The 57,671-nt window shown below is 43.3% G+C and carries 46 protein-coding genes, 1 tRNA gene, 1 other RNA gene and 2 pseudogenes (1 of these 50 running past the window's edge); 26 read left to right on the forward strand and 24 right to left on the reverse strand.

The genetic code is table 11. The annotated features are described in order from the left end of the window. From N3A72_08705 to N3A72_08765, 13 genes and pseudogenes are all read left to right on the forward strand, one after another. Positions 1-264 (forward strand): TMEM165/GDT1 family protein (locus N3A72_08705; GenBank protein ID MCX7919666.1); only part of this gene is annotated, 264 nt, incomplete at its 5' end. 68 nt (positions 265-332) lie between these two features. Then, the gene (locus N3A72_08710) at positions 333-803 is read left to right on the forward strand and encodes a ferritin family protein (protein MCX7919667.1); all 471 of its coding nucleotides are present in this window, start codon (positions 333-335) and stop codon (positions 801-803) included. Between the two features lie 204 nt (positions 804-1,007). Continuing rightward, on the forward strand, positions 1,008-2,303 hold the full coding sequence (gene purB / locus N3A72_08715) for an adenylosuccinate lyase (protein ID MCX7919668.1): 1,296 nt from the start codon (positions 1,008-1,010) through the stop codon (positions 2,301-2,303). Between the two features lie 93 nt (positions 2,304-2,396). After that, positions 2,397-3,779, forward strand: coding sequence for an ATP-dependent protease ATPase subunit HslU (gene hslU / locus N3A72_08720; protein MCX7919669.1), 1,383 nt, complete (start codon positions 2,397-2,399; stop codon positions 3,777-3,779). A gap of 93 nt (positions 3,780-3,872) precedes the next feature. Beyond that, a complete protein-coding gene (gene murJ, locus N3A72_08725) occupies positions 3,873-5,486 on the forward strand; it encodes a murein biosynthesis integral membrane protein MurJ (GenBank protein MCX7919670.1) in 1,614 nt (537 codons plus the stop codon). Beyond that, positions 5,483-5,713 (forward strand): zinc ribbon domain-containing protein, encoded by a 231-nt coding sequence (locus tag N3A72_08730; protein ID MCX7919671.1) that lies wholly within the window; start codon positions 5,483-5,485, stop codon positions 5,711-5,713. The genes murJ and N3A72_08730 overlap by 4 nt, the downstream gene beginning before the upstream one ends. Before the next feature lie 420 nt (positions 5,714-6,133). Beyond that, positions 6,134-6,401, forward strand: an RNA gene (gene ffs, locus N3A72_08735) — signal recognition particle sRNA large type. 195 nt (positions 6,402-6,596) lie between these two features. Next, entirely contained in the window at positions 6,597-8,315 is a 1,719-nt protein-coding gene (dnaX, locus tag N3A72_08740; GenBank protein MCX7919672.1) for a DNA polymerase III subunit gamma/tau, read from the forward strand. Positions 8,316-8,388: 73 nt separating this feature from the next. Next, the gene (locus N3A72_08745; protein ID MCX7919673.1) at positions 8,389-8,697 is read left to right on the forward strand and encodes a YbaB/EbfC family nucleoid-associated protein; all 309 of its coding nucleotides are present in this window, start codon (positions 8,389-8,391) and stop codon (positions 8,695-8,697) included. 35 nt (positions 8,698-8,732) lie between these two features. After that, on the forward strand, positions 8,733-9,332 hold the full coding sequence (gene recR / locus N3A72_08750) for a recombination mediator RecR (GenBank protein MCX7919674.1): 600 nt from the start codon (positions 8,733-8,735) through the stop codon (positions 9,330-9,332). Positions 9,333-9,385: 53 nt separating this feature from the next. Then, positions 9,386-10,126, forward strand: a complete 741-nt coding sequence (locus N3A72_08755) for a gamma-glutamyl-gamma-aminobutyrate hydrolase family protein (GenBank protein MCX7919675.1) — start codon at positions 9,386-9,388, stop codon at positions 10,124-10,126. Between the two features lie 147 nt (positions 10,127-10,273). Beyond that, positions 10,274-10,363, forward strand: a pseudogene (locus N3A72_08760) (prepilin-type N-terminal cleavage/methylation domain-containing protein). Beyond that, positions 10,352-10,816, forward strand: coding sequence for a type II secretion system protein GspG (locus N3A72_08765; GenBank protein MCX7919676.1), 465 nt, complete (start codon positions 10,352-10,354; stop codon positions 10,814-10,816). Before N3A72_08760 ends, N3A72_08765 begins: the two are co-directional and overlap by 12 nt. Before the next feature lie 80 nt (positions 10,817-10,896). Here the strand turns inward: N3A72_08765 and N3A72_08770 are convergent, their stop codons facing one another. The 4 genes from N3A72_08770 to N3A72_08785 form a co-directional block, all read right to left on the reverse strand. Beyond that, entirely contained in the window at positions 10,897-11,532 is a 636-nt protein-coding gene (locus N3A72_08770) for a type II secretion system protein GspG (GenBank protein MCX7919677.1), read from the reverse strand. Between the two features lie 148 nt (positions 11,533-11,680). Next, the gene (locus tag N3A72_08775; GenBank protein ID MCX7919678.1) at positions 11,681-15,118 is read right to left on the reverse strand and encodes a tetratricopeptide repeat protein; all 3,438 of its coding nucleotides are present in this window, start codon (positions 15,116-15,118) and stop codon (positions 11,681-11,683) included. A gap of 282 nt (positions 15,119-15,400) precedes the next feature. Next, positions 15,401-15,739: a cupin domain-containing protein gene (locus N3A72_08780; protein ID MCX7919679.1), complete on the reverse strand. Its 339-nt coding sequence runs from the start codon at positions 15,737-15,739 to the stop codon at positions 15,401-15,403. 85 nt (positions 15,740-15,824) lie between these two features. Next, positions 15,825-16,988, reverse strand: coding sequence for an iron-containing alcohol dehydrogenase (locus N3A72_08785; GenBank protein ID MCX7919680.1), 1,164 nt, complete (start codon positions 16,986-16,988; stop codon positions 15,825-15,827). A 302-nt stretch (positions 16,989-17,290) separates the two neighbouring features. Between N3A72_08785 and N3A72_08790 the strand changes: the two genes are divergently transcribed. Together N3A72_08790 and N3A72_08795 are read left to right on the forward strand one after the other, a co-directional pair. Next, the gene (locus N3A72_08790) at positions 17,291-19,339 is read left to right on the forward strand and encodes a tetratricopeptide repeat protein (GenBank protein ID MCX7919681.1); all 2,049 of its coding nucleotides are present in this window, start codon (positions 17,291-17,293) and stop codon (positions 19,337-19,339) included. A gap of 394 nt (positions 19,340-19,733) precedes the next feature. Then, positions 19,734-19,856: pseudogene (locus N3A72_08795) on the forward strand (prepilin-type N-terminal cleavage/methylation domain-containing protein). An 825-nt stretch (positions 19,857-20,681) separates the two neighbouring features. Here the strand turns inward: N3A72_08795 and N3A72_08800 are convergent. From N3A72_08800 to N3A72_08835, 8 genes are all read right to left on the reverse strand, one after another. Beyond that, positions 20,682-21,152 carry a hypothetical protein gene (locus N3A72_08800; protein ID MCX7919682.1) on the reverse strand — a complete coding sequence of 157 codons (471 nt, stop codon included), beginning with the start codon at positions 21,150-21,152 and terminating at the stop codon, positions 20,682-20,684. Positions 21,153-21,230: 78 nt separating this feature from the next. After that, positions 21,231-21,557, reverse strand: coding sequence for a hypothetical protein (locus N3A72_08805; protein MCX7919683.1), 327 nt, complete (start codon positions 21,555-21,557; stop codon positions 21,231-21,233). A 187-nt stretch (positions 21,558-21,744) separates the two neighbouring features. Further along, positions 21,745-23,580: a cell wall metabolism sensor histidine kinase WalK gene (locus N3A72_08810; GenBank protein ID MCX7919684.1), complete on the reverse strand. Its 1,836-nt coding sequence runs from the start codon at positions 23,578-23,580 to the stop codon at positions 21,745-21,747. A 96-nt stretch (positions 23,581-23,676) separates the two neighbouring features. Continuing rightward, positions 23,677-24,378, reverse strand: a complete 702-nt coding sequence (locus N3A72_08815) for a response regulator transcription factor (GenBank protein MCX7919685.1) — start codon at positions 24,376-24,378, stop codon at positions 23,677-23,679. A 175-nt stretch (positions 24,379-24,553) separates the two neighbouring features. Then, positions 24,554-25,633: a nucleoside 2-deoxyribosyltransferase gene (locus N3A72_08820; protein MCX7919686.1), complete on the reverse strand. Its 1,080-nt coding sequence runs from the start codon at positions 25,631-25,633 to the stop codon at positions 24,554-24,556. A gap of 343 nt (positions 25,634-25,976) precedes the next feature. Continuing rightward, entirely contained in the window at positions 25,977-26,429 is a 453-nt protein-coding gene (gspG, locus tag N3A72_08825) for a type II secretion system major pseudopilin GspG (GenBank protein MCX7919687.1), read from the reverse strand. A 95-nt stretch (positions 26,430-26,524) separates the two neighbouring features. After that, positions 26,525-27,991: a chromosomal replication initiator protein DnaA gene (gene dnaA, locus N3A72_08830; GenBank protein ID MCX7919688.1), complete on the reverse strand. Its 1,467-nt coding sequence runs from the start codon at positions 27,989-27,991 to the stop codon at positions 26,525-26,527. Between the two features lie 602 nt (positions 27,992-28,593). Further along, complete coding sequence (locus N3A72_08835) at positions 28,594-30,012, reverse strand: FAD-dependent oxidoreductase (protein ID MCX7919689.1); 1,419 nt, start codon at positions 30,010-30,012, stop codon at positions 28,594-28,596. Positions 30,013-30,660: 648 nt separating this feature from the next. Here N3A72_08835 and N3A72_08840 point away from each other — a divergent pair. From N3A72_08840 to N3A72_08890, 11 genes are all read left to right on the forward strand, one after another. Next, positions 30,661-32,982 (forward strand): xanthine dehydrogenase family protein molybdopterin-binding subunit, encoded by a 2,322-nt coding sequence (locus N3A72_08840; protein ID MCX7919690.1) that lies wholly within the window; start codon positions 30,661-30,663, stop codon positions 32,980-32,982. Further along, the gene (locus N3A72_08845; GenBank protein ID MCX7919691.1) at positions 32,975-34,345 is read left to right on the forward strand and encodes a sugar ABC transporter substrate-binding protein; all 1,371 of its coding nucleotides are present in this window, start codon (positions 32,975-32,977) and stop codon (positions 34,343-34,345) included. Before N3A72_08840 ends, N3A72_08845 begins: the two co-directional genes overlap by 8 nt. A 102-nt stretch (positions 34,346-34,447) precedes the next feature. Further along, positions 34,448-35,401 carry a sugar ABC transporter permease gene (locus N3A72_08850; GenBank protein MCX7919692.1) on the forward strand — a complete coding sequence of 318 codons (954 nt, stop codon included), beginning with the start codon at positions 34,448-34,450 and terminating at the stop codon, positions 35,399-35,401. A 41-nt stretch (positions 35,402-35,442) separates the two neighbouring features. Beyond that, the gene (locus N3A72_08855) at positions 35,443-36,294 is read left to right on the forward strand and encodes a carbohydrate ABC transporter permease (protein ID MCX7919693.1); all 852 of its coding nucleotides are present in this window, start codon (positions 35,443-35,445) and stop codon (positions 36,292-36,294) included. Between the two features lie 591 nt (positions 36,295-36,885). Continuing rightward, positions 36,886-40,245: a lectin like domain-containing protein gene (locus N3A72_08860; GenBank protein ID MCX7919694.1), complete on the forward strand. Its 3,360-nt coding sequence runs from the start codon at positions 36,886-36,888 to the stop codon at positions 40,243-40,245. 325 nt (positions 40,246-40,570) lie between these two features. Next, positions 40,571-41,716, forward strand: a complete 1,146-nt coding sequence (locus N3A72_08865) for a 4Fe-4S dicluster domain-containing protein (GenBank protein MCX7919695.1) — start codon at positions 40,571-40,573, stop codon at positions 41,714-41,716. Between the two features lie 81 nt (positions 41,717-41,797). Continuing rightward, positions 41,798-42,259 carry a cyclic nucleotide-binding domain-containing protein gene (locus N3A72_08870; protein MCX7919696.1) on the forward strand — a complete coding sequence of 154 codons (462 nt, stop codon included), beginning with the start codon at positions 41,798-41,800 and terminating at the stop codon, positions 42,257-42,259. Between the two features lie 70 nt (positions 42,260-42,329). Further along, on the forward strand, positions 42,330-43,157 hold the full coding sequence (locus N3A72_08875; GenBank protein MCX7919697.1) for an FAD/NAD(P)-binding protein: 828 nt from the start codon (positions 42,330-42,332) through the stop codon (positions 43,155-43,157). Between the two features lie 87 nt (positions 43,158-43,244). Beyond that, complete coding sequence (locus N3A72_08880) at positions 43,245-44,021, forward strand: oxidoreductase (GenBank protein ID MCX7919698.1); 777 nt, start codon at positions 43,245-43,247, stop codon at positions 44,019-44,021. 101 nt (positions 44,022-44,122) lie between these two features. Continuing rightward, positions 44,123-45,415, forward strand: coding sequence for a Ni/Fe hydrogenase subunit alpha (locus N3A72_08885; protein ID MCX7919699.1), 1,293 nt, complete (start codon positions 44,123-44,125; stop codon positions 45,413-45,415). 153 nt (positions 45,416-45,568) lie between these two features. Then, positions 45,569-45,644: transfer RNA gene (locus N3A72_08890), tRNA-Gly, on the forward strand. A 66-nt stretch (positions 45,645-45,710) separates the two neighbouring features. Here N3A72_08890 and N3A72_08895 read toward each other — a convergent pair. The 12 genes from N3A72_08895 to N3A72_08950 all read right to left on the reverse strand — a co-directional run. Continuing rightward, positions 45,711-46,730, reverse strand: coding sequence for an SDR family oxidoreductase (locus tag N3A72_08895; GenBank protein MCX7919700.1), 1,020 nt, complete (start codon positions 46,728-46,730; stop codon positions 45,711-45,713). Between the two features lie 90 nt (positions 46,731-46,820). After that, the gene (locus tag N3A72_08900; GenBank protein ID MCX7919701.1) at positions 46,821-47,993 is read right to left on the reverse strand and encodes an MFS transporter; all 1,173 of its coding nucleotides are present in this window, start codon (positions 47,991-47,993) and stop codon (positions 46,821-46,823) included. A gap of 190 nt (positions 47,994-48,183) precedes the next feature. Continuing rightward, positions 48,184-48,612 carry a chromate resistance protein gene (locus N3A72_08905; protein MCX7919702.1) on the reverse strand — a complete coding sequence of 143 codons (429 nt, stop codon included), beginning with the start codon at positions 48,610-48,612 and terminating at the stop codon, positions 48,184-48,186. Between the two features lie 233 nt (positions 48,613-48,845). After that, positions 48,846-49,358, reverse strand: a complete 513-nt coding sequence (locus N3A72_08910) for an HIT domain-containing protein (protein MCX7919703.1) — start codon at positions 49,356-49,358, stop codon at positions 48,846-48,848. Positions 49,359-49,430: 72 nt separating this feature from the next. After that, positions 49,431-50,309: a ParB/RepB/Spo0J family partition protein gene (locus N3A72_08915; GenBank protein ID MCX7919704.1), complete on the reverse strand. Its 879-nt coding sequence runs from the start codon at positions 50,307-50,309 to the stop codon at positions 49,431-49,433. Then, entirely contained in the window at positions 50,287-51,063 is a 777-nt protein-coding gene (locus N3A72_08920) for an AAA family ATPase (GenBank protein MCX7919705.1), read from the reverse strand. Before N3A72_08920 ends, N3A72_08915 begins: the two co-directional genes overlap by 23 nt. A gap of 335 nt (positions 51,064-51,398) precedes the next feature. Further along, positions 51,399-51,587 (reverse strand): hypothetical protein, encoded by a 189-nt coding sequence (locus N3A72_08925; protein MCX7919706.1) that lies wholly within the window; start codon positions 51,585-51,587, stop codon positions 51,399-51,401. 414 nt (positions 51,588-52,001) lie between these two features. After that, the gene (locus N3A72_08930; GenBank protein MCX7919707.1) at positions 52,002-53,993 is read right to left on the reverse strand and encodes a sigma 54-interacting transcriptional regulator; all 1,992 of its coding nucleotides are present in this window, start codon (positions 53,991-53,993) and stop codon (positions 52,002-52,004) included. Positions 53,994-54,060: 67 nt separating this feature from the next. After that, positions 54,061-54,429 carry a hypothetical protein gene (locus N3A72_08935; protein ID MCX7919708.1) on the reverse strand — a complete coding sequence of 123 codons (369 nt, stop codon included), beginning with the start codon at positions 54,427-54,429 and terminating at the stop codon, positions 54,061-54,063. Between the two features lie 104 nt (positions 54,430-54,533). Beyond that, positions 54,534-56,489, reverse strand: a complete 1,956-nt coding sequence (locus N3A72_08940) for a hypothetical protein (protein MCX7919709.1) — start codon at positions 56,487-56,489, stop codon at positions 54,534-54,536. Positions 56,490-56,609: 120 nt separating this feature from the next. After that, positions 56,610-57,335 carry a hypothetical protein gene (locus tag N3A72_08945; protein ID MCX7919710.1) on the reverse strand — a complete coding sequence of 242 codons (726 nt, stop codon included), beginning with the start codon at positions 57,333-57,335 and terminating at the stop codon, positions 56,610-56,612. Positions 57,336-57,457: 122 nt separating this feature from the next. Continuing rightward, a protein-coding gene (locus N3A72_08950) for a hypothetical protein (GenBank protein MCX7919711.1) crosses the window boundary here: on the reverse strand, positions 57,458-57,671 show its 3' portion. 353 nt of this gene lie beyond the right edge of the window; only the last 214 of its 567 coding nucleotides appear in the window; its start codon lies off the right edge, out of view — the gene reads right to left on this strand; it ends in the stop codon at positions 57,458-57,460.

Raw genomic sequence — 57,671 nt, forward strand, 5'->3', positions numbered from 1 at the left:
TGGAAATTATTGTTGAGTTCGTTTCTGATGATATTTATTGCCGAGTTGGGAGATAAAACGCAATTAGCGACATTTACCTTAGCTGCGGAATCGAAATCGCCATGGTTAGTTTTCCTCGGTTGTGGAAGTGCGTTACTCTTAACCACGTTTCTCGCTGTTTTTTTCGGGGATTTAATCACGCGATTTATTCCAATGCATATCATGAAATATCTCGCTGGAATCGTGTTTATCGGGTTCGGGATAATGATGTTTTTCGGGAAGTAATATTGTATAACTACCCGGATTGAACGGCAACAAAGTTTACAGCGATTAAGCTCTATGTAATCTTTTGTATGGACAAACATCCGGTACAACAATTTATCGTTCGAACGTTAATCAAACATGCGCTATTTTTTGAAGAACAATCGGCTACGTTTTACCAGCAGGCAGCGAACCGGCTAAAAACGGAACCGAAAAAGAAACTATTACTTTCCCTAGCAGAAGAAGAGCTTCAGCATCAGGTTAAACTCAACCAAATCCTCGCTGGTAATTTCCATGAAATATTCGAAGTTACCCTACCGCAAGAGAAACTCGATTTAGCGATTGACTCCAAAAAACTGCATCAGCCGATTGATGATACCTGGTCGGAACCGCAGATACTTGAACTTGCGGTAATGCGCGAAAAAGCATCGTATGATTTCTATTATCTTCTAGCGCAGAAAACGAAAATCAAAACCGCTAAACAGGTTTTCCGCTATCTCGCGCAACAGGAACAATCGCATATCGCTAAACTGGAAACTGAACTGAAGAACACCGTCGGGTAATTCGTCGCGATATCTGCCGAAAAGACTTCACCTTGTTCCGGAAATGATTTTTATTCCCTTCACTTTTTTATGGTATAATTTCATAAAAATAATACAATTGCTACGAATATTTCGAATGGAAACGAATGTCTTCCGTTGAATTAAGGATCTGAGCAATCCTTTGAAAACGACTTGTTGTCATTCGATATATTCGTAATGGGAACTATGATTGACCGATATACTTTACCCGCAATGCGGGAGTTATGGAGTGAACAGAATAAGTTCCAGAGTTATTTAGAAATCGAGTTGCTCGTTTGTAAAGCGTGGGCGGAACTCGGCGAAATCCCAAAACCAGATTTAGAGAATATCATCGCGAAATCGAAGTTTGATATCAATCGAATTAATGAAATTGAACAGAAGGTTAAACATGATGTGATAGCATTCGTCAGTGCAGTAGCAGAAAACGTCGGTCCGTCCGGACGGTATATCCATCTCGGGATGACGTCTTCGGATTTGCTTGATACCTCACTAGCGGTTCGGATGCGACAAGCGGCGGATTTAATTCTTGCGGAACTGCATCGGCTAGAAAAGGTTCTGTTGGATAAGGCAAAAGAATATAAAGATACGGTTATGATTGGTCGAACCCATGGTGTCCATGCGGAACCGATAACGCTCGGATTAAAATTTGCACTCTGGCTGATGGAAACGAAACGGAATATCGCGCGAATGACTCGGGCAAAAGAAGTTATCAGTTACGGGAAAATTTCAGGAGCGGTCGGCACCTATGCGCATCTCCCAACGTTTATTGAAGAATATGTGTGTCGAGAACTCGGATTACAACCTGCAGAAGTAGCGAACCAAATCATCCAGCGTGACCGGCATGCGGAATATTTAACCATGCTAGCATTAACAGCTGCGCTGCTCGAAAAGATTGCACTTGAAATCCGCCATTTGCAGCGAACGGAAGTGCTTGAATGTGAGGAGCCGTTTGCGAAAGGACAGAAAGGCTCATCGGCGATGCCGCATAAACGGAATCCGGTCACCTGTGAACAGATTTGCGGGTTAGCGCGGTTAGTGAGAAGTAATGCACTTGCGGCAATAGAAAATATTGCGCTCTGGCACGAACGAGATATTTCGCATTCGTCAGTAGAACGCGTGATTATTCCTGATAGTACAACGTTAGTTCATTATATGCTGGTAAAAATGATTGACGTACTGACGAATTTAGTTGTGCATAAAGAGAATATCGCTGCGAATCTCAATTTAACCTATGGTGTTATTTTCAGTCAGCAGGTATTATTAGCGTTAACGAAAAAGGGCATCTCGCGTGAACAGGCATACCAACTGGTGCAAGAACATGCGATGAAAGCCTGGGGCGAAAAAATCGAGTTCAAATCGTTGCTACTCGCCGATGAACGAGTGAAACAATATTTGACTGCGGAAGAAATTTCCGCATGTTTCGATCTGTCGAAGTATACCCAAAATATCGATTATATCTATAAAAAAGCTGGAATAAACTAAACGATTAACCGCTGAGAAGACTGAGTCCGCAGAGGCAGAGATAGATAAGCAATAACCCTCTGCGTTCTCTGCGAGCTTTGCGGTGAAAGAATTATGGAAAGTCTTACTCCAAAAGAGATTGTTACCGAATTAGATAAATATATCATCGGACAGGATGAAGCGAAAAAAGCGGTTGCGATTGCGCTGCGGAACCGTGCTCGGCGGAAACTTTTACCACCGGAATTGATGGATGAAGTTGCGCCGAAAAACATTATTATGATTGGACCGACGGGGGTTGGGAAAACTGAAATCGCTCGCCGGCTCGCCAAACTCGCGCAAGCGCCGTTCGTTAAAGTTGAAGCGACGAAGTATACCGAGGTAGGGTATGTCGGTCGGGATGTTGAATCGATCATTCGGGAATTAACCGAACTTGCGGTGAATATGGTTCGTGCAGAATATATGGAACAAGTGAAAGAACCGGCAGAACGCGCCGCTAAAGAGCGGTTGCTCGATTTATTATTACCTCGTTCCCGGAAAAAACCGTTACGTATGAATGCGCATCTTACCGCCACCCAACTTGAACAGCAGCGGGAAGAAGAGGAAAAACGAAAACGGACTCGGGAAAAATTGCGTGCCCAACTTGATGCCGGTCATCTAGATGACCGAATGGTAGAACTTGAAGTGAATGAAGCGCCTTCTCCGGTAGTAGAGGTATTCGGGGCGGTTGGTGGTATAGATGAAATGATTAGCATGGATATCAAAGATATGATGAGTCGCATTATCCCGCCGAAACGGAAAGAACGGAAAGTGACGGTTGCTGAAGCGAAACGGATTCTGTTCAACGAGGAAGTAGCTAAACTCATTGATAGTGACGCAGTAACCCGAGAAGCGATTAAACGGGTTGAAAGTTCTGGGATAGTTTTCCTCGATGAACTCGATAAAATTGCGGGGCGGGAAACCTACGGAGCGGGACCGGATGTATCCCGAGAAGGAGTCCAGCGGGATTTATTGCCGATTGTTGAAGGAACTACGGTCATGACCAAATATGGTATGGTTAAAAGCGACCATATTTTATTCATTGCAGCCGGTGCGTTTAATGTAAGTAAACCGTCAGATTTAATTCCGGAATTGCAGGGTCGGTTTCCGATACGCGTGGAGTTGAAATCGTTAACGAAAGATGATTTTGTCCGCATTTTAACTCAACCACAAAATGCGTTAATCAAACAGTATACCGCATTACTCGCAACGGAAAATGTCGAACTTTCTTTTACCGAGGATGCAATTTCGGCTATTGCAGAACTTGCGCAACAGGTGAATGACCAGACAGAAAACATCGGAGCTCGACGTCTGCATACCGTCATGGAAAAATTACTGGAAGATATCTCATTCAACGCTCCGGAACTAGCTGGCCAGAAGATAACGATCGATGCACAATATGTTCGCGAACGGTTATCGAAGTTGGTGAAAAATTTGGATTTAAGTCGGTATATTCTATAAACTCAGTATAAAAATGGATAATGAGCATTGTAACGTTTACGGTTACAATGATTCATTCAATCGTCCCATTATTGTTCTCGTTCCTATCCTCTTGTGACAATTCCTATCTCTAAACATAAATCCGTAATCAAGTCAGCGTCGGTAGTCAGTTCCCTAACGATGGTCAGTCGTATCCTTGGGTATCTGCGGGATGCGGTTATCGGGTATGCGTTTGGTGGAAATAAATGGTATACCGACATCTTCTTTTTAAGTTTTGAAATTCCGAATTTCTGTCGTCGTCTTTTGGGAGAAGGCGCGTTATCCGCTGCGTTCATTTCCGTTTTCACCGATTATCTGACCAATAAAGAGAAAAAAGATGCTTGGGAATTCGCGAGTAATGTCGTAAACCTACTATTTCTGCTCACCGCAACGCTGGTTATCCTCGGGATTATTCTAACCCCGGTATTAGTGTATATTCTTATCCCTGGATATCGGCATAACCAACTGGCAATTGCCACCGCAATTAAATTGACTAGAATAATGTTCCCGTATTTAGGATTTATCGCATTTGCGGCGTTGTTTATGGGAATCCTCAATTCACTGCGGCATTTTGCGATGCCAGCAGCTACGCCGATATTTCTGAATCTATCCATGATAATCGCCGCGATATGGATATCGCCGTTATTCGGTTCGAATCTCGAAAACCGGTTAACCGGGCTGGCGTTAGGCGTTATCATTGGCGGATTCTTGCAAGCTGCAGTTCAGGTACCGGTTGCGCTGAAAAAAGGTATGCACTATACCGTTCGATTTAACTATCGGCATCCGGGCGTGATTCGCGTAGCGAAAATGCTTATCCCAGCGGTGTTCGGACTGGCGATAACTCAGATAAATCTCGCCGTAGATAAAATCTGTGCGTCTCTCGTCGGCGAAGGAACAATCTCTGCGTTATACTACGGGAACCGATTGGTTGAACTTCCGGAATCGGTGTTCGGGATAGCGATTGCGGTTGCGGTTATGCCGGTGCTCGCTACCCATGCGGCAAAAAAAGAGTTTCTGGAATTGAAGGAAACCTTAGCGTATGGATTACGATTAGCTATGTTTTTAACGATACCTGCTGCGGTCGGCTTGATCATTCTTCGGATACCAATCCTCAGTTTCCTATTCGAACGTGGAATGTTTACCGCTCAAGCTACGGAAGGCGCAGCGGTAGCGTTACTATTTTATTCGCTTGGATTATTCTCGTTTGCAGCGGTGAAAATTGTCGTTCCGGTATTCTATGCGCTAGAAGATGTTTGGGTACCGGTTAAAGTTGGGTTCATTGCCGTCGCTGTCAATACGGTATTAAACTTATCCCTGATGTGGTCAATGAAACAAGGCGGATTAGCGTTAGCGACCACGATTTCATCTACCGTAAACTGGGTATTACTCCTATACCTTCTGCGGAAACGAGTCGGATTACTCGGGCTGAAGAAAGTAACGAATTCGTTTCTACGCATACTTGCTGCGAGTGCGGTTATGGGTCTCGGCTGTTATGTTATCAATGGGTGGTATGTAGCACATATACCTATCAGTGGATTCATTGCGAAACTGGTTTATATAAGCGTAGTTATCGGAGTTAGCGCAATTATTTTTCTCGGTGCGTCGTGGGGATTTAGCGTCCACGAACTGCAGGATATCTGGCAGATTATCCGCAATAAAATTTTATTAGGGAGGAGGAAGTCTATATGAAACAACTGATTATCTCGTTCTTATTGGGAAGTATGTTAATCGTAGGAACAATATCTATTAGCGGGTGTACTGCGGTGGTAGTTGGTGGTGCGGCGGGTGCTGGTGGATATTGGTATGCGAAGAATTATCGGGCGTGTCCGTATTGTAAGAAACAGATTCGGAAAGATGCCTCGGTATGTCCATATTGCCAGCGAGCGGTTACCCCGATTCCGAAAGACCAACGGTAACACGCTCATTGGCCGCTGATTTAACTGATTTATTTGATGTATCGAAAATCAGAATCCCTATTAGAGAATCCGCTTTTTTAGGTGGAGTGCGAGAGAAGGTCGGGGCTATGCAATATAGAATACGATTCCCTCGGTGGTCTCTGTGGTTTGGTTTTATTGGATAGGGAATCCCCCGATAGTTTATCGTAAAATGCGGAAAACAACGATTAATTTTCGGAGTAAGGATGAACGAGCTCGAGCTCGTTCATCCTTACTCCGATTTCAATCTGTTCTTTCCACTCACTTAAGTTATCGGCGAGGTATTGTTCGGAAAACGACCTGCTATTAACGGTTTGCTAAATCAAACAAACCATTCCGTGCAGATAACCTAACCTGCAATTTGACACACTATACCGCTGTATAATATGATAACTAACTCGGTCGTGCTACATGGGGAACTAGCGGTGCCCTGTACCGGAAATCCGCTTATGCCGGGTGGAATTCCTCGATTGAGGGCTTTTACTCTCCCGTGTCTGACCAACGCAAGTGACGATGAGCATCAGGTCCTTCGCGACGAACCGCTATGAACCCCGCCAGGTCCGGAAGGAAGCAACGGTAAATAGCATCGTTCGGGTGCCGAAGGGGCACCTGATAGGAGTTAACTACGTTGGTTCCGGCGGTGGACGCGGCTCGAGATTGAGGTGCACGACCGGTAAACTCCTGCTAGAACCGAGCAGGGGCGAAATCCAAATGTCAAATCAACCCCGAATGCTAAACGTATAATGAACCTATAGTTAGGATTGTTAGAAATTTGGAATTAGTTGTGTGCGCCGTGGCGGAGGAAAGTTTGGCGGTTTGAGTTTGAAATTTGGAATTACATTTTGAATTTTGAATTTTGAGAGATATGGGATATCTGGTTTTTGCGCGGCGGTATCGACCGCAGACGTTTGATGAGGTTATCGGGCAAGAGCATATCACCCGCATGCTAGCTGGGTCGATTGCCGCGAACCGAATTGGTCATGCGTATTTGTTCTCAGGACCACGTGGGGTCGGGAAAACCAGTACTGCCCGTATTCTGGCGAAAGCGTTGAATTGTGTTACCGGTCCAACGGCGACTCCATGTAATCAATGTGATAATTGTACAAGCATTACCGAAGGAAGTAATCTAGATATCATTGAAATCGATGCGGCGTCGAACCGTGGAATCGATGATATTCGTCAATTGCGTGAATATGTTCGACTCGTTCCCACTGGCGGTAGTAGGTATAAGGTATATATTATCGACGAAGTGCATATGCTGACTCCGGAAGCGTTCAATGCACTGCTGAAAACGCTGGAAGAACCGCCAGCGCATGCGATATTCGTTCTCGCTACGACGGAAAAACAAAAAGTGCCGGCAACGATTATTTCCCGATGCCAGCAATGCGATTTCAAACGGATTTCAGTTGCGAATATCGTTAAACAACTCGACCGGATTGTTAGTTCTGAACCGAGTATCGAAATCTCAAATGATGAAAAACAGGCGATACTATATACCGTTGCGCGATCAGCTTCCGGCAGTATGCGCGATGCAGAAAGTCTGTTCGATCAGTTAATTTCGTTCACGGGCGGGAAACCGACGCTCGAACAAACCATCGCTCTGCTTGGCACCATTCCGTCTCAGATACTGTACGAACTGCTTGAACACGTTGCAGCGCAAGAAATCCCGGCAGCAATCATGAAACTCGATGCATTGATTGACCAAGGGATCGAATACGAAACCTTCCTTGATGATATGCTGCAGTATGTGAGAAGTTTAATGCTCCTGCAGGTGGTGGATGCGAACAGTCCGCAGCTAGATTTAACGGATGAAGAGAAACACCTGCGGATTGAACAGAGTAAAAAGTTTAAACTGTCGCAGCTGTTGCAAATGATGAAGTTAACCACCGCCGCAAAAGAACAGTTGCGGAAAACTATTCCCGGTCGTGTCGTTATCGAAATGCTCATTCTTGATTTCATCGAACTGAAACAGACTATCCCGTTACCGGAACTGGTTGACCGAGTTAAATCGTTGCAGAAACAAGGTGAACGCGGTAACCCGATACCGAGCTCTGGTAGCGGTGCAAATTCAGCGGATTTATTCAAGGGTCAACCCGAATCCGCAGAACCGAATCTGGAAAAAAAAACGGTTCCGACCTTCGAAGTAAGCGGTGAATCTACCCTATCGGCATTTATTTCACATTGGGACGATATCCGAAAAGTGATCAGTCAGACGAAACCAACATTGTCGGCGCATTTATCGGATGCGCAACCGCTCCGGATAGACGGTGATACTTTAGTTCTCGGATTCCAGAATGCGAATGGATTCCATAAACGTGCGGTTGAACAACCGGAAAGTCGGCAGTTGGTAGAATCGGTGATAACCCGAATGTGCGGGAAATCGTTTCGGATTAAAGGAGAGCTTATTGCGGCGGCACCGAAACCGGAGAAAACCGTGCCGATTCCAATCGTTCAGCCGAAAGCGCGACCGGAAGAAGCGGTGTTGCAGGAACCAACGATAAAGAAAATCATCAACCTGTTTGGGATTTCTGATGTGAAAGTAAAAAAGAAACTCGGAATTGAGGAGAAACCAGAAAATTATTAACCTCAGATTATGGAGATGAGCAAGCGATGGTTCGGTGTACCTTATTTAACGTTTAACGGAGGGGAATAACTAGATGAATATTGCCAAATTAATGAAACAAGCGGAAAAAATGCAGGCGAAAATGCTCGAAGTCCAAGAAGAGCTAGCGAAAAAAACAGTTGAAGCGACTTCCGGCGGCGGAATGGTGAAAGCGGTAGCGTCTGGCGATGGCATGATTGTAAGTATAAAAATTGACCCGCAGGTGGTATCCGCAAATGATATTGAGATGCTTGAAGATTTGGTGGTTGCTGCGGTGAATACTGCACTTGAGAATGTAAAATCTCTGGTAACTGAAGAAATGAAAAAAGTTACCGGCGGGATAGGTATCCCTGGTTTCATGTAATCAAAAACGGTGCAAATGTAGCATGGTAAATTGCTATGCAGTTTTACGCTCCTGCAATAGAAAAATTGGTTAATGAACTGCAGAAATTGCCGGGAATCGGGCAGAAGACCGCACAACGGCTAACGTACCATCTGCTAAAATCGTCTCCGGAACAGGTGCAATCGTTATCCGAGGCGATAGCTGGGATAATCGGGAAAATCAAACATTGCACGGTATGCAATAATCTGACGGAATCCGAGCGATGCAGTATTTGTGCTGACCCGAATCGAGATACCTCAGTGATTTGCGTCGTAGAACAGCCATTTGATATTCTTGCTTTTGAACGAACTCGAGCGTTTAATGGCGTATACCATGTTCTGCTCGGTGCGCTTTCACCGATAGATGGGATAACCCCGGATGATTTAACCATAGCCTCGTTACTTGCTCGGGTGCAGCGAGGTGGGGTTAAAGAGGTTATTCTCGGAACCAATCCGGATACTGAAGGAGAAGCGACAGCAGCGTATCTAGTTAATGTCTTACGCCCGTTTAATATCACTATATCTCGCCTCGGGGTTGGCGTACCGATTGGTGGCGATTTAGAATATGCAGATGAAGTAACGTTATCTCGCGCGCTGGAAGGAAGACGTCGCATATAAAACCATTCATTGGCAAAATGCAAAATGAACTGTGCAAATTTTAATGGTGTTATATGAAAAAACCTTGCATTGGAATAACCAGTAGTTACGATGCCGGAAAACGAAAAGATAGTTTGCGAAAGAATCGGGAGTTATACTATCTCAATCGAAGTTATGTTCTTTCGATTGAGCGCGCTGGCGGGATTCCGTTCATTCTTCCGCCAGTAGAAACCGTTGCTGACGCTGATATCGATACAACCTTATCCCAACTCGATGGATTATTATTAACTGGCGGATATGATATTCATCCGCGAGTGTATGGCGTTAACCGTGTGCATCCGAAAACAGAACCGCTCGACTGGTTACGGTTGAACTATGAACTAGCGCTGGTTAAACGCGCGCTCCACCGAGAACTCCCGATTTTAGCAATCTGTTTAGGGATTCAGATGGTAAACGTTGCTGCGGGCGGAACGTTATATCAAGATATTCCGTCTGAACTCCAGAACCCGCTCATCCATTCGCAGAAAGAAAACCGTGACGTTTTAACCCATTGGGTAGAAATCGATAGAACGAGCCGGTTATATCACATTGTTAAAACGACGCGATTGCAAACGAACTCGTTCCATCATCAAGCGCTCGCGCAAGTTGCGGCCGGATTTCGGGCGGTAGCTTGGACGAAAGATGGAATTATTGAAGCGATTGAATCCACAGATAAAATATTTCGACTCGGAATCCAATGGCATCCGGAAGAGTTGATTAAATATCCTAAACATCTTGCGTTGTTTAAAGAACTTGTGAAACAAGCTAGTTATTAAAAACTATTTCTACCACCAAGACGCTAAGCCACAAAGAAATACTAATTAAGATACTGTAAATAACTTTGTGAACCTTAGTGGTCTTTGTGCTTTTGAGGCAAAAATATTACGATGAAAGATTTATTAATAACTTTACAAGGAGGGAATATGAAACAAGGCAAAGGGTTTACTTTGATTGAACTGTTAATAGTCGTAGCGATTATAGCTATCCTAGCAGCGATAGCGATTCCGAATTTTCTCGCAGCGCAGACCCGGTCGAAAGTATCAAAATCAAAATCGGAAATGCGGAATTTAGCTACTGCATTAGAAGCATACTATACGGATAACAATCAATATCCCTGTCCGCAACCGCCAGGATACTATAATGTTCCGAATAGTTTATCTACGCCGGTATCGTATGTCGCGAATATCGCTTCATTCTACGATCCATTTTCCGCACGGTTCCCCGGAACGTCTATGTTACATCGGTATGGATATTTATCTGCGGATTGGCCACAGTATTATTGGAACTCTTCCCTTAGCGCAGAGAATCGCGAACGCGCCGGTAAATGGCGGTTAGATGGGTTCGGTCCGACTGAGAATCGTGCTGGTGGTTGGCCAAACTGTCCGACGTATGACCCGACGAACGGAACGATTAGCAACGGACAGATATACCGTAGCCAGAAAGACCCGCTCGGTATCCAATTCTAAAAAAATAACCACAGAGGATAACATAGATATAAACAAAGTTTTCTACGTTAATCTATGTTCATCTGTGGTTAAAATAGGTTTTACGGGAGTTTATAGGTACCTAATCCACTCGGGTTAATTTGCGTAACGATAATATTCCCGAAACTAATCACGCCATTCGTCGGGTCGTAAAGGATATCGAACGAATATAATCCGTCGTAAGCGCCGTATCCGCCGATATATTCCGGCGGTTTATAATAGACTAAATCCGGCCCGAGTGACATCTGGTTCCATTTTCCATATTTTTTAAATGCACCTTGGTTTGCGGTCGGGTCATCAACCGAATCTCTCGTATCCCAATAGGAATACGCTTCCGCTGCAGAAACAATTTTATGGTAGGTATATAGTTTCGCTTCTTCCTCATATCCCGGAAGAACCGAAACGGCCATGATTGCAAACGGATCTGGTGGTCGTGAACGGATATATGCAACCGGTGTGGTAACTTCTATCGGGGTAACTCCGTATCCGTTATTCGGCGGATACGACGTTTCGTCAACATAATATGCTTCTAACGCAGTCGCTATTGACCGCATATCCGCTTTCGTTCGGGAAACTTTCGCCCGGGTTTGCGCTGCAAGAAAATTCGGGATCGCTATCGCTGCAAGTATCGCAATAATCGCGACGACTATCAATAATTCAATTAACGTAAACCCATTGTTGGTTTTCCGTGGTATCATACACGCTTTCGCCTCCCTTATCAATTCGTTCATGGTTTAACTAACATCGCCGGAACAAATCTTGAACGATCCATTCACTATCCAGTTACTTCTCGCCTAAACCTCTATGGTTAGTTTATCGCAGAGACGCTTCTTCTGTCAATATAAATCAGGTACGGTTTCTCAAGGTATTGATTTCTTTCACGCAATGGATATCCTGGATTTGTTGCGCGTATTGTTCTGCGGTATTCAGCCAGGTATTGGTTAAGGACATATTGTTTCTTTGCGAAGCGACTTTCGCCAGCGTTAACGCACACCACGCTAAATCGCGCGGGTTCCCCGCTCGTTTCGCTAGGTCATACGCTTTCCTTGCCTGTAGGTCAGCTTGGTCAAGGTTATGGTTCAGGAGCGCAAGTTCCGCAAGCAGACGATAGGTTATCGTTGCGTTTTGTTCCTGAATTTCGCGTATGAACGGAACAACTTTATCCGCAGTTTGTTCAGCTCGGTCAACTTGTTCATGGCGAATGTATAACTCTAATAGTCCATTGAGAACTACTACGGAAGTATAATGTTCTTTTGTCGTCTCCGCAACGGTCAATCCCTGCAAGAAATAATCTAACGCCCGCTGGTAATCGTTCAAGAACAAATATACATAGCCAAAATTACACAGCACAATCGCTTGTGCGTTTGGGTCGCCCATTTTTTCCGCTTCCGATAACACATACCGATAGATAGTTATCGCTTCTTTCTCTTTCCCTTGCAGCCAATAGATCCACCCGATATTATTCTGGGCGGCGACTTCACCTTTTTTGAATCCGATTTCGCGCGCTAACCGAACACAATCGTTATACGCTGCAACCGCTGCGTCGAGTTTCCCCAGTTTTTCATAGAGTATCCCGAGATTGTTATATCCGGCTACCTGCCCCCTTTTATCGCCGAGTTCTTCCCGCAACGCTAGCCCCTGTTGGATATGCTGGATTGCCGCAGTATAATCTCCCATTGACCAGTAGGTTAACCCTAGATTATTATGCGCATGCGCTAACAACCTTACATCCTGCAAGTCTTGACTTAATTTTAACACTTCTTCAAAATAGCGAATTGCGGAATCGAACTGCCCTAAATCCCGCGAAATTACCGCTAGCCGGTTGATACAATCGAGTTCCGCTTTCGTATCGCCCTGCTGCTGGCAGAGCGTAAACGCTCGTTGTTCGAAATCAATCGCTAGCTGGAACTCGCCGAGTTGTCGATGGAGTTCGCCGAGATTCTGATATGCCCGAATGAGTAAAACGGTGTTTCCGATACTCTGGGCGAGTTCCGCAGCGGTCATGTTATCGTGCATGGCGGATTTAATATCGCCAATCAGTTCGGATACCGTTCCCCGGTTCAGACGTAACGTGATTTCTAATTCTATCCGTTGTGATGCGGTGCCAGGAAAATATTCCGTTCGTTTTAACGCTTGCGTATAGAAATCGAGCGCCGCTTCATTTGCATACAGCAGTCGGCATTTATCTCCGGCTTTCACCAAATATTCGAGCGCTTTCTGGTTATTATTACTATTCGAATAATGATGGGCAATCAGTTCATAATGTTCATCTAACCGGTCTGGATACATTATTTCGATACATTGCGCAATTTTCTCGTGATATATTTTCCGCCGTTTGACTAGCAAGGTATTATAGGTTACCTCTTGGGTTATCGAATGACGAAAGATATATTCGAGTTCTGGAATTACACTCTGCTGAAGAATCAATCCGGTTCTCATGAGGTCGGTGAGGTGCTGTTCTAAATCTTGTTCAACTTCTAGAACATAGTCTAACACTTTATAGCGGAACCGGTGCCCGATAACCGAGGCACACTGCAGCACCCGACGTGGATGCGATGCTAATCGGTCGATTCGGGATAACACCACACCTTGGATCGTATCCGGAATATCGATCTCGTAGAGTGATTTCGTGAGACGCCAGCCGTCCGCAGATGGTTGTAAGGTTCCACTCTGGCATAAATAGAGAATGACTTCTTCAGCGAAAAACGGGTTCCCTTCCGTTTTCTTGAGGATGGTTTCCATTAACTCCTGCGGGAATTTCTGGAATCCTAATAAGTGGGAGATGAGTTTTTCGCTATCGTGCTCAGACAATTCTTTCAGTTCGAGCGTAATCTGTTTTCCGCGAGTAACCCACGGATGCGTGAAATAGGGACGATAGACCAGCACCATTGCCACCGGAACATTGCTGAGTTCAGGGATTAAATAGTTGATTAAATTGAGTGAAAGCGAATCCGCCCATTGTAAATCTTCAAATTCCAGCACGAGCGGTTTTTTTACTGCGGTATGTTTAATCACCGCAAATACCGCATTGAAAATTCGTTTCATTCGCGATTTCGGCTCTTCTTCAAGCACGGATTGCGGCGCTCCTTCCGGTGTAACTAAGTATTGAATATACGGAATCTCATCGCGCAGGTCAGCAGAGAGATGCAGCAGAAATTCTTCCACTTTTCTTGCCGCATCGAATTTCGATATACTATCCGGAATACCACATAACCCGCGAATGAATAAATCAATAAACGGTAGATACGGACTCCCTTTCCCATAGGATAGGCACCGACCGTAGTAGAATTGGAATCCGCGACTACGCGCTTCTTTGCCAAACTCATACATCAGCCGACTTTTTCCAACGCCGGATTCTCCTTTCAGATGCACGACGACACCGTGGGATTGTTTCGTCTCCTCGAGAACATTGAGTAGCAGACAAAGTTCCGTTTCGCGACCGATAAGTTCTACCGAACTCATTTTCCGCATCGGCATTTTATCATAATCTCGAATTGGCTTTTCAACCGCATAGGCGGTAATCGGAGCGGATTTCCCTTTCAACTCAATCGTACCGAGCGATTTGAATTCAAATGCATATTGCGTTCGTTCATAAATCCGCTGACTCACTACCGTCTGACCAGGTTCAGCGATCGACTGCAGCCGACTCGCAAGGTTGACTACATCGCCAATCGCAGTATAATCTAATCGCTGACCGCCACCCAGCCCGCCAACGATAACTTCACCGCAACTGATTCCAATATGCAGTTTAATTTCCCGATTAAACTTGTTCCCCAATCTGGTCATCGCTGCTTGAATCTCTAACGCTGACCGGAGCGCTCGTTCCGGGTCATCTTCATGCGCGACCGGCGCACCGAATAACGCCATCACCGCATCGCCAATGAATTTATCAACGGTTCCGTCATACTTATGGATGATTTCCGTCATAGTTCCGAGGTAGGTATCTATCAGGTCTTTCAACTCTTCCGGATCGAGCGTTTCTGCTAACGGGGTAAATCCGGCGATATCCGCAAAGAGAATGGTTAGGTTGCGCCGTTCACCTTCTTCCATCATCTCTGAACCGGATAATATCCCTTCAATAACTTTCGACGGAACAAAACGGGATAACCGCTGGAGTTCGGTTTGGTCTTCTACGGTTAAACGCGCGCTACCTGGGAACGATACCGATGATGGTGCAGCAGGCGTTGTGTCTATGAGCATTGTCTGGCAATATCGGCATTTAATCGCCTGCTCTTTAATTTCTTCCGCACAATATGGACAGATTTTATATCCCGGTTGTGGCATAACGTAGCTGTGCAAATTCGAAATTCGCAGTTCGAAAATCTCGAACCGCAAAATATCGCACTGAAAAAAATTTCTGAAGGTTAGAATCAGGAATACCGATTCAGCGCTAGGTTCTTTTCGTTCATTCGTTCTGCGGTTTTTTCGGCTGCAGGTGGTTAACCTGCGTTCGGTTTGCTGGTTCGATTATTTATCCTAGGGTAAAGTTACTATTTTGTCAATAGCAATTTGCTCGGGTGGTAACCGGATTACTCCGATGCCCATAACCAATCGGAGCAAAGAACCCTATTCATAGCTAATTTTATCTTCCGGTCGATAGAGATGTTTAATAAAAATGATTTTAACTGAGCTTTCGGTATCGTTAACAATATTATGGCTTTCTGTAGGCGGGATCCGAAACGCATCACCCGGTTTCACCCGATATGCGATATCATTGACGTATATCATCGGCGCACTATCCGGAAAATAAAAGGTTTCTTCAACTTCTCGATGTCCATGTTTTCCGAGTGATTCGCCGGATGGTAAAACGATAACGCCCCAATCAATATTCGGTCCGCGAAAAAGGTATTTAACGCCGGAATTGCCTTTCGGAAAAGGTTTATCGAATTCGTTGACTCGTTCCATATTCTTCCCTCCGATACCAAACCACTGGGCAACGCTGTTTCGACAATAAACCGTGTCAATCAGAGTTAATCAGTGGAATTGATAGTTAAATAAGTTTTTGGAATAAGTTGGTTACATCGTCATTGGTTAACGGTCGTGGATTATCGCGCAGACTCGCTCCTTGTGCGCCTTGAATGATGAACGGAATATCTGCCGGATTGATTGCATACGATTTGAAATTTCTCGGGATATTGAGTTCATCGCATAAGGTTCGAACGAACTGTAACCCGTGAACTGCAGCAACTGCATCGTGCACATAATGCATTTTTCCGGTTAGCGCTCTGCCAATTTCAGCGTATTTCGTTACATTCGCATCTAGATTCAGTTCCATAATATAGGGAAGCAGAATCGCACAGGCTAATCCATGCGGGATATGGTAGTATGCACCGAGCGGTCGCGCCAGCGCATGGACGGCACCGAGTCCAGCGTTAGCTAACGCTAATCCGCTCAATACCGCCGCAATCGCCATTTTCTCGCGCGCAATGAGGTCAGCTCCGTTATGATACGCCGCCAATAACGATTCACCGATCAATTTAATCCCATAAATCGCTAACGCATCCGTGATCGGATTCGCTGATTTCGATACATACGGTTCAATCAATTGCGTTAATGCATCTAAACCGGAATATGCGGTCGGTTCCGGCGGTAACGATACCGTTAATTCCGGATCTATGAGCGCAACGGTCGGAATTAACTTCGGACTCCGGATACTCACCTTAAACTTGTTCACGGAACTTTCATCAGAACTAATCACCGCATTCTTGGTTACTTCCGACCCGGTTCCGGCAGTAGTCGGAATAGCAATATAGGGTAACGCTGGTCGAACAAACTTTTTCCCATTCCCAACACCTTCTAAATAATCGAATACTGACCCGCCATTAGTTACTACTCCGGCAATCGCTTTTCCAGTATCCAGAACACTACCGCCACCAACTGCAATAACCATATTGCACCGATTCGCTATCGCGAGATTAACGCCGGCATCTACGAGCCCAACGGTCGGTTCCTGATGGATGCCTTCATAGAAAGTATATCTCACCGAATTCTGGTCTAATAGTTGCTGCAATCGGTCAACGACACCGAGGTTCCGCATAGCGGTTCCGCCGAGTACAATCAGTGCAGTATCGCCGAGTTCTTGCGCGATATGACCCGTTAACGAAAAGCTCCCTGACCCGAAAATTAATCGTCCCGCTGAATAGAATTCAAACATAGGTTTTAGAAAATCCTTTACTCCCTATAGCAAATTCCATTTTCGCAACGTTGCTACTATAGTATTATATTATGCGGCAATTTGGGAGTTATAACAACTCCACCTCGATACTGGTTACGTTCTGCTATATATTCTTCGCAACGAGAAACGGTATGTTTGCATTACCGCATCGTGCTGGTGCGGTATCGGATGCTGAATATAGGGGAATAGCGGTACAGAATGAGCATTGAACGGTTCAATTCTCATTCTATACCGTAGTTTCATCTTGGCAAAGGGACGAATTGTAGGATAGGATAAAACATATGGAGAACCACACGACAATCGCTACATTCCACCGGATAATCGGAATAATCGGTCGAGAGAAAACGATATTACTCGGGATATTTTTGCTAGCGTTTCTGCTACGACTTGGGTATCTCTGGCAGATATCGAGTGCGCCATATTTCGATGACCCGATTGGTGATTCCCAGATATATTATCAACGGGCATTAGAGATTTTAGCCGGTGATCTGCTCGGGAAAGACGTTTTCTTTCACAGTTCACCGCCATATCCATATTTCATCGCTGCAGCGTTAGCGGTTTCAGGTCACTCGCTCTTTTTTGTCTATCTTCTTCAGATTCTCATCGGCTCTGGAAACTGTATTCTCATATATCTACTCACCAAACGGTTAGCGAACGGCAGAATCTATCCAGCGATACTCGCCGGATTGTTTGCAGGATTCTACGGTTTATTTGCTTTTTTCGATGGCGATATGCTCATGATTTTTTTGACGGTATTCTGTGTTGATTTAAGCATACTCCTTCTCCTGAAATATCTGGAAACGAAACAAATCAGATATAGTTTTTTCGCCGGATTATCGTTCGGATTAGCGGTTCTCGATAAACCGAATCTGCTCCTGTTCGTTCCGGTAGCGATGGTCTTTCTCGTGCGGGATTGGTCGGATCGCGCGATCCGATGCCGACGCTGGCATTGGAAACCAGCGTTTCTATATCTCGGTGCGATTTTCCTGCTGATGATGCCAGTAACCATACGGAATTATATCGTAGGACATGATTTTGTGCTCATTTCGTCAAACGGTGGTGTAAATTTTTATATTGGGAATAACCCGAATAGTCTCGGCACGTTCAAGCTCCCTAAAGGTTCCGGATTGCGTGACCCTGGTCTATATGAGAGTTCGGTTGCGGTTGCGGAACAAGCGCTCGGTCGGCAACTAAAACCGTCGGAAGTATCTAACTATTGGGCAAGAAAAGCCGGTGAATTTATGCTCAATCATCCATGCCAGGCACTGAAATTATTTGCGCGAAAATTATTGCTTTTGCTCAATGCCTACGAAGTGCCAAACCATCAGAATTATTACTATATCCGAACAGAATTTGCGCCACTGCTGAATTTCATGCCGGTCGGGTTCTGGTTCATTGCGCCGTTAGCGTTTGCAGGAATCGTTTGGCAGATGAAATCAGGATGTAATCTCGTTGGGAAATTGTATGGAAGTTTTCTGGTCTGTTATACAGTTTCGCTACTCTTATTTTTTGTTACAGAACGATACCGGCTGCCGATGGTTCCGTTTCTCATCGCGTTTGCTGCAATGGCAATCGATGCGATCCGGCGAACCGTCCCGAGCTGGCGTGCGTATATTTTCTGGGGAATAACGCTCTTGATATCGGGGATTGTAGTCTTCTTACCGGTTCAACGGTTCAGGTATAGTTTCGACCGGATTGCGGTTGGCACGAAATATTTCAACCACGCACGGCGCATCCAAGGAACCCAAGGTTATATGTATCTGCAGATGGCGATAGTCAATTATAAATGGGCGCTGGAAACCGACCCGACACTCGCGTATGGCCATTATGATTTAGGGTTAGCGTATGAAGTTATCGGATACAATTCCGGTGCAATTCGCGAATATGAAACTACCTTGCAACTCGATCCGGGGTTTACCGCAGCTACGCTAGCGATACTGAGTGTTAAAGAAAAATACGCAAAAATAGGCGATACCATAGAATCAACCGCGATACCTCGCACCCCGTATGAAGATATTCTTGCTCTAGAATCAACCGCTCCTCCGGCAATGAATATTCAACGATATCGCGAACTGACCGCTCGTGATCCATTTCATTACGAAGCGTTCAATCGACTCGGTCAACTCTATTTCCAGCAGAAACAGTATACTCAGGCAATTCGCGCGTATAAAAAAGGGTTAGCGGTTCAACCGAACCATGGTATGCTGTTAAACAACCTTGCGGAAACGTATGCTAAACTTGGGAAATTTGCACTCGCGAACCGGCTCTGGCAGCGATGTTTATCTCTCGATCCGAATAACCAAACAATTCGCCAACGAATCCATCAATGAGTTACGAAATAGCATCTGGTTAATCCCGTTAGGGATGATTGGATACTAGCCCAGCCATTCATGGCTGGGTTCCCATGCACCACCGTATCCGCCCTAGTCCCGTCAGGGACGATTGAATGCATGGTCAGATTAACCACTCTCATCAGATCAGCCGTCCCTAAAGGGACTCTATCTTTTTTCTCCCTACCGGTTCCCAGCATTCTATACGGTTACATAGCGCGAATAAATTTACCTTGAATTTACCCTAACTTAATTTATATTTAATATTTTTTATTTAGAATAATTGCGCATTTCACATTCGCTCCTTATTAAGAAAAACGAGGGCTATGTTTAAATTGCGTGACTATTGTTAACTATTGTCAAGGAAGGGGGTGAAATAATGGTATTTACGGCGATAGAAAAAAGAACCGGATTTACGTTAATTGAGTTATTGATTGTCGTAGCCATAATTGCTATCCTAGCAGCAATCGCTATCCCGAACTTTTTAGCGGCGCAAACCAGAAGTAAAGTTGCCCGAACCCAGAACGACCTGCGCGTACAAGCTTCTGCGTTAGAAGCGTATTTTATTGATTACAACGAATATACCCGCGATAGCGACTCAAGTCTTGACCAAAAAGATTGTGGTATTGGAGCGGTTACTCCGGGCAGTGCATTATGGGGAATCTGCGCGAATGGCGCTTTGCTCTTAACCAGTCCGATTCCGTATATGAGTTCGCTTCTATCCGACCCGTTCTTGAAAAGTGTTGAAGTTGAAGGTGCGGGAGCGATTGGATATCGTATTGGTTCAGGAACCTGGTCGTATCCTAATCCACCGCCAAATTCGAAAGACCATCAGGATTCGCATCTGGTTTTTCAACAAATGGGACGACGAAGTTGCTATGTGGTTATCGGAGTCGGGCCGGATGGGCAACGATGCCGGATGGGTTATAAAAATTTCCCATTTATGAGTATGTACGAAGGTGGCGCTAGCGAAGCTATCATGCCATCAAAAGGACAACCGCTCTGTTATGTTGATTATGACCCGACGAATGGCACGATTAGTTTAGGAGATATCTATCGGTTTGGAGGAAACTTTACCGACGGACGATTTATGCATAACGGTGCAATTGTCGGTTCACAAACTTCCCCTGGCGGTGCGTGCTGGTAATACGGAATTGCGTTTACGTCCTTAACTGCTAGACGGCGGCGGGCAAAAAGATGCGCTTCTTCTCAGATATCATCATGATCGTTGAGAACGGAGCGCATTTTTTTGCTTAAATATCTCGGGGGGCAAGAAACGCAATTGCGTGATGTCGAGCTCAAGTTGATTGCTGCATTTGCATTCTAGATTATTGATGCATATTTACGCGGCGAACGCTGGACTATTCTCGGCGTTCAACTCTACGGGGTTAGCATACCCTGGAGGGGTTATCCATTGAACGATTACTCCGCCAGAACCGGTACTCCAAAACATTATTTTTCCACGATATCTTCTCTTAAACTGTTTTGCTATTTCAATCGCTAGTTTTGGCTGGTTAGTTTTGATTACCATACCATTTTGCGCTGGATTCAGATTAACCTCTATGATTCGAGAACTAGTTTCGGTTTTCCGAACCTGTTTCTCAATACGATAAATTAACGCTAACGAATATTTCTGGTGGTGTTTAACAAATTCACCATCTAAAAAAACGGTGCTTATTAAGCTTTTCTGAACTTTAATCTTCTCTTCTTTTTTGCAGGTAGGACAAAGGATGTATACGACATTACGGAGATGTTTCGATGGAATCCATCGCTGATTGATTAACACCGCTTTACACTGCTTACAAACTTTCATCGTGCCATTCCTCCAAAAACCAATTTATCCGGAGAAGCTCTCATTGTTCATTCGGCAAGATTCGCAAGGTAGCAATGGTTAGACCGATATCGGTTCATAAACGAACTCGAACCGATTGATAACGTTTTCTACTTGCGCATTCGGATTGAATGAATAGAATTCATAATATTTATTTACATAAATCGGTTTACCCCAAATCGGACCATGGTTATGCAATATTCCCTCTCGTTCTAAATATAGGATTATCGGTTCAAGTTCTTCCGGAGTGCGATTGAGAACCGTTGCGAGTTCTTCGATAGTTTTATACGATTCCGGATGCTCTTGAAAGTAATATATAACTTCGTTGGCGAGCAGTAACCGGTTAAGACTATCTATGAATTTCGTGAGTAATGGTGAATCAGACATAGTCTATCCTCCTTTAGATGTTTTCGGTTCGATAATATATTAGCAAAGATACATTAAACCCAAATAAAGTTCATGTAAAATCTAAATAAAAAATAAATCAATGAGTATCCAGCACTATAAATGGTTGATATTTACCGCAAACGAATTGAACGACTAAATTCTGAACACTACTGCAAATCACCAGATTCTAGTTTTTCATTTTAGGTAAGGCAAATCGAAAGCAGGAACCTCGCCCGAGTTCGCTGGTAACGGTAATCGTCCCGTTATGTTGGTCGATGATATGTTTCACAATAGCAAGTCCGAGTCCAGTCCCGCCAAGGTCGCGCGAGCGAGTTTTATCGACGCGATAGAATCGTTCAAAAATTCGGGGTAGGTCTTGTTCCGGTATCCCGATTCCGGTATCGGAAATTGAAACCGATATTTCACGGTCGGATTCAATCGCGGTAATCTCGATGGTACCATGGACTTGATTAAACTTGATGGCATTATCGAGGAGATTCAGGAACACCTCTTTCAATTGTTCACGGTTCGCTCGGATCGCGGATAGCGACGCGGGTAGATTGAGTTTAACCTGAATATCCCGTTGCGCGAGCTGCCGAGTGAATATCGGGAGAATTTCATCGAGCAGCGGTTTGAGTTCGACTGCTTGAAATTCGTTCACAATTCCTTTTGACTCTAACTCGGAGAGCTGAAGGACATCATCCACGATTCGGATTAACCGATTTGTATGGGATTCAACTATGGTTAGGAACCGCCGACTATTCTCTCGGTCGTCTATTGCGCCGTCGAGTAACGTTTCGATATATCCTTTAATTGCGGTTAACGGCGTTTTGAGTTCGTGGGAAACGTTAGCAACAAATTCTTTTCGCATTCTTTCGAGTTTACGCAGGTCGGTTACGTCGTGGATCACCAGAACGCATCCGCTTATCTCGCGATTAGAAAATAAGGGCGAACCGATGACCTCAATCGTTTTCTCGATCGGAACTAAGAGGGTAATTTCTGCCGTGATATTCTCACCAGATTGAAGTACCTTCGCAGCAAGTTCGTTCAATTCATTATTCCGAATCGTCTCCATCAATAATTTCCCAGTGCTTTCGAGGTGATTGATATTAAACATCTGCGCGAATGCCGGATTGACCGAAATCACGCGCAAATTGTTATCTACCGCTATGACTCCTTCAACCATACTGTTCACAATCGCGACGATTTCGTTTTTCTCATTCTGGATGAGTGTGATTTTCGCCTGAATTTCTTCTGCCATTCGGTTCAAGGTTTCCGCTAATTGGTTGATTTCTGTTACCGAATCAACATAAATCTTTTTACTTAAATCGCCAGCGGTATACTGTGCGGAAATCCGGTTAATCTCTTTAATCGGGCTGGTAACGGAACGAGCCATCAGAACGCCAGTAAGGATACTGACAAACAACGCTATCAACGCTCCAACGAACACGACGTGCCGGATCGACCAGCGCAGCGCTTGCACTGTTTTCAACGGTATCGCTAGTCGAATGACACCGTTTACTGATGGAGCTAAGGTGGAGGAAATTGCTTCGTTTCTAGCGGTTGAGAATGTGGAAGTTCCCGTTAAGGGGATGGCAACATAGAGCATTTTCTGTCGTACCGTATCCGAATATCGAATCGAACTAGCAAATTGTCCGGATAACGCTTGTTTCACTTCCGGACGATAGCGATGGTTTTCCATCAGCGGGATTTTCTCTCGCGGTTCGTCAGAATCGCCGAGTACCTCGCCATCAACCGCAATAATTGTTGTTCGACATCCGGTTAACCGTTTGACTTTTTTCGCTATGGCATCGAGCGTGTCAATATCTCGCTGGTCAACTGGAGCAGTATCAACGAATTGCGCAGCAATATTCGCTTGGATACCTAACGATTCTCGGAGATGGTTAATCGCTTCTTTTTCCAGTGTCAAATCAACAATGAACCCTAGAAAGAAAATTACCAATACCGAAATGATAAGATACGTTACGATGAGCCGATTTTGGAACGTTCTCGGTAACTGCATAGAAAACTAACGGAAGAAATGAAAAACAAAGGTACTAACCGCTGCAAACGTCAACCATTACATTTTGTTCTTTTTAGTTCTTCCGTTCTTTAGTTCCTACGTTTCGAGGTCGAATCGGTATCCCACATTTTTTACCGTTATAATTCGCGCTCCTTCGCTGCCCAGCTTTTTCCGTAACTGCGCGATATGGACATCAATCGTTCTGGTTTCTATTTCACTCGAGTCAGCTATCCCCCAGACACGGTCGAGGAGATAATCTCGGGTTAAAACCCTGCCTTTTGCCGCTATGAGAGTTTTTAATAACTCGATTTCTTTCGAAGTCAAGTCGATCGCTCGATTATTCACGGTAACAATATATTTCGCGAAATCGAATTTCAATTGTCCGACTTTAATGGTTTCGCTAACCGGTTCTGATTTCAGTTCGCTTGTTCGACGCAGTATCGCTTTAATTCGAGCGACTAATTCCCGCGGGCTAAACGGTTTCGTTACATAATCATCTGCTCCGAGTTCAAGCCCGACAACTTTATCGGTTTCCGTGGATTTTGCGGTTACCATCAGAATTGGGATACTTGCGGTTTGAACGTTGCGTTTGAGCAGTTTACATACTTCTAACCCATCAAGTTCCGGCAGCATTAAATCTAACACAATCAGATTCGGTACCTCTTTTTCCGCAAGTTTTAACGCTCCCGTTCCATCGTTTGCAGAAATAACTCGATAGCCTTCTTTTTCCAGATTGTATCGAATCAATTCAACGATATCTTTCTCATCATCAACAACCAGTATCTTCGGTTTCAGCATAACCAAATACCTCTGCCAAAGATGCACCTCGAACCCTAGGTTGCCCTAAAGGTATCGTTGGTAAATCGCGCTGGTCTTGCTGTATGCTGGATGTAGTAAATCAGGTTAATCGGTAAAATTCTATACCGAATATCGTGGGGTTCGCAACTCAAGATAGGAATTCGAATTTCAGAACTTATAGTTGGATGGGGTATTTTCCAAACTCTCGGCAAGTTTCAACCATGGCGCGATAATTCTGCACTGGCACATAGTTCGGAACGGTATTCGATGAACCCAGCGCATATCCGCCACCAGGCGCAACGTCTTTAATTCGCTGTTTCACTTCAGCGGCAACCTCTTCCGGCGTACCCCGGGTTAACGTATATCCTAAATCAATATTGCCGATAACCGCAACTTTCCCCGCTAACCGCTGTTTTACTTCAACGATATCCATCGCTTTCGGTTCAATCGGATGCAAAGCGTTAATCCCGCAATCAATCAAATCGTCCATAACTTCCCATAACACACCGTCGGTATGGTAAATGAACGGGATATTCCGTTTCTTGCAGAGGTCACCGATTTTTTTCATCCACGGGAATAAATATTTCCGTAATACTGACGGCGCAACTAATAATCCTTCCGTATACGCTATATCATCACTATACCACAACGCACCTATATTCGGCACTTCAGCCATCGTCGCAAACATAGCATATTCTATTTCACCGAGTTTATTGATTAACGCTTCGACTAATTCCGGCTGTTCTACCAACGCGTAGGAAAACTGTTCGAACCCCATAAATTCCCAAGCAAACGTGAATATATCGCCATACTGCCCGATAATTTTCATTCCATCCGGAAGCAGCGGCTGGACTCGTTCGAACACCGAATAATCTATCTCGTTTAGGTTAGGCCATTGGAATGATTCGAACTCCTGCATTGACGTGATAAATCCGGTTCCTTCTGGCGCCCAAGCTCGTTCTCGACCGGTATCATTCTCGGCAGAAATTCGGGCACCTTCTTTCGGTTTTATCCCTGCAGGATTTAAGTTGACTGACGGCGAAAGTTTAACGTAATCGTAGCCGGCAGTACACCAGAATTCGAGATAATCCGGTAACCGGTCTCGCAGTTTTGGTTCCCAACAAGGTTTGCCCATAAACTGCTCCATCACAACCGGGTCGACCATCAATTCCGCTAATGGTACCCGGTCGGGTTCACCTTGGCATAATAGTGCTTTTCGTAAACGGTTGTCGAAATCCGGTTGTGGTTTTTGCATTCCGAAAACTGACGACCCCGATGATCCCAACCGATTACCACAAACTTAACCGCATTGGGTATCGATGGGAATAATCGCTATGGTCGCTACTTCCTTTCATATTTTATGCATTCTCTTGCGTTCGGTCGTTCTTTTCGAAAACATAGGTTTCCATAATTATATTTACAACTATCGCAGAGAAATTCGTCACGTAATCCTAACCATCGTTTCAGTTTCTGCAACCACATCGTGCGTTTCAATTACGATAAAAAATATTTTCGCCACGGCACGAAGACCACGCTGAACGCAGAATAATCGTTATGTACCTTTATATCTAGGTGGCTTAGTGCCATTGGATATTCGGCTATTTCTTTTCTGGTTTCTCCCAGTTGCCGATATCATCTTCTGAGCCATCTTGTCCATCGGGTCCCATTGACCAAATATCATATTCTTCCGGATTATGGTCTCCTGGACATTTATATTTATATTCGTTGCCCCACGGGTCTACCGGAACCTGTTTCTTCTTAAGATACGGACCACGCCAGTCTTTCGGTATTGGCGCTGAAGTCGGTTTCTCAATTAACGCTTGGAGTCCTTGGTCAGTCGTCGGATAATTGCCGTTATGCATATAATATAAATCAATCACGTTGCTAATATTGACAATATCGGCTTTCGTCCGGTCAATTTTTACGCCCGGTAGCTGTTTAACCGCATTGGGTATAATAAACCCAGCCAGAATAGCAATAATAACCACTACGAGCATTATTTCCATTAATGTGAATCCATGAGGAAAATAACATAATCTTTTCTTTCTCATATATTCCCGATTACCCAATTCAAAATTTTAGTTAGCATTTTTATTTTTGAAACTTACAATGCTAATTTTGCAATTTGAAATGAATCTTTTCTCCTTTATTCTTTAATCTGTTGAATAATATGGTTAACTACCCGGCGGAAATTCGCATCGGTTTGCAAATCCTGTTCGATTTTATTGCAAGCGTGGATAACCGTCGTATGGTCACGTTTTCCGAACGCTGCGCCTATTTCCGGAAAAGAACAATTGGTTAAATTCCGACATAAATACATCGCTACCTGCCGCGGCTGAACGATTCCTTTCGTTCGTTTCTGCCCTAAGAGTTCTTCGAGAGTAATATTGTAATACGCAGCTACCCGCTTTTGAATTAACTCAATATTTATAGTCGCCACTTTCTTTTCGGTCAGCAGCCGACTTAACGCGGTTTTTGCCATCTCGAGCGTTATCGGCTGGCTGGTAAACGCAGCAGTCGCACCAAGTTTAACCAAACATCCTTCCAGCTCGCGGATATTTGACGTGATATTCTCAGCAATATAATACGTCACCTCGTCGGGGATAGAAATCCGGTCTTGATATGCTTTCTTCTTAAGAATCGCAACCCGAGTTTCAAAATCCGGCGGCTGAATATCCGCAATTAGCCCCCATTCAAACCGAGAACGAAGCCGTTCTTCCAGCGTCGGAATTTCTTTCGGGGGTCGGTCGCTACTTACCACAATCTGTTTACTCGCTTCATGGAGCGCATTAAAGGTATGGAAAAAAACTTCTTGCGTCTGTTCTTTTCCGGCAATAAACTGGATATCGTCAATAATTAAAATATCTACGTTGCGATATCGTGCGTTAAACTCTTGAATTTGGGTGGATTGCATAGCGTAAATAAACGCATTTAAAAATTTCTCGCTGGTAATATATACCACTTTCGCTTGCGGATTGGTTTTTTGGATATAATGGCCGATAGCTTGCATCAGATGCGTTTTCCCTAATCCTACGCCGCCATACAAAAACAGTGGATTATATTGTTTTGCCGGATTCTGCGCAACCGCTAACGCTGCCGCTTGCGCTAAACGATTGCTCGCACCTACCACAAACGTTTCAAACGTATATCGCGGATTCAGATAACTGCGTTCAAAAGTTTCGCCACGATATTGGTCTTGTGAAATGACTCCTGATTTTACCTGGTGAATAGATCCATAGGTGTATGGGTAAAGAGTAGACCGTTCTTCGATGCGCCGCATGGTTGGTTCTCCGGATTCCGCATTCTCTAAATCTCTGGTTCGGTTCCGCAACCCCAGTTCACCAATCTGGAATTGGATGATAATTCGTTGCCCGGTGATTTCTTCAACCGCATTCATAATATCTTCGAGAAAATGGGAACTAATCCAATCCTGATAATATTTACTGGGAACGAATAGACTAAGTTTACCCTCCGCGAATTCATACCCGCGAATCGCCTGAAACCAAACCTGTAAATTCTCACGACTAATCCGCTTCTCTAAAATGCGCAACGTCTCCTGCCATAAATCTAATGATGAAGTAGTAGAATTATTATTTATTATCTTTTCATACATAATTTATCCTCCACTTATTAACAACAAATTCGGTTATCAGAAACAAGTTTTCCACAGGTTCTTTCATGGTTATCCACAGGATATTCACAGCTGTGGAGAATTAGCGCTTTGCAAAATGTCCCGGATAAAATCGGTATCAATCGAGAAACTATTATCTGATTGATTTGATTGAAGATATATCGATTCACCTGAATCCGAATATCATTTAAACCGTATTTCGCTTTTTCAGTTTTTATGTTCTGCGGTCAGACGAGATTACGAATCCCGCTATTTTGCTCGGGCTCGTTGGGGTTGATACTTAAGATACTCCGATAACTTTTTTTAGTATAGCAGCAAGAAGAATTTATTGATAAACCCTAAATTGATAAAGCCGTTGACTATCGTCCGACCTATGGTTTTCTGTTTACAGTTTCAACGTAATACCAATAACTGAAAACCTTTACCTACCACGGAATACTGATTGATTTCCTCCACGTATCTGTGTAAAATATCCACAGAATCCGAATTGAAATAAAATGTTATAGAAAAATTCTAAGGCATACTACCATACTTAGTATGATAATTTCAAGTGGAAAATTTGCTATTTTAGCTAAAAAAATTTACTAATCGATTACCCGAAATCTATCAAATTGGTATAATTTTTGATACCACGAAATGGATTCTTGCGGATGTCCTACAATATATTGCGCTGCTTCCCTGCCCATGATTATTGAATGGTCAAGATTATTATGGTGGAATAATCCTTGCCGCCCTGTAGTAATTAGGTTAACAAATCTGGCTAAATATTCAAACAACTTATTGAGTTTAATTTGATAGGCTAAATCATATATCGGATACGCATGAGAAATCCGGATAACTAAATAATCTTCTATTTCATCTTCGTCCTCGATTAATTCCGCTTGTTTGAGAAACGGAATTAGGGCACTATATATCTCAGCATCGGGACTCGACCATAGCGCATCTGTCGGAGAACAGGTTACTTCAACAACGATCGAGCTTTTACCTTCAGGACATAAGGTTTGACTAAAATTTTTCGGTTCGTAGATACGCGTAAACGGGAACTGTTTTTCTGGAAAATAGAGCCAGGTTTCTTGCGTTATTTCCGCTTTGTTCACCATCACATTGAGTAGAATGATATTCCGAAATTTAAGCGAAGAACTTATCGTTCGCAGTTTTTGGTCTTCCGTTAACAATGCGATGAGGGTTGGCAAGGGGATCGTCGAAATCAGATGGTTTATGGGAAGCTCGATGCGTGAGGAATCAAGCTTATTTTCTATCACAATCTTGGTAATGCTACCATCGGATTTCTGTAAACCAACGACTGAATGGTTTACATAGATTATTCCATTTTTTTTCCGAATTGATTCCGCAAGTTTTTCCGCAATCAGACCAATCCCGCTTTTGGGATAGAGAAACTCAGGCACTGCGGTTTGGATACTCTCTTGTTTATGCCCACGAAATACATCCCGGATTGTTTCCATTAAATTCTCTTGCGCCAGTCGTTTTTTTGCAATATCGCAAGATAATTCCTCCGGCGGTATTCCCCATACTTTTTGGGCATAGGGTTCAAAAAAAAATTCGGTCATCGCTTTCCCGAAACGATTGGTCAACCACCCGCTATAACTTAATTCATCCGGTATCGAAAACCAGTTTTTTATTCCGGTAAAAAAATAACTCGCGAGAAATGTTACTGGTAAGACCGGAGAAAAATATCGAAAGAGTTCCCCAGCACGTAACGGATACTGATAATACCGATTATGTAACCGGAGCCGGCTCCGACGTTTGACCGAAATCAACTCATCTTTGCAAAGTTCCTGAATAAACTGGATTATTTCCGGGAATTCTGAATAGATTCGATGCGGTCCCAAATCGAAGGTAAATCCACGATAATGAATACTTGATGCTAATCCACCTATTGTGGGTTCCGATTCAATAATTTCAACTGGAATATCTTTCTGTACCAACTCATACCCGGCAGCTAATCCAGCTAAACCAGCGCCTAGTATCGTTACCTTTTGCATAAAGCTCCTCACTTATCCCGCAATTTCTGATGTTAACCGAACTCTGCAGGAATTTACTGGTTGAAATGAGTACAACGTTCAGAACTTCACGTTGGGCTCAACTGTACTCACCGCAGAGGAAGCTGAGTTCGCTGAGAAAAATGAGACCGGTTTATTGTAACCTCGGCGAACTCTGCAATGCAAAAATTCTTGTTCATTCAGCCGTCCCAAACGGGACTAACTCAATTTTTTCTCCTACCGCATCCTCAGCATTGCATGCTGGAGTAAACCCAATCGCCCGTATCAGGGCTATCAACCTGCAACTCGAAACACAAACCGTATCTCTGTATCCCCAGCTTTCCGACCTGAAAAGCTCGAAGCTAGTCAGGTTGCCTAATATTCTATTTTCTAACTATTGTACCCTATTTTACTGGTTTTTTGCTTTTGATACAAGTTTCGGGATTCGCTATCTATCAAGTTGTTGATTTTCTGCTAACCATCCCTACGCCTGGAGTATATTCGCTAACTAATAATAGGTTAGCTTACCACAACACGTAATCGAATTTCACATCTTAGATTGATATAACCTACAATTCTATCCGAGTTTATGTTATTATTTTTTATACCATGGTTCTATGAGAATATCGCATAATACCTAGCATATACCGCATGAATAAACAATATCAATATATAGGCAAGTCCCCGATTCGGATAGATGCACGAGATAAAGTTACCGGCGCTGCGCACTATATTGCTGACCTGAATTTCCCGAACCAACTGTATGGGAAAATGGTTCTCGCTGGACTCCCGCATGCGATGATTAACAGGATTGATACGAGTCAAGCGGAAAAACTGCCCGGTGTTGTAGCTGTTCTTACGGCAAAGCATATTCCGGGGAAAAATCAGGTCGGTGTGGTTATTGCTGACCAGCCGTTGTTAGCGGAAAGGAAAGTTCGATATTCCGGAGATTGCGTTGCGTTAATCGCTGCGGAATCGAAATCGCTCGCTGACCAAGCGAGCCGGTTAATTCATATTGAATATCAAGAGTTACCGGGGATATTTTCTCCGCTCGAAGGAATCAAACCTACTGCCGCTAAAATTCATGATTCCGGTAATCTATTAACGCATTATAGAATCCGAAAAGGGAATATTGAAAAAGGATTTAACGAGGCAGATATTGTCGTTGAACAGACGCTCGAAACCGGTCATCAGGAACATTTGTATTTAGAAACGCTCGGTGCGATTGCCGTACCGCAATCGAACGGTGAAATGACGATTTATGGCTCACTCCAATGTCCGTTCTATGTTCAGAAAGCAGTCGCTACGGCGTTAGGTATCGGACTGAATTATGTTCGGGTTATCCAGACGGTCACCGGTGGCGGGTTCGGGGGAAAAGAAGATGTGCCGAGCGAAATCTGTGCGCGTGCTGCGGTTCTTGCGCAAGCGACTAACCGACCGGTTAAACTTATTCTTGACCGAGAAGAAGATATTATCACTACTTCGAAACGGCATCCCGCAATACTGCATTATAAATATGGTGCGAAAAAAAATGGGAAGTTGACCGCTGCGGAAATCGAAATCTATTCTGATATTGGCGCTTATGCGACGTTAAGTACGATCGTGTTATATCGAATGACCGTTCATGCTCCGGGTCCCTATATCATTCCGAACGTTAACGTTGATACCTATGGAATATATACCAACCATCCGCCGTGCGGTGCATTGCGCGGGTTCGGAACACCTCAAGCGAATTTCGGTTCTGAACTGACGATGGATTTGCTCGCGGAAAAACTAGGAATCGACCCGATTACGTTGCGATTACGGAACGCACTTACAGTTGGTTCGCGCACAGCGACCAACCAGTTACTTAAAGAAAGTGTTGGATTAAAGGAAACGTTACGGAAAGCAAAACAGGCTGCAAACTGGACTAAAAAAACTAAACAGACAGCAAGAGTCAAAAATATTTTGCGGAATCAGGATTCTATCCGACCGAGAAAACTATACGGTATCGGATGTGCAACGATGTATTATGGAGTTAGTTTAGGCGCTAAAGGATGGAGTTTAGATGCTGCGGGCGCGCATCTCCAGTTACTGGCTGACGGAACGGTTAGCGTTGCTATCGGGAACACCGAAATGGGGCAGGGCGCAGAAACCGTTCTTGCACAAATCACCGCTGAATCGCTCGGTGTATCATTAGATTCCGTTCGAGTTATGCCAGTTGATACTAGCTACGTTCCTGATAGCGGACCCACGGTTGCCTCGCGTACTACGGTTTTATCCGGAAACGCTATTGTTAACGCGGCTAACCAATTGAAACAAAACCTTATTCCGATAGCTGCGCGTTTATTAGCAACGAAAAAATTGAACGAAATTATGTTCCAAAACGGTTACGTTTTTTTGAAACGGAATCCCCAAAAAAAGGTTCCGTTTTCAATGGTAGCGCAAGAAGCGTTTCGCCGAAATGTCTGTATGTTCGCTATCGGGTGGTACCATGCGCCGGAAGTGAAATGGGACACAGCCACCGGGTTAGGAGATGCCTATTATGTATATTCTTATGGAACACAAATTGCCGAAGTTGAAGTTGATACGCTCACGGGTAAAGTGAACGTATTAACCATCACAGCAGCACATGATGTTGGAAAAGCGATAAATCCAACGCAAATCGAACAGCAGGTTGAAGGTGGTGTGGTCCAAGGGATTGGCTATGCGTTATATGAAAAATTCTTAATTCAGAACGGCACAATATTGACGGATACATGCGCAACCTATACGATTCCAACGGCATTGGATACGCCAGCAAATATTAAAACGATTATTGTCGAATCGGAATCGAAAGAAGGTCCCTTCGGAGCAAAAGGGGTCGGGGAGCCGCCGATTATACCGACCGCAGCCGCGATTGCGAATGCGGTATCAAACGCTCTCGGGAAACGAATCACTCGAATCCCGATTACTCCAGAAGCTATTTTAGATATAAAAAAACAACATGAGTAAACGATATCATTTAGTTAACCACCGACGTACTAAGATACCACGGAAATCACATGCTCGGTTGATAGTATCTTTTTCTCTGAGTATCTTGGTAGCGATATCTTCCTGTGGCGGACCGCCGAAACGTAATCCGAACGAACTCACCTTCGGTTATTGGTCTAGTGTTACCGATAAATCGCTTATTGAAGAGACCATTGCTAATTTCGAACAATTACATCCGGGCGTGAAAATTAAGGGTGAATCTACCCCTTGGGTACAATATTTTAATAAAATGTTAGTTCGGTTCGTTGCCGAAACCGCTCCTGACGTTATCATGACCTCAACGGAACGAGTTTCTGGGTATATTGAAGCAGAGGTATTAGTTGACCTGATGCCATTTATCCAAAACGATACGACGTTTTCGCTAGCAGATTATTATCCGGAATTAATTGAACGGATGAGTAATAATGGTAAACTCTATGTTCTGCCACGGGATATTGATGTTATCGCTTGCGTGTTTTATAACAAAGATATGTTTAAAAAGGAAGGTATCCCTTTTCCACACGATGATTGGACTTGGGCTGAGTTTTTAGATGCGAGTTTGAAATGTACCAAAGATTTTAACCACGATGGGAAAATTGACCAGTGGGGAGTAAGTATCTATGGATTCATTGATGCGTTTATCTATAGTAACGGCGGAACGCTGGTTGACGATTGGCGGCATCCGACCCGATGCACGTTTGACGACCCACGAACGATTGAAGCGGTTAAATTCTGGCAAGATTTGATGTATACCTATAAAGTTATGCCCACAGGGGTAACGTTAAGTTCGCTGGGAATGTCGGAACCGGACCTGTTTTTCGATGGGAAAATGGGGATGTTTATTGCCGGGATTTGGATGACTCCGACATTCAGCAAAATCACCGCATTCGATTGGGATGTCGTCATGATTCCGCGCGGACCGAGCGGAGAACGGCGGTTTATCGCAGAAGGTTCCGGATATTCAATGACTAAATTCTGTCAGAATCGGGAACTCGCATGGGAATTTATTAAATATCTCGGCGGAAAAGAAGGGCAAACGATCCTATCTCGTCCGGGGTTAACTCAGCCAGCGTTAATGTCGCTTGCGCGATCAACCGTTTTCCTGAATGGCCAGAAACCGGCGAATCGGAAAGTAGTCGTTGAAGCAGCAAAATTAGGCATGTATCGACCGGCAACCGCAAAATGGGATGAAGTTGAACAGAGTTATTGGCAGCCAATGCTTGATCGAATTATGTCCGCAGATGCGAAATTGCGAATTCCAGCAGATATTGGACTGAAAGAAGTTACTGAAAAAGTTAATAAAGAGATATTTAAAATACCATCCGCTACAGAGGAACGCAGATAATCAATTCCCATTGAGTATAGCGCATTTTTTAAATTTAAACTTTACAATGCTACTTTTGCGATTACGATTGGAATTGAGAAAAAGATTTCGTGGTAAAAAGATATGGTTAAATTCTTAAAGAAAAATCTCCCTGGATATCTATTCATTTCACCGTGGCTATTCGGATTCATTATTTTCACTGCGTTCCCGATACTTGCTTCGATCGTTATCAGCTTTTGCGATTGGAATCTATTAAGCGGGTTCAAACATATCAAATGGGTCGGTTTCGATAACTATATTAAACTGCTCGGATTCCACCAAGAAGCGGGTCAATGGGTGCCACGCGACCCGTTATTCTGGAAAAGTCTAAAGGTTACCTTTGTATATACCATTTTTGCGGTTCCACTTGGTCTATGCGGAGCAATAGCGATTGCTATGTTAATGAACCAAAAGATTAAAGGTATAACTACCTATCGTACGATATACTATCTTCCAGCGGTGGTATCCGGCGTAGCTACCGCAGTGTTATGGCGATGGATATTCAATCCAGAATTCGGCTTGCTGAATTATTTCTTGACCATTATTGGGGTAAAATGGCTCCTAGCGCAATTCGGAATGGAATTACCGTTATGGCTTGCGAGTCCGACTTGGGCACTCCCCGCATTCATTTTTATGTCACTTTGGGGAGTCGGCGGCGCTATGGTCATTTATCTCGCGGGTTTGCAAGGAATTCCGCGGGAACTCTACGAAGTCGCTGAACTCGATGGCGCTGGCGTCTGGAAAAAGTTTACTCATGTTACACTCCCATTACTATCGCCAACGATATTTTTCAATCTGATTATGGGCATAATCGGGTCGTTTCAAGTCTTCACATCCGCTTACATCATGACTGGCGGCGGGCCATCGAACGCAACTCTATTTTATGGTTTATACTTATTCCGGCATGCGTTTGTTTATTACCGCATGGGGTATGCGAGCGCTATGGCGTGGATTCTGTTTGTTATCATTCTCTTTTTCACGCTGCTCCAGTTTAAGTATGCAAAACGTTGGGTATATTATCATGGTGAGAAAATCTAGTTTATTCGCTTTGTACAATTGTGCAATACGGGATTAATCTCATGGCTTTACTAAAGAGTAAAAAAATTCGATACCGGCTATTTATCGCGGTAGTATATCTGCTCTGTACCGCTGGGGCAATATTATTCATTTTACCGTTTCTCTGGATGGTATCAACCTCATTGAAAGATTCAACCGCAGTGTTTACCTTTCCGCCCAAATGGATACCGCAGCCGATCAAATGGAGTAATTATCCGGAATCTTGGACATTGCTACCGTTTACTCGGTTTCTGATAAATACGTGTATTATCACCTTCTCGTGCATTATTGGCCAAGTGGTTTCAGCGGCGTTAGTCGCTTATGGTTTTGCTCGTATCCCGTTTAAAGGCAACCGTATCCTGTTCCTTATCCTGATCAGCACGATGATGTTACCTGGTCAGGTAACCATGATTCCATCGTTTCTCATTTTTAAAGCATTACATTGGATAGATACATTCAAACCGCTGATTGTCCCTGCATTTTTCGGCGGCGGCGCATTTTTCATCTTTTTGCTCCGCCAGTTCTTTTTAACGATCCCTCGGGATTTAGATGAAGCAGCGACCATTGATGGATGTAACAAATTCGATATCTTCTGGCGAATAATCCTACCGCTATCGAAACCAGCGTTAGCAACGGTGGTGGTTTTCTCCTTTATCGGACATTGGAACGATTTTATGGGTCCCTTAATTTATCTGAATAGCGAACATAATTTCACGCTCGCTGTCGGATTAAACTTATTCCAGGGATATCATACTACCGCATATAACCTGCTTATGGCAGCGTCGTTAATCGTCTTAGCGCCAGTTTTAATTATCTTTTTCCTCGCCCAGCGATATTTTATTGAAGGAATAACGTTAACGGGAATTAAAGGATAACCCAGGGTTTACCGCAGAGAACGCTGAGTTCGCTGAGAAAAAAATTAGAATGGTTTATAACCAAGAAAAACCTCTGCGCGCTCTGCGGTGAAAAAAAAAATTACTTTTTATTAATCCCGTTAGGGATGTCTGATTCTAGCCCAGCTATTCATAGCTGGGTTCCCGCGCCGCTTTGATTTCGGTAGTCCCCTCAGGGACAACTGATTGGTCGCATTAACTAATCTTATCGGTTCAGCCGTCCCTTGCGGGACTACATCGTTCCTCTCTCAACCTAAGTCCCAGCATTTCATGCTGGGCTAATTCCAATCGCCCTTACCAGGGCTAACAAACTGCAACAAACCTTTGTTTACCTCGGCGCGCTCTGCGCGCTCTGCGGTGAAAAAATTGCTTTTTGTTAATCCCGAAGGGATGTTTGATTCTAGCCCAGCTATTCATAGCTGGGTTCCCATGTCGCTTTGATTTCGGTAGTCCCCTCAGGGACGACTGATTGGTTTCAGCAATGCACATTCGCTTGACAGTATAATTCCTCGTATGCTACACAATATAGATAGAAATCAGAGGTAATAATATTTTTCAACGGAGGAACCGATTATGGTTTGGCTAAAAACCTGGTCTATTGCTGGAGTAGGAGTAGTATTATTATGCCTGGTTATCTCGGTGTATGCAACCGAGTTGGTTATAACTACTGAACCGATTCCCGGCGTGCCTTTATTCCCGGCAGAGGTAGCGCCGGCAGAAAATCTCGCTGTAACCAATTCGGGTCCGGCGATATTAGCTGCGCCAAATCTAACCCCCTATAAACCTTCCGGCTGGTCGGATAAAGTGGTGGTAAATTCGGTATTTCCCTCAACCATGTCAACCGTTACCGAAGGTGCAGTCTATGCTGGCCAACCGAGTTATATCAGTTGGGCGGTTATCAATAACGGCACAGCAAATATCCCGCCTTTTATCCGATTCTATTGTTATCTTTACATCAACAGTAATTTTACTACCGGCTGGTATACTGACGGGCTTCTGCAGAATTATTATGTCTACGCTACCGGATATCAATATATTTTTACAAATAGTGGAACGAACGCGATCCAAATCACTGCGGATGTTACTGGCGCGGTAACCGAATCAGACGAATCGGATAATAACTATAGTCGAAACGTTAATGTTAATCCGGGCATACCAGCAGAACCTGATATCCGGATTAATCCAACCAAATTAGATTTTAATCTGACGTCGTTGATGGAATCATTTATTCCATCATCAGAATTAACGGATAACCCTGACCCAAATGTCGTAGATACCTCTAGTCCAAAAGGACAGCTTGCTCCGCTAAATCCAGCGTTTATTCGATATCGAGAAAACCTCGCGAGCGGAAAACTTCAAAGATTAACGAAATCTGGTTTCCCACTAGGACATATTCCGGCGCCGCGGGATTTATCCTACCTGAAAGACATACCAGCTAGTTCGGAAGCAGCGTTTGCGTTACCAGTCGCGTATGACTGTAGAACCGCTAATAAAGTTACTGCGGTACGCGACCAAGGAAACGCGGGGAGCTGCTGGGCGCATGCAACGTATGGCTCGCTCGAATCCTGCTTATTACCAGGGGAACTCTGGGATTTTTCAGAAAACAATATGAAAAACATGTTAAGTTCTGCATATCCGGAAGGGTTCGACCGTGCTCATGACGAAGGTGGTAATTGTTTTATGGCAACCGCATATTTATCGCGTTGGTCCGGACCGATTTCTGAATCTGACGACCCATATAATCCATATAGCGGGACTTCACCGGTAGGATTAACGGTACGGAAACATATCCAGAATGTTATCTATCCGACCAGTAGAACTAGTGCAACGGATAATACGACGTTAAAACAAGCGATTTTAAACTACGGCGGGGTTGATAGCGGAATATATTACGATGACGCTTATTATAATTCAACAACTTATTCCTATTATTATAACGGAAGCGAAAATGAGAATCACGACATAACCATTGTCGGTTGGGACGATAATTATCCGGCAAGTAATTTCAATCCGGCTGCGCCGGGGAATGGTGCGTTTTTGATTAAGAATAGCTGGGGTACGGATTGGGGACAAAATGGCTATTTCTATATGTCATACTATGATTCGAAAATCGGAAAGACGAACGCTCAGTTTCGCTATGCAGAATCAACTACTAACTATAATAAAGTATATAGCTACGACCCGCTCGGTTGGATTAACTCGTATGGATTTGGAACTACTGTCGGCTGGTTTGCGAATGTATTTACCGCTGGTGGTTCTGAAGAGCTTACTGCGGTTAGCTGGTATACTCCGGTTCCGAGCACACCGTATGAACTTCGGATATATCAGAATCCTAATTCCGGTCCGATTAATTCAAGTGGTGCCGTATTCACGAAAACCGGAACTATCGCTGAACCTGGTTACGTAACGATTGCACTTGGGACAACAATTAGTCTTACCGCTGGGCAGAAATTTTCTGCAGTGGTTAAATTAACTACGCCGGGATATAATTATCCGATACCAATCGAATATCCAGAACCGGGGTATTCAACCAAGGCGAAAGGCGGTCCTGGTGAAAGTTATATCAGTAGTAATGGAAGTAGCTGGTCGGATATTAGCTCTGCATTTATGCCGAAATCAAATGTCTGCTTGAAAGCGTTTACGAAAACGACGTCGCTTTCTGGCACTACGCAGAGTTTCACCGTATATAATGATGGGTTTAGTATTCTGACCGTAACCAATATAACGAAAACCAATAATAAATCATGGATAACCAGCATAAGTCCGACGGCATTCACGGTTCCGCCATCGGGAACACAAACGGTAAATGTTACCGTTTCCGCTAGTGGATTAACGGTAGCGAAAGATACAGAAGTTCTCAAAATCTGGTCAAATGACCCGGACGAAAACCCATATTCTGGTCCAACGGTTACGATTACCGGCAGACCGCAGGCTCCGGTTAACAGCTATGGTTATTTCTCAACGGCAAGCGATACCAGCCGCTGGTATTTTGAAGTATACGGCGATGGAACCGGTCCGGGAACGCTCTCTTGGCTACCAGGGTTCAGCGGACAGACCGGCGTGGTTAGAATCATCCAAACTCCTGGACAGAAAGGGAAATTGACTATGCTTTTTTCAGTATCAAGTGCCGGCTGGTATACTGCGCGGGCAAAAGTTGCTACCGATATTACTAACTCAGCGAAACAACCAAAAATATATTTATACCTACAAGAGTTAACTGGCAGTTCGACGATAATCGGTTGCGCGAATGAAGTTATTGCTGCTGGCGCAGGCGGATTCTCTGCTGCAAGTTCTTGGAAGAATCTAGAAATATCATACTATGCTAGCGGAACTAGTCTTGCGGTTCAGGTAGTGAGCATTAATTCAGGGAATAGCGGAGTTATTGGCGGAATATATTTCGATGATATTCTCGTTTATGCTTCTGCGCCAAAAGGATATAACGGAACAACGGCTTCTCTAACGAATGCAAGTTTCACTTCGAATACGTCCGGCTGGTCAGTTCAGGTTTACGGAGATGCGACTGCAATGGGAACTTGGAGTTGGGCTACCGGCTGGTATGGTCGTTCTGGGCTGATGAAAGGAACTCAATCCAGCGGACAGAAAGCTAAAGTTAGCCAGCTGTTCGCTTTACCAAACGGTAGTAATAAGAATGCATTTGTATCAATTTGGGTGTTTAGCGGTGCAACTGCTAAAAGTAATACACAAAAAGTTTACCTTTACCTTTATTCTTGGGATTCTGGATATACCAAAATTATTGAAAGCGGAAACGCGATACTCTATCCCGGTCAATGGAATCAGAACCAGTGGAGAGAATTGAAATTTGGATATACTCCATATAGCGGAACAAATGCACTCCAGTTTGTCGCTATCAATCCCAGCGGGAAACCAGTTCAAACGATCTATTTCGATGCCGTAACCGTAAAACAAGAATAACTTCCGGAGAAACGTCATTTTTACGAGAAAGAAGGTAGGCGCGCGGATTCTTTTTCGTCTTTACGGCTTGTAGTAGGAGCAGGATACTTCTGCCTGAGGTTGTTTTTCCAAAAGCTGGATTCTTCCTCACGCAGCCAATATACTCTGATATTTCTTTTAGCGATACCAATAATTTGACTAAATTAAGAATTTTAGGATAGGATATTTTTCGCGTGTAGATTTTTTTATTTTTTTTCAGGTTTTTGTTTGATTATTATCACCCTTGTAACTTGAAATCTAGCGAATTGTCGTTCGGGGAAAAACAGGTTTCAGAAAATAATTAGACATGGTTAATCAAAAAGAACTATATCTCGTATCGCGTAAGAATTTTGCTGCTCTATTCGATTCGCTTTGTTTCTATGGATATACGGTAATAGGTCCCACGCATACACCATCTGGTATCGCTTATGAACCAATCGAATCAGTAGAAGATTTACCTATTGGTTGGTCAGATGAACAATTCGCTGGGTCATATCGTCTCATTAAGCTTGATACACCGCAGGTATTCCATTATGTTGTCAGTCAGCATTCTTGGAAAACCTTCTTAAACCCAGCGGTTCGCCAGCTCTGGAAAGCAGAGAAAAAAGGAAAATCATTTGAAACTCGAAATCGGGTCTCAGAAGAAGCAAGACATCAGAAATATGCTTTTCTTGGCGTTCGGACTTGCGAACTCCATGCGATTCTCATTCAGGATAAAGTGTATACCACCGCACCATTTATTGACCCATACTATGCGGAGTTGCGGAAAACTACGTTTATCGTTGCGGTTAACTGTTCGGTTGCACGAAATACCTGTTTTTGTAGTTCTATGCACACTGGACCAAAAGTTTCGGCAGAGTTACCATTCGACTTAGCGATAACGGAACTATTTGACACAACTCGGCATGATTTTCTTATCGAAATCGGCTCTGACCGTGGTAGGGATATAATGGGTCGGGTTCCGAAGCAACCTGCTACTACCGCTGATATACAATCTGCAGAATCGGTGGTCGCGACAACCATATCGCAAATATCTAAAACGATGAATATAACCAATGTTAAACAACTCCTAGAACAAAATCTTGACCATCCACATTGGCAGGATATCGCGCGTCGTTGTTTAACCTGCGGGAATTGTACTATGGTGTGTCCGACCTGTTTCTGTTCAACGGTAGAAGATTATACTGATTTACTCGGCACAACCGCAGAACGAATCCGAAAACAAGATGTATGTTTCAATCTTGATTTTTCTTATATTCATGGAGGAAGCATTCGTACCAGTCCGGCATCTCGTTATCGGCAATGGTTAACGCATAAACTTGCGCGGTGGTTCGACCAATTCGGCTGTTCTGGTTGTGTTGGCTGTGGTAGATGTATCACTTGGTGTCCGGTCGGAATAGACATAACCGAAGAAGTTCGTTTTTTTCAGGATGCGGGAAAAAATAACCCCTAATAAAACAAAAGAACGAAGAACCGGTGGAACCATACCGTTTTTTGCTCTTTAATTTTTTCGTTCTTTTGTTAAGAATCAGTTATGTTCGAAACGTTAGTGCCGTTGTTAAAGAAACATCCGTTTCTAAAAGATTTAAGCGAAGAGTATATTGAACGGTTGGTTTCCTGTGCAAAGAATGTGCGGTTTAACCAAGATGAATATATTTGCCGGGAAGGACAAGAAGCCGAATCGTTTTATCTGATTCGAGAAGGACGCGCCGCTATTGAAATCTATTCCCCAGTAAAAGGTTCGATTCGAATTCAAACGATAGAAGCGGGTGACGTTCTCGGTTGGTCATGGTTATTTGCGCCGTATCGCTGGCATTTTGATATTCGAGCGATTGAACCGATTCGCGCCTTCGAATTCGACGGGAAATGTCTGCGGAGTAAATGCGAAGAAGACCATGATTTGGGATATGAACTGATGAAACGATTTGCCCGGCTTATGGAAGAGCGGTTACAGGCAACCCGATTACAACTCCTAGATATGTACGGTGAGAAGTAACGTAAAAATCAGACTTAATCGCTTCCATTCGCGCGATTCGATTTACTATAATAATAAAATAAAAAAATATATGAACGACCTGTTCTCTCCGCAATTAGCGAAAGTAACTAGAGTTTATCAGGATACTTACGATACGGTAACACTGGAATTATCGCTGCAAAATTCACAAAAAACCTTCACCTTTTTTCCAGGTCAGTTCAACATGCTCTATGTTTTCGGTGTCGGTGAAGTGCCTATCTCCATTAGCGGCGACCCGAACAAACCGAAAAGGTTAGTGCATACTATTCGAAAAGTCGGTCCGGTTACGAACGCGCTCGGTGTATTAAAACCGGGGGATTATCTCGGAGTACGCGGTCCGTTTGGAAGCAAATGGCCGGTTGAATTAGCATACGGTAAAGATGTAGTTATTGTTACCGGCGGAATCGGATTAGCGCCGTTACGACCGGCAATATATCAGATATTAAAACAGCGGAAGTTATATCATAGATTTATCCTACTCTATGGCGCGCGTACACCGAACGATTTGTTATATCTTGAAGAATTGCAACAATGGCGGGGAAGATTCGATTTCGAAGTCTTGGTGACTGTTGACCGCGGCAATGAACAGTGGCATGGTTCCGTCGGTGTAGTGACCACCTTATTTCCCAAAATTTCGTTTGAACCTGAAAATACGATAGCAATGATTTGTGGACCGGAAATTATGATGCGGTTTACTATCGTTGAACTGCAAAAACGTGAGGTTCCGGATTCTAACATTTATATTTCTATGGAACGGAACATGAAATGTGGTATCGGATTTTGCGGCCATTGTCAATGCGGTCCGTTATTTATATGTAAAGATGGACCGGTATTCAATTATGCACAAATTAAACCGCATTTTGGAAAACGAGAATTATAATAACCTGATTCCTATTTCAACGAGGGTATTAGTTCTAAATAGAGAATAACTGTGAACGGTTGATTCACCTCGATAGAATCTAACGTTATGAAAAAGAAACCAACTTTAGCGGTATGGAAATTTGCTTCTTGTGACGGATGCCAATTAAATCTGCTCAATTGCGAAGACGAACTATTAGCGGTCGCAGCGGTGATTGATATTGCCAATTTTCTCGAAGCGTCACGCGCGGTTAAATCCGGTCCGTATGATATTTCTTTAGTTGAAGGCAGTATTACCAACGCGCATGATGCAGAACGAATCCAGCATATTCGTCGTATATCGAAACTGCTCATTACCATTGGTGCATGTGCTACAGCTGGTGGAATACAAGCGTTACGGAATTTTAAAGATGTACATAAATTTATCAACCTGGTTTATCCGACTCCGGAATATATCCAAGTCCTCGACCACTCAACCCCGATATCGGCGCATGTGAAGGTAGATTTTGAACTGCGTGGATGCCCGATTAACCAGCAGCAACTGGTAGAAGTCATCAGTGCACTATTGAATCATCGCAAGGCAAATATCCCGCAATATAGCGTATGTATGGAATGTAAACGGCGGGGAACAATTTGTGTGATGGTTGCAACCGGTGTTCCATGTCTTGGTCCGGTAACCCAAGCGGGCTGCGGCGCAATATGTCCTGCGTATAGTCGAGGATGTTATGGTTGTTTCGGTCCGATGGAGTCACCGAATCCGAGTTCGTTAAGTCAATGGTTCAAACAGAATTTACAGATTGCTACTCCGGACATTATTCGTTTATATCGTGGGTTTAATGCGTATGCAGAAGCGTTTCGAAAAGAAAGCGAAGCGCACGAAAAGTAAACACTGAGATTACTCCAATTGTTTAAAAAACGATTTCATAGAGTATCGCTGGTTCAAATCTGTTTGATCTAAGCTTTGTTAATCTAGGATAATTATGTAATATGAAAAAGAGTAAAACAATTAAAGTTGAAGCGCTAGCCCGAGTTGAAGGTGAAGGCGGTATATATATCAAAGTGAAAGATAATCGGGTAGTTGATGTTAAACTCCACATTTTTGAGCCGCCACGGTTTTTTGAAGCGTTTCTTATCGGGCGAAGTTATAAAGAAGTACCGGATATCGTTGCGAGAATTTGTGGGATTTGTCCGATAGCATATCAGATGAGTTCCGTGCATGCGCTTGAGAACGCTTTTGGTGTCAAGGTTGATGGCCAGCTGCGCGAACTCCGTCGGCTATTCTACTGCGGAGAATGGATTGAAAGTCATGTGCTTCACATCTATATGTTGCACGCACCGGATTTTCTCGGGTATCAAGATGCATTTCAGCTCGCAAAAGACGCTCCGGATGTGGTTGAACGCGCACTACGGTTGAAAAAAATCGGGAATGAAATTGTTGCGTTACTCGGTGGGCGGTCGGTACATCCGGTATCCGCTTGTGTTGGTGGATTTTATAAAGTCCCGTCGAAAAAAGAATTACTGGCGTTGGTTCCGGATTTAGAATGGGCGAAAGAAGCTGCTCTGGAAACGATTCGGTTTACCGCAACATTACCGTTTCCGGCGTTTGAGTCGAATTATGAATATGTCGCGTTACGTCATCCGGATGAATACCCTTTCAATGAAGGGCGAATCGTTTCTAATCAGGGATTGGATATTGCTATTGAACAATTTTTCGAATATTTTATGGAATTCCAGGTTCCGCATTCAACCTCGCTACATGCTAAACTGAAACCGCGCGATGCTTATTTTGTTGGCCCGTTAGCGCGAGTCAATTTAAATTTCGATAAGTTAACCCCGTTATCTCAACAAGCAGCGAGAGATGCAGGATTAACGATACCGTGTTACAATCCGTTTAAAAGCATCATCGCTCGGAGTGTTGAAACGTTGTATGCTATCGAAGAAGCGCTCCGAATCATCAATCAATACCAGATGCCTGAACAAGCGTCGGTTACGATTAAGCCGCGTGCTGGTGTAGGTCATGGATGCACGGAAGCACCTCGGGGGATTCTCTACCATCGCTATCGCGTCGATGACCACGGTCTCGTTGTAGAATCGAAAATCGTTCCGCCTACTTCACAGAACCAGCGGAGTATCGAACAAGATTTATGGAAAATCGTCCCGCATATGATAGATGCACCTACGGAAGAACTCACGTGGCGATGCGAACAAGCGGTCCGGAATTATGACCCTTGCATTTCTTGCTCTTGCCATTTCTTGAAATTATCTATTGAAAAAGAATAGAGTAATATACTCATCTTGGTTGTTCGCTCGGTACATTCGATTTGTTTTAATAAAAATCGTATGATATAATAATTGTATTGAGAAATTCAGTGATTTAGGTTTACCTCAGAGGAATTAACGCCTGCTAATCTTTTTCCCAAACGATGTTTGGTTGCGGGAGTAGTTCAGTTGGTAGAATACTACCTTGCCAAGGTAGGTGTCGCGGGTTCGAATCCCGTCTCCCGCTCCATCCTTATCAACCAATTCACTTCGAAATGAGCTAATGAGCATTGCGTAATATGGCTAAGCTGCATTGCTAATAGTTCATTTGCCCTTGTTTCGTTTTCAGCCATGCTAGCGTTTTAACTAATCCTTCTTTCAACGGGATATGGGTATATCCGAGTTCTTGTTCTGCTTTTGCAGAAGTATAGGTCCAATCGTGCTTATAGATTTCGATAGTTCCGCGGGTATTCTGCGGAATGCGATTGCTGAACCTAGCGTACACTTCTTCGCAGCCGGCAACGAATTTTGCTAGCCAATATGGGATATGCCGTTTCGGTGCAGGAATGTTCGAGAGCGATTCAAGTAAACTGATAAACGTTTGGATGCTCGCATTTTCGCCACCAAGGATATATCTTGCTCCAAGCGGCGCTTTTTCAAGCGCTAGAATATGCCCGGTTACCACATCATCAACATAAACATAATTCCATTGCTTCGAGCCGTCACCGAGCAATCCGGGCAGCTTCCGGTTAAGATATTGCTGAATTAGGTTGACAACGATATTCCCTTGCGTCATTTCGCCTGGTCCGTAAATTACCCCAGGATACAGGATAACGACCGGATATCCTTCATTCGCATATTTCCGCGCTAGTTGGTCCGCAAGATATTTCGTTCGTTCATAATCGTTATGAAAGGCGGTGCTGATGGTCAAACGGTGTGGTGAGATATAATTCTCGTCGGCTACTACTCCATCCGTTGGACCAAGCGCAATAAATGACGAGGTATAAATAATTTTCTGTACTCCGGCTCGGGTAGCGCAAGTTAGAACATTTCCGAGCCCTTCAACATTAACCCGGTCAAACTGAACTCGATCGCGTACCCAAGTTTTAACCAACGCCGCAGTATGCAAAACGTATTGACAACCCGCTACCGCTTTGGTGAGTGAAATTTCATCGGTTATATCGCCTTCCGCCAATTCTATCCCCAATTCTTTAAGGGCACAGCTAGCTTCGCTTTTCCTTGAGCGAACAAACGCACGCACCGGTTCATTTCTTCTCCGGAGTTCCGTAGCTAAATTTTTACCGAGAAATCCTGTTGCACCAGTAACTAATATCATAAGTTACAAAATAACGAATGCGTGAACCAGTAAATCGGTGAAGGATGAGAAAATTATTTATCCCGTTCTCCGAGTTTCCGGCTTCCCGATTCAGTGTTTGGATTTACCGCCCGGACCGGAAAAAGCATACACCGTAACACCAAGCGTTCCGATAATGAACGCGAGATAAAATGGATATTCCGGTTTAATCGTCCAGAGCCAACCGCCAACCAGCGACGCTGGGAAAACAATAATCCCGCGCAGTAAATAGTATACTCCAACCGCACGAGCGCGTGCATCCGGTTGCGCTAAATCAACAATCAGTGCTTTTCGCGCAGGTTCACCAATTTCGCGAAAACCAGCGATGATAAACGCTACTGTCAACCCAATCGTTAATGGGGCGAATTCATCTGCAGTAACCACCATTAGCGGAAACAGGGAAAAAAAGATAAAGGTTAAAAGCACAAACGGTTTCCGTTCAGTAACATCCGCAAGTTTAGCGATAGGAATATAGATTAAAATTGCGGTTAGCATCTGGATGCTGGTTAACCAGCCGAAGGTGAACGTGTCCACATTAAGAATATTCATGAGATAGAGAACAATGAAAACCTTTGGGATACCTTCCGCCCAACGCGCAAGGATATCGGAAACTAACAATCGTTTCAATTGCGTATCCATTTTCCGCCAGATATCGGAGAATCGAAACGAATCGGTTACCGATACTGGTTTTTCAATATAATACCTGCGAACGATAATCATTGATATGAGAGAGAGAATAATGGTGATAACGAGACAGAGCCGAATACCGGTTACGAAACCTTTTTGCTCGCCTAACTGCGAACATGCGACCGCAATAATTGCTCCGCCGAGCGGTGGCGCGAGAACAATCGGAATCCGTTTAAGAATTGATTGCATACTGAATCCGATAACCCGTCGAGATTTCGGCAGGTTATCCCCGATAATTGCAAATATCGCAGGTAGCGTTAAACTACTCCACGACATAACGAAGAGCGTCCCAATAATAACGAACAGCCAATTCTGACTTATTAGGTAAAGGATATAACCGAATATAGCTAGCCAAATGAAAATAAGTAACGCAATTCGGCGACCTAGTTTGTCTGTTAACCATCCGCCAGGGTACTGATACAACGCATCTAGGATATCTTTTAACGTACCGTAGAACGCAATGATCCACGCCGATGCACCGAGAAGTTCCAAATATTTCGGGATAAATCGGCTCCAAAGTTCTTCACCCATCCCGATAATCAGAACCGTAACTAACATGACCAGAATGTTCCTTTTCAAACCCAACCAATCAAGGATACGAGATGCTATAAGGAGGTTTTCCTGTTTCATGTAACATTTTGATAGTTCGATAGAGATTAGGAATGCAACTTTGCGCTAAATCGGAAAAGAAAATTGAACGATACGTTGCTAACTTCGCCTATTGACCGATTCAGCTATTTATAGCAAATCAGCTTTTTTCTTCTTTAATTTTGTTCTGGCAATAGGCATAAAGCGCATCATAAACGATAAACTCTTTCTCCAGAATTTCATGGTCATCATTACAGATTAAAGCAAATCCTTGAGCGATAGCCTTTAATCCCGGTCCTTCCGGTGCGCTATCTCGGTCGGTGGAAACATCTGCAGCATGAACAATTTTCGCTAGCGCTACTAGAGCTGGATCTGAGAGGTTGTATTTTTCGATAATCACTTCAAAACTGCATTTGCCACTATGATGCCCTAGTTCGACTCCCGCTGCATCGAACGGTATTCCTTCTGTTACAGCAATTTTATCCGCTGGAACGAATATGAATTCTGCTTGCGGATCAATAAACTTTTTAATCAACCAAGGGCAAGCAACTCGGTCAACCTTAATATGTTCTCTCGTCACCCATTTCATATATCCCTCACGATGTATTGTGTAAAGTATTTATATTTGACAAATAAATTGGTTTAAGTCTCTTGGCACGTTAAATGTAAAATATGACAAGCAAATATACTTTACTAGTTTTGTTTTTATCTTTTCGATTGACTTTTGTTGTCGCGTAAAACAATTTAATATTCCTATAATGGAGTAGAATCGGAATTGAACGGTTCAATTCCGATTCTACTCCAGAGTCAAGCTAAAACTACCTATGGTTTTTTCTTTAGTGTAGCAAGTTTTTTTACGAAAGCATCGGTTAGTTTCTGTTTGGTTTCATTCGGGTCTTCAACGATAATTTTCGACCCGCCAATGATATCGAGGAAGCCAAGTTCGTTATAATATCGGGGAACAATATGCAAATGGAGATGCTCGATACTTGCTCCGCTAGCTTCCCTGACATTGAATCCGATAGTAAACCCTCGTGGATTATAGATTTCTTCGAGTACATCCATTGTTAAATTTTGGATTTTATAGAGTTCGTTAACCTCTTTTATGGTCAATTCTCGCGGGTCAACGATATGCCGATTCGGAAATAACATTACATGACCAGGATTATAGGGATAAAGATTTAAACTAACCGAAAATAATTTAGACTTATATATCGTTAGGTTTACCACATCCGGTGCGTTGTTTAATATTCCACAAAGAATGCATCCTTGTAACCGCTTTCGTTCATGAATATATTTTCGTTTGCCTGGAACAAATAAATGCTTTTTTAGCATAAGAATCCTAACCTCGTAACTATAGGAAAAGTAAATATTTAGGAAATAAAAGAATGAACTGCTTAAAACCTATTATTCCGGTTTTACACCGAGTTTTAGCAGAATTCGGTCTAGCTCATCGAGTGAATGGAATTCAATTTCGATTTTCCCTTTCTTTCCGCGAACAGACAACCGAACTTTAGTACCCAGCGCACGTTGAATCTGTTCTTCAAGGTGAGCTACTTCAGGTGCTGGAGTTGTTTTCCTTTCGAGACCCTTATGACCTGATTTAATCCGTTTAACTAAATTCTCTGTTTGTCGAACCGATAAAAATTTTTTTAGAATAATAGTACATACTTCTTCTTGCTGATGAACGGTTGGAAGAGATAACAACGCGCGGGCGTGTCCGAAAGAAATTGTTCCACGTGAAACCTTTTCCTGGATAGATTCAGGTAACTCTAATAATCTCAATATATTTGAAACAGAACTACGATCTAATCCGGTCTTTTTCGCTATATCTTCATGCCGTAAATTGAATTGCGTAATTAGTTGCTGGAATCCTTTTGCTTTTTCAATTGGATTCAAATCGTCACGTTGGAGATTTTCAATCAACGCTAATTCTAACGCCTCTTGGTCTGAAACCTGTTTAATAATTGCCGGAATCGTTGGGAGATTAAGCTTAACCGCAGCGCGATACCTTCGTTCTCCAGCAATGATTTCATAGCCAGAATCAACCTGACGAACCGTTATCGGTAAGATTATTCCCTTTTCTCGAATAGAAGCAGCTAATTCTTCAAGGGAAGTATCTGAAAAATTTTGTCGCGGTTGTAGCTTATTCGGCTTAAGACTAGCGAGTGGAATTTCCACTACTTGCTCTTGTTTCTGCTGGTCTCTCGCTAACGTTTCGAGCATTTGTTTTTTCTCTGTAGGAATTAATGCAGATAATCCCCTACCGAGCGCTTGTTTCTTCACGTTCAATCACCTCTTGAGTTAGTTTAATATAAGCTTCGGCTCCGGAAGAGCGGAAATCATAAAAAATAATCGGTTTGCCAAACCCTGGCGCTTCGCTTAATCTGATCGACCGTGGGATAACCGTTTTGAATACTCGGTCGCCAAAATGTTGCCTGACTTCATCAGCTACCTGCGAAGATAAATTAGTTCTACTATCATACATAGTTAAAATGATTCCCAGAATCGCTAGTTCCGGATTGAGTGATGATTTAACTAATTCTATGGTTTCGAGCAGTTTCGCAAACCCTTCCAGCGCATAATACTCACATTGGAGCGGGATTAATATCTTATTCCCTGCAACGAGAGCGTTAACTGTTAATAAACCTAGCGAAGGTGGAGTGTCAATTAGAATATAATCATAACTATTTTTTATCGAATTAATGGCTTGCTGAAGGAGAAATTCACGATTCTCAATCTCAACTAGTTCAACTTGTGCTCCGTTTAGCTGGTCGTTTGCGGGCAACAAATCAAGCAGCGGAACAAAAGTATGTACTAAAATTTGGTCAATAGGGGTTGAATTAATGATACCGTCATAGATGCTTTTTGCAATTAATCTTTTATCTAGTCCGAGTCCGCTCGTTGCGTTTGCTTGCGGGTCAAGGTCGATCAGCAGCGTTTTTTTACCTGCTGCAGCTAAACAAGCGGCAAGGTTGACCGCAGTTGTGGTTTTTCCGACACCACCTTTTTGATTCGCAATAGTAATAATTCTATTCATTCCTGATATTTAACATTTATATTTCACGTGTATGTTTCACGTGGAACATTTTATAAATAATAGATAACTCTGTTAAGATACCATAGGATAGATTATCTTGTCTAGAGGAAATTTAGATTTTTTAGGTGAGCTGATTATTTTGCTAAGAATTGAAATTAAAAGTTGATTTTTAGGGAAAATAAAAAAGCTCGGAAACTGACCAAGGGATTTGAGGGGAACGCGTTTAAATTTTTCATTTCGTGCCCGGCAAGGGAACGATATTGCGTTTATAGTCAGTCCGAGCTTTTCGCAGCAATTGCTTTCTTTCTAAACAACATCAATAATATCTTACTATCTTAATTGAGCATTTTTACATGGAGAACACTAGTGCCATTCTTATAGCAATGACCCTTTTTAACTCCGGCGAATCCTTTCGCTTTCTGCATAGCTTCAAGGATATTATTCGCCCGAATTAATAATTTCCGTTCGACATATCGACCGGAGCCAACATGTCCCCCTTTAACTAAACAATGGTAAATATTCAAATATATTCACCCCCTTCGATAAATCTATTTAAGCAAATTTTATACCAAATAATAATATTGGCACCGATTGTATTGCAACAATAATAAAATCAAATATTTATAAAATATCGGTTTGTCGGTTATGTTTTTGTAACCCAACACAACCGTTCAGAAAATTAACGATACCGTTCATTTTCTGAACGCTATTTCGCATTTGCATAATTCCGATACATAAACTACCCGCTCGAACGAAAACCTATTACCTTCTCTATCATTCTGTTCCAGCAACTTTTATTTCAACGAAAAAAGGAGATATCGTGAAGATGCGCATCTTGCCAAATGCAATTCCAAAAATGTAGAGATTAAACTATCATTGTGGTAATCGAAAGATGGAAAAAATTAGGATTTGATATAGAGGAGATAAGAAATATAAATTTATCCTGTAGGTGTTGGTTTAACCAAATTATATTTTCTTATTTTTTCATACAACGTAACCTTGCTAACCCGCAATTGTTCAGCGGTTCTGGTGATATTCCAATTATTGATATTCAGCGCATGCAAAATATATTTTTTTTCTATTTCTTCTAAGGGAAGGATTTTCGAAGTGGTAGTATCTGTTGGTGCCATAATCTCTGAAATTGATGCTCCGGCATCAAGCGCATAAAGGTCAGCTGGCCGGATAACGTTAGAGGTTGCCATGACTACAATCCGTTCAATCATATTTTCTAATTCACGAACGTTTCCAGGCCAATCCCGATGCTGGAGAATATGCATCGTTTCAGGAGCTATAGTTATCGCTCCTGCTTTATCATATTTACGCAAAAAATGCGCCACTAAATAAGGGATATCTTCTCGTCGTTCGCGCAACGAAGGCATATGGATTGGAATAATATTCAGACGATAAAATAAATCTTCGCGGAATCGCTTTTCCGCGATCGCTTGATATAAATCCTGATTCGTTGCCGCGATGATTCGAACATCTACTTTAATAGTCTCATTTCCACCGACTCGTTCAAACGCTTTATCTTGCAGAACCCGGAGTAACTTCAGTTGTAAAACAGGACTTATATCTCCTATTTCTTCAAGGAATATCGTTCCGTGGTTAGCGGATTCAAACCTACCGATGCGGCGGTTAGTGGCTCCGGTAAACGACCCTTTTTCGTGTCCAAATAGTTCTGATTCCAGTAATGATTCCGGCAACGCAGCGCAATTTACCACCACAAACGGTTGATTTTTCCGCGGACTATTCTGATGGATAATCTGGGCAATGAGCGTTTTCCCGGTACCGTTTTCTCCCGTAATTAAAACCGTCGAATCGATTGCCGCTGCCAGTCTCGCTTTTCGAACCACCTCGCGCATTTTGGGACTCGTCCCGATAATTCGTAATCCGCCTGCTCCTGTAGCGGTATCTACTAACGACCCGGTTGGACTTCCGCCCGGTTTAACCATATCGAACGTAAACGAAGCGCCTTCCATAAAACTGATAAACTCGCGGAAATCTTTCGAATCAAGCATAGTACGGTCGGTTGCTGATTTCCCGAGCCCGTGTTTCGCATAAATCAACCCGAGGTTATATATTGCATTTGCGTTTCCTGGCTCTCGGCGGATGATTTCATTAAACTGCTCGATCGCTTTCTGAATTTGCCCGGATCTATAATATGCAATACCGAGATTATTTCGTGTGGCTAAAGTATCTAAAACGCTGGGGGTTAATTCGATGACACGAAGATACGCGCCGATTGCTTTTTCAAACTCATTTTGTCCGAGATAACAATCGCCAAGTACCTGATACGCGGAAACTAGATATGGATTCAATCGAATTGCTTCCTGTAAGTCAGTTATCGCTGACTTAGGGTTAGCGCTTTTTGACCGCGCTACCCCAAGATAGAAATATATATCCGCAATAAACAACGATTTCTGCGGATAGAATAATCCGAGATAATATTTATTCGGTTGATATTCATTATGGAGCGAGAGCGCGGTGGTGAAACAGTCGATTGCTTCCGCTATTTCATTGCGATAAAGCTTGATTAACCCTAGATTGAAATAAAGGTCTAATCCTTTATATTTCAATTTCAATGCACGCTGATATGCTTGATATGCCTGCGAATGTTTACCCGCATGAAGATAACAATGCCCGAGGTCACATAACAGTTGCGGTTGATTTAATCCCGGATTTTCTTTCAGGAGTTTCTCATATCCTAGTAAAGCAGATTCATAATCGCCGAGCATAAATTTATATTGTACTTCCTGGTATTCAGGGGTAGATAAAAGCGAAATTCGCGACCGTTTAACCTTCTTTCCCGGCGAGCTATCGGTTGATTGGATCTCAGGCGATTTGAGTTCAGGGCGAGCAATCGCGGTTCCGCAATTCGGACAGTATCGGCTGGTTTTAGAAACACTCCTCCCGCAGTTTTGACATAGCAATGGATTTTCACCTCCTTTACAAAATATCGTATCTTCAAAACCTGCAATTCGAAACCATACTTTACGGTTACATTTTCCCGTTGCTAGGTTTTTCCGTTTGGTTCGAGTCTCGAGATTCAAGCTTCACGTTTGCTTCTCGATTGAGCCATTTAATTCGTTCTTCCGCAATATACGCAAACTTCGGATATTTTTCAATTAACGTGCGATAGATTTCTTCCGCCTGTCGGAACTGGTTTTGATGCTCTAGTTCGTATCCTTTCCGAAATTCCTTTTCGAATCGGATTAGTTCTTCTCGGTCTTGTTCGCTAAGCGATTTTAAAAGATACCCCAAACCACCGAGCGCGGATGCGGCTAAAAAACTAATAAAATATGGCGGAAAGGCTAATGATAATAATAAAAACCCAACCGCAGCTAACCCATATTCTTCCTTACGCATACCGTTGAAAAAATATACTTGTTAAAAACTCGTGTAATTGCTCTAAAATAGTATTATACAACTACCCAGACTATAGGCACAAACCCTATGGTAATAGAAATAGGTTATTTTGGTATCTCCGGAGCTTCACGGTCAGTCGGTTCTACGCTGGTTTTCTTCTGTGCTGGTTGATTTGTATCCGTTGGGAATGCTCGCGCTTTCATCAATGCATCGTATGCTTCCGGTTGAACAGCATTCATTGCCGCAGTAGTCCCGGAAACAATATGCGGAGTCAAAAATAATAACAGGTTTCGTTTTGCGTGTTTGGTATCTTTAGCACTAAAGAGGGTCGAGCCCAAGACCGGAATTTTTTCTAAAATCGGGATACCGGTTCTGGAGTTTGATTTACTCTGCGAAACCAATCCGCCGATAACGACGGTCTGATTATTCCGCGCCTGAATTTTCGTTTCGGCTTTACTTGTGGTCGTCTTGACGCCGGTATATTTAGTACCGCCAGCTTCGAGAGTCATCGTATCTGCGGAAGTATTTTCGATGGTTATATCCATATCAATGACATTATCGTCGTTAATATGCGGTTTTACCGAAAGTTTAATTCCATAATCTTGATTCACTTGAGAATAATATTGGCTATACGTTGATGTGGTAGTTGCAGGTTGGGTTACCACGGTAGTATACGGCAACGTACCGCCGATAATGATAGATGCTTTTTCATCATTTTTTATCAGAATCCGTGGCGAAGCAAGGATATCGGTATCTCCGGTTGATGCGGTCGGAAGTTTTGCCGTAGCGGATAAAGTTCCGGTGATAAAACTGGTGTTATGACTAAAGAAATTGCGTACTTGGTCTTCCCAGGAACTTCCCCCAGGCAGCGGGATAGTAAAATTTGCTGACGGCGAAAAACTGGTTGCTCCGCTTGTCGTATCGGTACTACTCGCGCCGGAAATATTAAAACTTAATCCATAATTCCAGTTTATCCCGAGCGAAACGGATTTGTTATAATCCATATCAACAATTTCCGCCTCGATATACACTAGTTTATCCGGTGCATCTAATGCAGCAACTACTTGTTTCACCTTTTCAATTCGGCTCGGGATATCATCTACAATCAACCGATTATTCCGTTTATCAACCTGAGAATATCCCTTTTTCGAGAGCAATTCTTTTATTTTCGTCTGAATCTCTTCCGCTTTCGCATAGTTGATTATGAACACTTCTAACTGGGTATTGATATCCAATTGTTTAACCAACTCGCGCATCTTAACAATAGACGGCTCTACATCGGTCGCAACTATGGTATTCAGCCGGGTATCAACTTCAATTTTCCCTTTAGGGCTTTTCACTCCTTCAAGTTTTTTAGCAATATCATCAGGGTCAGCATATTTGATTGCGAAAACTTCCGTGGTGACCGGAATATCAATATTCGCAATTAACGCATCTATTTTCGCTAACGTCTCTGGGGTATCTGTGATGAATAGCTGGTTGGTTCGGTCATCGCGGGTAATTTTCCCCGCGGAAGATAAGAGCGATTGAATTGCATTCTGCACATCCGCTGCTGTGGTATATTGAATCTGATACGTTTTCTGAATTACCAACTCTTTCTGTTTCTCTTGATATTCAGGAATGGTCATGATCGTAATCGTGTTCTCTTCTCGGTAATATTTCCAGCTATTCGGTCCAGTAATCGCATCCAGTGCTTGTTCCAACGTAGCGTTGGTTAACGCTAAACTGATCTTATTTCCTTTAACTCCTTTCGAAACGACGATATTCACCCCGAACCGTTTCGACATGGTACCGACAACATTATCAATGACCGTATCAGTTAAGGTAACCGTCCACCGAATTTCACCGGTCGATTCCACAGTTGAACGAACCGGAGCGGAAGCCGGCGGTGGAACCGGCGTAGGCGTAACTTGTGGCGGAACCTCTCCACCTATCGGTGGGGGTGGCATAGGCGGCGGTACCTGCTCTTGGGTAAAACCAGGCGATAACAAGCAGGAGATACACAATTGTAAACAAAATATAATCATCCATATTCCAGGGGCAGTAACTAGTTTTTTCATAAGATTATATCCTTCCTTTTGATAAACGATACGTCCAAAATCCAACTTTTCACAGTATCGATTTTAAAAAATCAATTGGATTTAATTTGGTTCTTGATAATATGAATATTGATATTGACATTAAAATCCTCCCATTTTAATTATTCTTCTTTGGGTACCATATTTTAGTTCGATACCGTCATCTCGAACTTTTTCGAGTCGGATATGGTCAAACGTTGTCCCTTCAGACAATGGCATTGATCTGCCATATCGTTCAATAAACACGTATGCCTCTCCGGTGTCTGGAGAAACCCCTTCTAATTTCCAGCCACGGGTCACTGTTTCGATATCCTGCAAAACCAACCATTTCGATTCGTTTTTATAGATCAATTCAACCCGGTTCGTTTCCGGTTCAATTCTCCCGATAGTAACCCCACCAATCTCATCCCCGGGCGATACCGTATGCGGAGCACGACGCGTATCGGTTATAATCGCTTCGTTAGCGCTAATGATTTCTTCCACAACCCAGTTGATGGTTAATTCATGGACTCCTCGTTCTTTTGGTTTCGGTGGCGGTGGTGGCGGAATTAATGGGGTAAATAAATCGCGGGTGCCAATGTTCCGGTAGAACCGTTTGGTTACGACCGCATTACCATCAAATGAAGTTTCGACTCGAATTTCGTTAGTTCCACTCAGTTCGCTGCCTGCGGATGGAACCTGAATTCGGTCAGAAGTGGGTTTAGCCGGAACTGTTTTACGGGCGATACGAGCCCCCCCTTGATTCCGCTGGTAGAAAAAATAATAACCGAGCAAACCGAGTATGATGATGATTAAAATAGTGTTCGTGATAAGTTTTTTTCGATTCATGGGTTACGTAAACATGACAAAGTTAACCGGTTATATTTGTGGTGTCATATCGTTGATCGGTTGTGTTCTTGATCTTCCCTTAACTTTTGATGCAACCGTAACGTCTATTGACACTATTGTAACTATTCTTTCTCCACCGGTTTCGCAACGATTTTCGCTAAGGTTAAATCAACTGATAACCTCGGATTATTCACTCCACTTTTCCGGTTAATCACCAGCCGATGCACATAAATCGCTCGATGCTGCATTTCACCTAAGAACTCGCCAAGTTGCGCTAAATCCGACTCGAAACTTATCGGCAAAAGATATTCTTCATATCCTGGTAAATCTTTCAAT

The organism is bacterium (genome assembly GCA_026416715.1).
Lineage (GTDB): Bacteria > UBP4 > UBA4092 > JAOAEQ01 > JAOAEQ01 > JAOAEQ01.

Coding starts and splice junctions, on each gene's coding strand:
- N3A72_08710 (MCX7919667.1), top strand. CDS start 333: ATGGACAAACATCCGGTACAACAATTTATCGTTCGAACGTTAATCAAA.
- purB (MCX7919668.1), top strand. CDS start 1,008: ATGATTGACCGATATACTTTACCCGCAATGCGGGAGTTATGGAGTGAA.
- hslU (MCX7919669.1), top strand. CDS start 2,397: ATGGAAAGTCTTACTCCAAAAGAGATTGTTACCGAATTAGATAAATAT.
- N3A72_08730 (MCX7919671.1), top strand. CDS start 5,483: ATGAAACAACTGATTATCTCGTTCTTATTGGGAAGTATGTTAATCGTA.
- dnaX (MCX7919672.1), top strand. CDS start 6,597: ATGGGATATCTGGTTTTTGCGCGGCGGTATCGACCGCAGACGTTTGAT.
- N3A72_08745 (MCX7919673.1), top strand. CDS start 8,389: ATGAATATTGCCAAATTAATGAAACAAGCGGAAAAAATGCAGGCGAAA.
- recR (MCX7919674.1), top strand. CDS start 8,733: ATGCAGTTTTACGCTCCTGCAATAGAAAAATTGGTTAATGAACTGCAG.
- N3A72_08755 (MCX7919675.1), top strand. CDS start 9,386: ATGAAAAAACCTTGCATTGGAATAACCAGTAGTTACGATGCCGGAAAA.
- N3A72_08770 (MCX7919677.1), bottom strand. CDS start 11,532: ATGATACCACGGAAAACCAACAATGGGTTTACGTTAATTGAATTATTG.
- N3A72_08775 (MCX7919678.1), bottom strand. CDS start 15,118: ATGCCACAACCGGGATATAAAATCTGTCCATATTGTGCGGAAGAAATT.
- N3A72_08780 (MCX7919679.1), bottom strand. CDS start 15,739: ATGGAACGAGTCAACGAATTCGATAAACCTTTTCCGAAAGGCAATTCC.
- N3A72_08785 (MCX7919680.1), bottom strand. CDS start 16,988: ATGTTTGAATTCTATTCAGCGGGACGATTAATTTTCGGGTCAGGGAGC.
- N3A72_08790 (MCX7919681.1), top strand. CDS start 17,291: ATGGAGAACCACACGACAATCGCTACATTCCACCGGATAATCGGAATA.
- N3A72_08800 (MCX7919682.1), bottom strand. CDS start 21,152: ATGAAAGTTTGTAAGCAGTGTAAAGCGGTGTTAATCAATCAGCGATGG.
- N3A72_08805 (MCX7919683.1), bottom strand. CDS start 21,557: ATGTCTGATTCACCATTACTCACGAAATTCATAGATAGTCTTAACCGG.
- N3A72_08810 (MCX7919684.1), bottom strand. CDS start 23,580: ATGCAGTTACCGAGAACGTTCCAAAATCGGCTCATCGTAACGTATCTT.
- N3A72_08815 (MCX7919685.1), bottom strand. CDS start 24,378: ATGCTGAAACCGAAGATACTGGTTGTTGATGATGAGAAAGATATCGTT.
- N3A72_08820 (MCX7919686.1), bottom strand. CDS start 25,633: ATGCAAAAACCACAACCGGATTTCGACAACCGTTTACGAAAAGCACTA.
- gspG (MCX7919687.1), bottom strand. CDS start 26,429: ATGAGAAAGAAAAGATTATGTTATTTTCCTCATGGATTCACATTAATG.
- dnaA (MCX7919688.1), bottom strand. CDS start 27,991: ATGTATGAAAAGATAATAAATAATAATTCTACTACTTCATCATTAGAT.
- N3A72_08835 (MCX7919689.1), bottom strand. CDS start 30,012: ATGCAAAAGGTAACGATACTAGGCGCTGGTTTAGCTGGATTAGCTGCC.
- N3A72_08840 (MCX7919690.1), top strand. CDS start 30,661: ATGAATAAACAATATCAATATATAGGCAAGTCCCCGATTCGGATAGAT.
- N3A72_08845 (MCX7919691.1), top strand. CDS start 32,975: ATGAGTAAACGATATCATTTAGTTAACCACCGACGTACTAAGATACCA.
- N3A72_08850 (MCX7919692.1), top strand. CDS start 34,448: ATGGTTAAATTCTTAAAGAAAAATCTCCCTGGATATCTATTCATTTCA.
- N3A72_08855 (MCX7919693.1), top strand. CDS start 35,443: ATGGCTTTACTAAAGAGTAAAAAAATTCGATACCGGCTATTTATCGCG.
- N3A72_08860 (MCX7919694.1), top strand. CDS start 36,886: ATGGTTTGGCTAAAAACCTGGTCTATTGCTGGAGTAGGAGTAGTATTA.
- N3A72_08865 (MCX7919695.1), top strand. CDS start 40,571: ATGGTTAATCAAAAAGAACTATATCTCGTATCGCGTAAGAATTTTGCT.
- N3A72_08870 (MCX7919696.1), top strand. CDS start 41,798: ATGTTCGAAACGTTAGTGCCGTTGTTAAAGAAACATCCGTTTCTAAAA.
- N3A72_08875 (MCX7919697.1), top strand. CDS start 42,330: ATGAACGACCTGTTCTCTCCGCAATTAGCGAAAGTAACTAGAGTTTAT.
- N3A72_08880 (MCX7919698.1), top strand. CDS start 43,245: ATGAAAAAGAAACCAACTTTAGCGGTATGGAAATTTGCTTCTTGTGAC.
- N3A72_08885 (MCX7919699.1), top strand. CDS start 44,123: ATGAAAAAGAGTAAAACAATTAAAGTTGAAGCGCTAGCCCGAGTTGAA.
- N3A72_08895 (MCX7919700.1), bottom strand. CDS start 46,730: ATGATATTAGTTACTGGTGCAACAGGATTTCTCGGTAAAAATTTAGCT.
- N3A72_08900 (MCX7919701.1), bottom strand. CDS start 47,993: ATGTTAGTTACGGTTCTGATTATCGGGATGGGTGAAGAACTTTGGAGC.
- N3A72_08905 (MCX7919702.1), bottom strand. CDS start 48,612: ATGAAATGGGTGACGAGAGAACATATTAAGGTTGACCGAGTTGCTTGC.
- N3A72_08910 (MCX7919703.1), bottom strand. CDS start 49,358: ATGCTAAAAAAGCATTTATTTGTTCCAGGCAAACGAAAATATATTCAT.
- N3A72_08920 (MCX7919705.1), bottom strand. CDS start 51,063: ATGAATAGAATTATTACTATTGCGAATCAAAAAGGTGGTGTCGGAAAA.
- N3A72_08935 (MCX7919708.1), bottom strand. CDS start 54,429: ATGCGTAAGGAAGAATATGGGTTAGCTGCGGTTGGGTTTTTATTATTA.
- N3A72_08940 (MCX7919709.1), bottom strand. CDS start 56,489: ATGAAAAAACTAGTTACTGCCCCTGGAATATGGATGATTATATTTTGT.
- N3A72_08945 (MCX7919710.1), bottom strand. CDS start 57,335: ATGAATCGAAAAAAACTTATCACGAACACTATTTTAATCATCATCATA.